Source organism: Streptomyces sp. T028, assembly GCF_048159505.1.
Lineage (GTDB): Bacteria > Actinomycetota > Actinomycetes > Streptomycetales > Streptomycetaceae > Streptomyces.
The window spans coordinates 139454-196251 of sequence record NZ_JBLRVZ010000019.1 but is presented as its reverse complement, the minus strand read 5'-3'; the positions used below and the strand labels follow the sequence as shown (position 1 = coordinate 196251).

The window sequence follows — 56798 nt, the reverse complement described above, 5'->3', positions numbered from 1 at the left end:
CGCGGCACACTGTTCGCCCTGGTCATCGCCTTCGGCGTACGCGCCCTGCCGTCCGCGTACGGCGCGATCTCCCCGGCGACGATGCAGCTGGGCGCCGAGCTGGACAACGCCGCCCGGGTCGCGGGCGCCGACTGGTGGCGCACCGTCTCCCGGATCCTCGCCCGCCTCCTGGTGCCCGCGATGCTCGCCTCGTTCCTGCTCATCTGGACACAGATGATCCGCGAGTACGCGCCCGCCATGTTCCTCGCCGGGGCCGAGTCCCAGGTCATCGGAACCACCGCCATCGACCTGTGGACCCAGGGCGAGACCGGCTCCGTCGCCGCCCTCGCCACCCTCCAGATCACCGTCACCGCCGTCGTCGCCGGCCTCGCCGGACTCCTGCTCCAGGGCAGGAAGGAGAAGAACAATGCCTGAGCTGGTCGTAGAGAACCTCAAGAAGTCCTTCGGCGGAAACGGCGTACTGGAGGACATCAACTTCACCGTCGCGGACGGTGAGTTCTTCACTTTGCTGGGCCCGTCGGGCTGCGGCAAGTCCACGACGCTGTCCTGTGTCGCGGGCCTGGAGAACCCGGACGCCGGCACCATCCGTGTGGGCGACCGTGTCTTCTTCGACGGCGACCCCCGCAACACGGTCCCGCCGGAGGCCCGCAACCTCGGTCTGGTCTTCCAGTCGTACGCGCTGTGGCCCCACATGACGATCGCCGACAACCTCGCCCTGCCGCTGAAGCTGCGCAAGGTCGCGGCGCCGGAGCAGAAGCGGCGGATCGACGAGGCCCTCGACAAGGTCGACATGCTGCACCTGCGCGACCGCTACCCGCACCAGCTCTCCGGCGGCCAGCAGCAGCGCGTGGCGCTCGCCCGCGGCATCGTCTACGCGCCGGGCGTGCTCCTGCTGGACGAGCCGCTGTCCAACCTGGACGCCAAGATGCGCGACCAGGCCCGGGTCTGGCTCAAGTCGCTCCAGCGCGAGGTCGGCATCACCACGGTCTACGTCACCCACGACCAGATCGAGGCCATGTCCCTGTCCGACCGTATCGCCGTCTTCATGCACGGCCGCCTCCAGCAGGTCGGAACCCCCACCGAGATCTACGAGACGCCGGCCACCCCGGAGGTCGCGGGCTTCATCGGCCGCTGCAACCTGCTGGAGGGCCGGATCGACGAGGGCCCGTCCGACGGCGGGACCGTCCGGGTCGAACTCGGCTCCACCGGCCAGCACCTGAAGGTCCTGCGCAAGGACGGCGTCCGCGAGGGCCAGAGCGCGACCGTCGGCCTGCGCTCCGAGCGCATCACGCTCGCCGGCCGCGCGGACGTGGCCGGCGACGGCGTCAACGTCCTGCGGGCGAAGATCAAGCAGTGCTCCTACACCGGCGCCCGCTTCGAGTACCAGCTCACCGTCGGCGATCTCGACGTCACCGCCGAGAGCCCGCTCCGGCACGAGGGCGAGGAGATCAACCTGCTGATCCGGCCCGAGGACTGCCTGCTGTACCCGGCAACTGTCTGAACCTCACGGTCACTTCGCCACACATTCGACACGCAGGAGGAACGGATGACACCCACCAGGCGGGAGTTCGGCACCTTAGTCCTGGCCGGGGCGGGCGCGACGGCACTGCCGTCCGCCCTGCTCGCGCCAGCGGGAACGGCGGCGGCACAGCCCGCCGCCGCCCCGGCGGCGGCCGACGTGCCGTGGGGCGGCCCCCTGGAACCGGACAGACCGCTCGCCAAGGCCTACGCCGACTCGGCCAGAGCCCTTTCGCAGGTGGACGACAACCCCGTCATCCGCTGGCAGTACCGCGTCTGGTGCGAGACCGGCTACCGCAGCCCGGGCAGCGCGGGCACCGGGCAGCCCGTGGACCGGCTCACCGACCCGGCCGTCGACCTGGTCTCCCCCAAGGGCTTCTTCTACAAGGAGTACGCCCGCCCCATGCCCGCGGGAGGAGTCCGGTTCCTGGACAACGCCTGGTACTTCGGCACCGATTACCTCGGACTGGTGATCGTCCGCACGCCGGGCGACGGCCTGGTCATGCTCGACGCGCTCACCACGCCGGACGACATGCGCACCCAGTTCCTCGACCAGGCCGCCGCGGCGGGGCTCGACCCCCGCGACATCCGCTACGTCTTCCTCGGCCACGCCCATCCCGACCACGTCGGCGGCGCGAACCTCATCAGGCGCGCGTACGCGCCCCGGGCCACATTCGTGATGGGGCAGCCGGACGCCGCGGTCGTCGCGGCGCAACGGGCCGATCTGAAGAAGCGCCGGGACGAGTACACCGACGAGGAGTACCGCGCCCGGCTCGCCCGTCTCCCGGACCGGATCGACATCGAGGTCGAGGCGTATCCGGGCCACACCGTCGGCATGAAGCGCATCCGGATCGGCCGCCGCGCGACGGCCGTCGCCATGCTCGCCCCCGGGCACACCGTCGGCCAGATGCACGTCATCGTGCCCGTCGTCCACCAGGGCGAGACCCACAGGCTCCTGGTGTGGAGCGGCAACGACAACATCGAGGCGGCGTCCCAGTACGCCGTCTCGGCCGACTTCGTCCAGGGCCTGGCCGGCCAGGAGGGCGCGGACGTCTTCCTCAACACCCACGCCTACCAGGGCGCCGCCTACAGCCACCTGCGTGCGTTGAAGGCCGACCCGTCGGCTGCCAACCCCCTGCTGATGGGCCGCGCGGGGGTGCAGCGCCAGCTCGAGATCTTCGGCAACGCCCACCGCGCGCTCGCACAACGCCTCGTCGACGGGACGTGGAAGGCGATGTGACCGGACATCGTCCGTCCTGATCGGAAGGTGCGACCATGGAGGCCGGACGGACACCACCAGGAGGAACACCGGATGCGGGCCGACGCGCAACGCAACGCCGAGAAACTGCGGTCAGCCGCCGCCGAACTCTTCCGCGAACGCGGCCTCCAGGCCCCCCTGAAGGAGATCGCCCGCCGGGCCGGGGTGAGCCACGGCACTCTCTACAACCTCTTCGGCAGCCGCGAGGCACTCATCGACGAGGTGGTCGCCGACCTGGCGGCGACCAGTCTGCGTGAGGCCGCCGAACAGGCCCTGGCGTACGACGACGCCTGGGACGGCTTCGCGTTCTACGTCGAGCGGCTCTGCGAGCTGCAGGCCACCGACCCCGCGATCGGGGACGTGGTCTCCGGCCGTTACCCGGGCGCGGCCCGGCTGATGGCCGTCTGCGAGCACTCCTTCGCCTACACCGTGCGCGTCATCGAGCGCGCCCACCGGGCCGGCACCCTGCGCCCCGACTTCACCCCCGAGGACCTGCTGCTCGTCCTCGGCGCCAACGCGCTGCTCGCCCGCGCCGCGGCGGGGCTCGCCCCCGAGGTCTGGCGCCGCGGTGTCGCCTTCACCCTGGACGGCCTGCGCACGGAGGCCGCCCACACACTCCCCGCCGACCCGCCGACCTCTCAGCAGATCTACGACATGATGAGCAACCTCAGCGGCACACGGTGACGTGCCCGGCCGCGACGCACCGAGGCCCTGCCCCGCGACACACGCGAGGCAGGGCCTTTCCTTATCCGGCCACCATGTCAACACCGAGACGATCCGAGTTCAACCGGTTGACCGGTTGACCGAATCTCTCTACGCTGGCGGCACGGCAGCACCCCGGCCGTCAGCCCGGCTCCCCGCCTACCGGAAGAGGAAGAAGCCCCGGTGATCGAGCCCCGACCCCTGGTCGCCCTGATCCACGCCGTTCCGTCCGGCGCCCGTATCGCACAGCAGGCGTTCGCCGGCGACTTCCCCGAGGCCCGCGTCTGGAACATCCTCGACGACCGCCTCCTGGACGACGCCCGTGACGTCGGCGGCCTCGACGACGCGCTGCGCCGCCGTATGCTCCGTCTGATCTGTCACGTCATGGAGACCGGCGTCCAGGGCCTGCTGCTGACCTGTTCGTCGTACGGCGAGGTGGTGGACACCGCCCGCAGCCTGTGGAACGTGCCGATCCTGAAGTCCGACGAGGCGATGTTCAAGGACGCGCTGGCCGCCCAGTACGACCGGATCGCGGTCGTGGCCTCCACTCCCCCGGCCGTCCCGGCCGCCGTCGCCCAGCTCCACGCGCTCGTCCCGGTCCTGCGCGAGGGCCGCCCGGTGGAGATCACCACCGCGCTCAGCGAGGCCGCCGCACTGGCGGACACCCCCGAGGCGGTCGCCGGCCATCTCGCCGACGCCCTGCGCGCGGGCGGCGAGTCGCCCCAGGCTGTGCTGCTCGCCCAGTACTCACTGACCCCGGCCCGCGACGCCCTCGCCGAGTTGTTGGGTCTGCCCGTGCTCGACGGGGCCGGCGCCGCCGCCCGCGAGCTGCGTGCCCAGCTCCTGGGCACGTCGGCCACGTCCGAGGCGGCGCTGTCATGACCGCCCCGCCGCCCTGGCCCCTGCCCTGGCCGCTGGCCTACACCGTCTCCTCCGACGACTGCCGAACCCCGATGCCTCTGGGCTACCAGGCGTCGTTCGCCGAAGCCGCCGAGAGTCTGGCCGAACTCGGCTACACCGGCCTGGAGGTACAAGTTCGGGAGGTGACCGAGAAGGACGCCCCCGCGCTGACGACGGTGGCTGAAGCTGCGGGACTGCAGATCGTGGCCATCGGCACCGGCCCCGTCGCCGCCCAGGACCGTCTCACCCTCACCGACCCGGCGCCGGACGTACGCCGGCACGCGCTGGACCGGCTGCTGGGCGCGGCCCGTCTGGCCGGAGCGCTCGGCGTGCCGCTCACGCTCGGCCAGGCCCGCGGCACGTTCCTGCCCGGCCTGGAGAGCATGCAGCTGAGCTGGGCCGAACGTGCCGTACAGCGCCTGGCCGAAGAGGTCCGCACCCTCGGCGGCCGGCTGCTCCTGGAGCCGCAGCGCCGCGAGACCACGTCGCTGTGGAACACACCCGAGGAGGCCCTGGCCTTCGCCGCCACGCTCGATGCCCGCACCAGCCTGGTGCTGGACACCTTCCACCTGGAAGCCGAGAGCGTCGACGTCCTGGAAGCGGTCCGCGCCCACGCCACGGTCACCGGGTGCGTACAGCTCGCCGCCGCGTCCGGCCGCGCTCCGCTGAGCACGGGCGACCATCGTCTCCCCGGTCTGCTGAGCGGTCTGCGCCAGGCCGGCTTCACCGGCTGGCTGACCCTGGAGCACACCCAGGAGGGTGACAGCCGCAAGGCCGCCGCCCGCTCCTGGACCGCGCTCCACGGCGCCGCCACCACCCTGACCTGACCGACTCCCGCCCCGACCCGACCGAAAGAGGAACCCGCATCATGAGCACCACCTACCGTCTTGGTGTCCTGGAAGGCGACGGCATCGGCCCGGAGATCGTGCCGTCGTCCGTGGAGATCGCCACGGCCGCCGCGCAGGCCGCCGGGGTGAGCATCGACTGGGTCACGCTCCCGCTGGGCGCCGCCGCCATCGAGACGCACGGCACCCCGGTCCCGGACGAGACCAAGCAGGCCCTGGCCGATCTGGACGGCTGGTACCTCGGCCCGCACGACTCCGTCAGCTACCCCGAGCCGCACAAGTCGGCCCTCAACCCCTCGGGCACCCTGCGCAAGCACTTCCAGCTGTTCGCCAACATCCGCCCGGCGAAGTCATTCCCCGGCGCCCGGGCCATCTGCGGCAACGCGGACCTGGTCATCGTCCGCGAGAACACCGAGGGCTTCTACGCCGACCGCAACACCTACGCCGGCACCGGCGAGTTCATGCCGACCCCGGACACCGCGATCATGCTCGGCATCATCACCCGCCAGGCCACCGAACGCGTCGCCCGCGTCGCCTTCGACCTGGCCCGCTCGCGCCGCAAGAAGCTCACCATCGTCCACAAGGCCAATGTCCTCAAGCTGACGACCGGTCTGTTCCGTACCGTCTGCCAGGAAGTCGCCGCCGAGTACCCCGACGTCACCGTCGACGACTTCCACATCGACGCCATGACCGTCCATCTGGTCCGCCGCGCCCAGGACTTCGACGTCATCGTCACCGAGAACATGTTCGGCGACATCCTCTCCGACCTCGCCGGCGAGATCTCCGGCTCGCTGGGCACCGCACCCTCCATCAACGCCTCCGCCACCACCGCCATGGCCCAGGCCTCCCACGGCTCCGCCCCCGACATCGCCGGCCAGAACATCGCCAACCCCGTCGCCATGATCCTCTCCGGCGCCATGCTCTTCGAATGGCTCGCCGCCCAGCACAACGACCCCGCCCTGGCCACCGTCGCCAAGACCATCGAACAGGGCGTCGCCGCCGCCATCGCCTCCGGCACCTCCACCCGCGACCTCGGCGGCACCGCCACCACCACCGAGTTCACCACAGCCGTCATCAAAGCCATCCAGAACACCACGCAAAACTGACCCCGGGTCCGGTATCGCAGAACGTCCCGGCTTCCGCCGCCGGACGCGCTCCCCCCGTCCGGTGGCGGGCCCCGCACGACCCCCGAACCCCTCCGAGGAGAACCCCCGATGCCCCTGCGCCTGGGCTGCACAGCCGACGACTTCACCGGCGGCACCGATGTCGCCGCCGCCTTCCGGCGCGCCGGGCTGCGCACCGCCCTGGTCTTCGGCGTCCCCGGCCCCGACACCGTCCTGCCCGCCGACTGCGACGCGGCCGTGGTCGCGCTGAAGTCCCGCTCCACCCCCGCCGAGCAGGCGATCGCCGACTCCCTGGGCGCCCAGCGCTGGCTCTGGGACCAGGGTGCCGCACAGATCTACTTCAAGTACTGCTCCACCTTCGACTCCACCCCCGAGGGCAACATCGGCCAGGTCACCGACGCGCTCCTGGACGGCGCCGGCGCCCGCGTCACCGTCCACTGCCCGGCCTCGCCGCCCAACGGCCGTACCGTCTACCAGGGGCACCTCTTCGTCCACGACCAGCTGCTGTCCGACTCACCGCTGCGCCACCACCCGCTCAACCCGATGACGGACTCCTCGCTGCCGCGCCTGCTGTCCGCACAGACCTCCCACGGCGTCGGTCTGGTCGACTGGTCCACCGTCCGGCGCGGAGTGGAAGCCGTCCGCGAGGCCCTGGCCGCCCACGAGCGCGCGGGCACCCGGCATGTGATCGTCGACGCCCTCACCGACGACGACCTCGCCACGGTGGGTGCCGCCGCCCTCGAACTCCCCGTGGTGGCGGGAGCGGCGGGCCTGGCCGAGGGACTGGGACACGCCTGTCCCGCCACCGCGCACAGCACCCCGGAACCCCAGCCCCTCGACGGCCGTGCCGCCGTCCTGGCCGGCAGCTGCTCGGCCCGCACCCTGGAGCAGATCGCCCAGTTCTACGCGGCGGGCCTGCCCGCCCTCCACCTCGACGTCCTCGCGGCCGCCGCCGGACGCGATGTCGCGGGTGCGGCGCTGGCCTGGTACGACGCACAGGACCCGGCCCTGCCCGTCCTCGTCTACGCCTCCGCCTCGCCGGAGGAACTGGCCGCCGTTCAGGACCGGTTGGGCGTTGCCGCGGCCGCCGCCCAGGTCGAGGACCTCCTCGGCTCCCTCGCCGTGCGGTTCGTCGACCGCGGTGTACGGCGACTGCTGGTCGCGGGCGGCGAAACCTCCGGCGCGGTCACCACCGCCCTCGGCATCCGCAGCGTCCTGGTCGGTGACGAGGCCGACCCCGGCGTCCCGTGGACGTACGCCACGACCAGGACGGGCGACCTCGCCCTGATGCTCAAGTCCGGCAACTTCGGCGCCCCCGACCTCTTCGTGCGCGCCCTGTCGGAGCCCAAGTGAGCGCCGACAGCGACGAGTCGGCGGCCCGCGCCGTCGTCGTCGCCACCGCACGGTCCCTCTTCGAGCGCGGGCTGACCCACGGCTCCACCGGCAACCTCTCCGTCCGCCTCGCCGACGGCACGCTGCTGCTCACGCCGACCGGCTCCAGTCTGGGCACCGTCACCGAGGCCGAGCTGTCCCGCACGGACGTGGACGGCCGCCGTCTCGACGGCCCGAAGCCCACCAAGGAGGCGTTCCTGCACGCCGCCTTCTACCGCGCCCGCCCCACCGCGCACGCCGTGGTCCATCTGCACTCCACCTACGCCGCCGCACTCTCCGTCCGCGCCGACGTGGACCCCGAGGACGTGCTGCCGCCACTGACCGCGTACTACGCGATGCGCGTCGGCACCCTCCCCCTGCTCCCGTACCACGCCCCCGGCGACACGGGTCTGGAGGCCCTCGCCGAGCGGACCGCACGCACCCACCACGCCGTCCTGCTCGCCAACCACGGCCCCGTCATCGCCGCGGCCACCCTGCAGCAGGCCGCCGACGCGGCCGAGGAACTCGAGGAGACCGCCAAGCTGTTCTTCCTCCTCCACGGCCGTCCCACCCGCCCCCTCACCCCCGAGCAGGCTGCCGCGCTCGCGCCGACCCCACCCCGACGGCCGGAGACGGCGTGAGCGCGGCAGCCACCTTCCCGGAAGGCGATCCCCCTCCCATGCCCGAGATCCTCACCCCGGTGCCCACCGCCGACCTCGTCGACCGGTACGGCGACCAACTGCGCGTCTGCGACCTGCAGTTCCGCCAGTTCGGCGCCCACCGGTCCTTCGCCGGCACCGTCCGCACGGTCTCCTGCCACGAGGACAACGGCCTCCTCCGCGACCTGCTGCGGACCCCGGGCCACGGCAACGTCCTCGTCGTCGACGGCCAGGGGTCCCTGCGCACGGCCCTGGTCGGCGACCTCATCGCCGGGGCCGCCGAGGAGAACGGCTGGGCCGGGCTCGTCCTGCACGGGGCCGTCCGCGACTCCGCCGCCCTGGCCGGCCTGCGACTCGGCATCAAGGCGCTGGGCACCACGCCGCGCAAGAGCGGCAAGGCCGCCCAGGGCGCCGTCGACGTGCCCGTCACCATCGGCGGCCTCACGTTCCACCCGGGCGACCGGCTGCACGCCGACGACGACGGCATCGTCCTCCTCCCGCACGACCTCACGACGAGCTAGGACCCGCCCTGGCCGGCGGCCACCGGGAGCAGTACGACCCCGTCCTCGTCGGCGTGCAGGATGTCGCCCGGCGTGAAGGTGACCCCGCCGAAGGACACCGGCACGTCGACCTCACCCGCCCCTGCCTTGCCGCTCTTGCGCGGGTTGGTGCCGAGGGCCTGAACGCCGAGGGGCAGACCGGCCAGCGTCGCGGCGTCCCGGATCGCACCGTGGATCACGACGCCGGCCCAGCCGTTGGCCCGGGCCCGCTCGGCCATGAGGTCGCCGAGTAGGGCCGTACGCAGCGAGGCCCCGCCGTCGATGACGGCCACCGCGCCCTCGCCCGGCTCGCGCAGCAGGGCGTGGAAGAGGGCGTTGTCGTCGTGGCAGGAAATGGTCCGAACGGGCCCCGCGAAGGAGCGGACCGCGCCGTACGAGGTGAACTGGACGTCACAGACGCGCAGTTGGTCGCCGTACTGGTCGACGAGGTCGGCGGTGGGGACGGGAGTGGTGGACATCGCTCCTCCTGAGGGGGTGACAGGGCCATGAATCTTTTGTATCAAACTTTCGCTAGATACAATCCTCTCGCCGGATCACCCATCGAAACCGGGAGCCACCGTGACACCGTCCGCCAGCAGTTCTCCCCGTAGACCGACCACGATCGCGGCGCTCTCACGCCGTTCGGTCATCACCCTCCCGGTCGCGGCCGTGGGAGTCGCACACGCCGCCTCGACCGCCGCCGCTTCGACCGCCGCCGCCGCGACGGGCGTCCGGAGCCGAGAGCGCCTCGTGGCCTACGTCGGGTCCCGGACCACGGCCGCCCGCGAGGGCAAGGGCAAGGGCATCACGGTGTACGACGTCGGCCCCGACGACAGCTGGACCCTGCTGCAGACCGTCGAGCTGGACAATCCGACGTTCCTGGCCACCGACCGCACCCGGCGCTTCCTGTACGCGGTGCACGGCGACTTCACCTACGTCAGCGCCTACCGCGTCGACCCCGGAAGCGGGCGGCTGACCGCCCTGGGCCGGCAGGAGACCGGCGGCAAGAATCCCGTGCACCTCGCCGTGGATCCCTCGAACCGTTTCCTGGTGGTGGCCAACCACTCCTCGGGCAGCGTGGTCACCCTGCCGCTGCTGGACGACGGCCGGCTCGGCCCGGTCACCGACCTGCTGACCCTGCCGGGTGAGCCGGGCCCGTACCGCACCGAGCAGACCGGCTGCAAGCCGCACCACGTGCCCTTCTCCCCCGACGGGCGTTTCGTCGTCGTACCGGACAAGGGGCAGGACCGGATCTTCACCGTCACCCTCGACGCGGACTCCGGGAAGCTGGGCTTCGGGCCCGTCCCGTCGGTCGCGGCCCGGGAGGCCACCGGTCCCCGGCACATCGCCTTCCATCCGCGTCTGCCGTACGCCTACTCCGTCGACGAACTGCGCTCGACCGTGACCACCTACCGCTGGGACGCCCGGCGTGGCGCGCTGGAACCGCTGCAGATCCTCGCCAGTACCGCGCCGACGACGACCGGTGACAGCCGGGGCGGGGAGATCGCGGTCAGCCCGGACGGGCGGTTCGTCTACGCCTCCAACCGCGGCGGCGCCGGGGACAGTTCGCCGGGCGGGCCCGAGCCGGACACCGTCGGCGTGTTCAAGGTGTCCTCGAAGGACGGCATGCTGACGCCGGTGGAGTGGACGTCGACGCAGGGCATCCGGCCCCGGTTCTTCTGCCTCGGCGACGACGGCCGCACGCTGTACGCCGCCAACGAGCGCAGTCACACCATCGTCGCCCACGACGTCGACGGCGCGAGCGGGCGACTGCGGGCCGGCCGTGAGGTGGCGCGGACCGGCTCACCGGTGTGTGTCCTCCTCCTGCCTGTGGATTCGTAGGATGGGGCCTTGCCGACCCACCACGTGAAGAGCGCAGGAGCGATGTCGCGGCCGAACCTGACCACCTCCATGGCCACCCGTCTCGTGGACCTGATGCGGCGCACGGGACTCGCACAGGGCGCCCATGTCACCGAGCAGTGGGCGGCGGACGAACTGGAGGTCTCCCGCACCCCGGTCCGCAAGGCCATGCTGTTCCTGACCGAGGTCGGCATCCTCGAACGCGTCCCCAACCGCGGCTTCTTCCTCGCCCGTGACGCGGGCGCCCTCGCCGGGCCGGATCTGAGCGAGGGCGCGGACGTCGAGCAGTCGGCGTACTTCGAGATCGCCGACGACTACGTGGGCGGGCGCTTCACCGGCTCCTTCACCGCCGCCGACATCGCCCGCCGTTACCGCCTCACGCCCCGCGAGGCCGACCGGGTGCTGTCCCGGATGGAGGCCGAGGACCTGGTGCGGCGCAAGGCGGGCGGCCGGGGCTGGGAGTTCCAGCACGTCATGGCCACCGTCGACGCGCACGACCAGAGCTACCGGTTCCGGATGATCATCGAGCCGTCCGCGCTGCTGGAGCCGGGCTTCACACCCGACCCGGCCGCCTTCGCCCAGCACCGGCGGCAGCAGGAGGCTCTGCTGCACGGGGACATCCTGCTGCTGCCGCGCGCCGAGCTGTTCCAGGTCAACGCCTCCTTCCACGAGATGCTGGTCGGCTGCTCCGGCAACCAGTTCCTGCTGGACGCGGTACGCCGGACCAACCGGCTGCGCCGTCTGATCGAGTACCGCCACCAGCTCGACCGCTCCCGTCTCGCCACCCAGGCCCGGGAGCATCTGCGGTTGCTGGACCTGGTGGAGAGCGGGGACCTGGAGGAGGCGTCCGCCTTCCTCCGCACCCACCTGGACAAGGTGCGCTCGATCAAGACGGGCGTATCGAGGGAGAGCTAGGGCAGCACGGGCGAGAGACGCGTGACTCGTCACACGATCCCGAGAGTTGTATCAGTGAGCAGCTTGAGACAATATGGGGTCATGACCGCTGACCACACCGCCGTACTCACCGTGGACGGCCGCTCCCACCGCTATCTGCCCCTGGACCGGCTCCTGCCCGGACCGGAGAGGGACGCCCTCCCGTACGCGGTGCGGGTGCTGCTGGAGAACGTCGCCCGCAGGGCGCCGGAGGCCCTCGCGGACGTGCTGTCCCGGGCTCGCTCGGGGGACGGCGAGTGCGAGGTGCCGGTGCGTCCGAACCGGATCATGCTCCACGACACCACCTGCCTGCCGGCGCTGGCCGACTTCGCCGCCATGCGGGACAGCGTCGCCGAACTGGGCGGGGACGCGGAGCGGCTGCAGCCCTCGATCCCGGTGGACCTGACCGTGGACCACTCCGTGATCGTCGAGGAGTACGGCCGTCCCGACGCCGTCGAGCGCAACCTGCTGATCGACTTCCGCCGCAACGGCGAGCGGTACGAGATGGTGAAGTGGGCCGAGCGCAGCGTGGACAACTTCCGTGTCGTGCCGCCGGGCACCGGGATCATCCATCAGGTCAACATGGAGGCGCTGGCCCGTGTGGTGTGGGTGACGGAGGCCGAGGACGGCGGTCCGTCCTGGCTGCACCCGGACGTCCTGGTCGCCACCGACAGCCACACCCCGATGATCAACGCCCTGGGCGTCGTCGGCTGGGGCGTCGGCGGTCTGGAGGGCCAGGCCGCCATGCTCGGCGAGCCGGTCACCATCCCCTTCCCCGAGGTGGTCGGCGTCCGCCTGGCCGGCCGGCTGCGCCCCGGTGTCGGAGCCACCGACCTCGCCCTGACCCTCACCGAACTCCTGCGCGCGACGGGCGTGGTGAACAAGTTCGTCGAGTTCTGCGGCGACGGCGTCACCGCCCTCGGCTGGGCGGAGCGCGCCGCGGTCTCCAACATGGCGCCCGAGTACGGCGCCACCTGCGTCTTCTTTCCCTACGACGACGAGACCGCCGCGTATCTGCGCCTGAGCGGACGGGAGGAGGAGCACGTCCGGCTCGTCGACGCCTACCTCACCGCCCAGGGTCTCAAGCGCACCGACGACCGCCCCGTCCCCCGCTACGACCAGCTGCTGGACCTCGATCTCGGCACGGTCGAGCCGAGCGTGGCGGGCCCGGACCTGCCGCACCAGCGGCTGCCGGTCTCCCAGGTCCCGGCGTCGTTCCAGCAGGCGGCGGGCCGGGCGACGACCGCGACGGCGGACTCCTTCGGTGAACCGCTGCCCGACGGACCGGTCGCCATCGCCGCCATCACCAGTTGCACCAACACGGCCAACCCGGCCCTCGTCGTGCAGGCGGGCCTGCTGGCCAGGCGGGCGGTCCAGTCGGGGCTGACCGCCAAACCGTGGGTGAAGACCTCCCTCTCCCCCGGTTCGCAGGTGGTCGAGGAGTATCTGCGGGAGTCCGGGCTGCTGCCCCATCTGGAGAAGACCGGCTTCCACATCGTCGGCTTCGGCTGTATGACCTGCATCGGCAACTCCGGTCCCCTGCACCCGGAGATGGAGCGTCTCGCCGAGGAGGGTGCGACCGAGCCGGTGGCCGTCCTGTCCGGCAACCGCAACTTCGCGGGCCGGGTCAATCCGCGTGTCTCCGTGTCCTACCTCGCCTCGCCGCCGCTGGTCGTCGCCTACGCCCTGGCCGGTTCGGTCCTGCACGACTTCGAGCGCGAGCCCCTGGGCACGGACCACGAGGGACGCCCCGTGTTCCTCAAGGACCTGTGGCCCTCCGACGAGGAGGTCGCCGCGTGCGTCGGGCGGTTCGTGCGCCCCGAGATGTTCCGCGGCAACACCTCCCGTATCCGGCGGGGCACCCCGGCCTGGCAGGAGATCGAGGCACCCGACGGTACGCGTTTCCCGTGGCATCCGGAGTCGACGTACATCCGTCGCCCTCCGCATCTCACGGGTCTGTCCGCCGCCCCCTCGGCGGAGGTGCGGGTCGACCGGGCCAGGGTCCTCCTCCTGCTCGGCGACAACGTCACCACCGACCACATCTCCCCCGCCGGAGCCATCCCCGCGCGCAGTACGGCCGGACAGTGGCTGGCCGAGCGTGGGGTGGCCCGGCGTGACCTCAACCAGTACTCCACGCGCCGCAGCAACCACGAGGTCATGCTGCGCGGTGCCTTCACCAACGCGGCGGTGACGAACCTGCTGCTCGACGGCCGGCCGGCGCCGGGCGGCCACGCGTACACTGCCGACGGCACCCGCGTCCTGCCCGTCCACGAGGCCGCGCCGACCTATCCGGAGGCGGGCTACGACCTGGTCGTGGTCGCCGGGCGCAACTACGGGGCCGGTTCCAGCCGGGACTGGGCGGCGAAGGCCCAGGCGCTGCTGGGGGTGCGCGCGGTCGTCGCCGAGTCGTACGAGCGCATCCACCGCTCCAACCTGATCGGGATGGGCGTTCTGCCCATCGAGTTCACCGAGGGAGACACCGCCGCGTCCCACCCGTTCACCAGTGACCGGGAGCTGTCCTTCGAAGGGCTCGACACCCTCGACGTCGGCACCAACCGCGTCACCCTCCACCTGCGGGCGCCGGACGGACAACACGACACCGTGGCGCTCCGGCTGCGGATCTTCTCCCGGCAGGAGGCGGCCTACCTGCGGCACGGCGGGATCCTGCCGTACGTGGTGCGCCGCGCCCTCGCCTCGCCCTGAACGAAGTCAGCCTGAACGAAGTCAGTCGGCCTTGCCCTCGTGCTCCAGGGCTGCCAGCAACCGCCGGGTCGCCCCCTCCATGTGGTGCGCCATCGCCGCGCGGGCGGCCTCGGCGTCGCCCCGCTCGATCGCGTCGAGGATCGGCACATGGTCGTCGTAGGCGACCTGGCGGCTGCGCGTCGACCCGGTACGCGCGACCCAGCCGCGCTGGATCATGGCCCGCAGCCCCTTGAGCATGTCCCGTAGGACCACGTTGCCGCACAGGTCGGCCACGGTGGCGTGGAAGGCCATGTCGGCCTCCGGGAAGTCCGCGTCGGCGCACGTCCGCATGGTGTCGAGCCGCCCGCGCAGCAGTTCGGCGCCCTCTTCGTCGCGCGCTTCGGCGGCCAACCCCGCCACCAGGACCTCCAGTTCGGCCCGCGCCCGGAGCAGGTCCTTCGCACCGCGCTCCCCCAGCACCAGGCCGAGCTCGAACAGCCGGTAGAGAACATCGGAGTCGGGACCCCGGAAATACGTGCCGCTGCTCTGCCGGATCTCCAGCAGGCCGAGGAAGCCGAGCGACTTGATCGCCTCGCGCACGGTCGGCCGGTTGACGCCGAGCATCTCGGTCAACTGCCGCTCGGAGGGGATCCGCTGCCCCGGAGCGACCTCACCGGACATGAGATAGTCGATCAGTCTGCGTGAGACCTCGGACGCGAGCGGTTCCCGCGGCTCGGTGTTGATCCGGGACAGTTCGGCGGTCATGGCATCGTTCTCCGGTCTGGTGGGACTCCCACTCTATCCGCCACCGGTCAACCGGAGAACCGGTCAGGCCACCACCCGCTTCACTTACGGATCTGACCGGTTCAGCGGTTCGCCGACGTGGCGTTCGCGCGGGCGGTGCGCAGGGCGGAGAGGAAGGTCCCGGCGGACTGGGCACCGGAGACGGCGTAGGCACGGTCGAGGACGAAGTAGGGCACACCGGAGGCTCCGTAACGACGGCCCTCGTCGAAGTCGGCCTGCACGGCGTCCGTATAGGTGTCGCCGTCGAGCATCCGCCGTATCTCGTCCTCGGGGACGCCGACTTCGACGCCGAGCCGCACCAGCGTGTCGTGGTCGTCCACGATCGCGCCCTCGCCCAGGTGGGCCCGGAGCAGCCGCTCGTGCATCTCGGCGCCCAGCCCGTGCGTCCCGGCCAGGTGGCTGAGGCGGTGGGCGTCGACGGTGTTGACGGAGACGGCCCGCTCCAGGTCGTACGACAGCCCCTCAGCGGCGGCGAGTTCGGTGACCTGCCGGGTCATCGCCCGTACCTGGGTGAGGGGCGCTCCGGTCTTCCGCGTGAGCGTCTCGAAGACAGGGGTGCGCCGGCCCTTGGGGTGGGTGGGGTCGAGCTGGAAGCTGTGCCAGTGGATCTCGACCTCGTCGGCGTGCTCGAAGCGGCCGAGCGCCGACTCCAGGCGTCGCTTGCCGATGTAGCACCAGGGACAGACGACGTCCGACCAGACGTCGATACGCAGCGCGCTCACAGGTGGCACACCCCGTCCACGCAGACGGCCGCGTCCGGCGAACCGAGGACCGTGAGGGAGGGCACGGCGTCCTCCGCGCCCGGAGAGGCTTTGGCGGTGGGCGGCGTGCCGGAGGAGTTCTCGACGGGATGGTCCTCCGCCGTGCCGTCATGGAGAAGGGAACCAGACATGTCATGTCCAATCGTCGTTACGACGGGGGAGGTGGGGTCGGGACCGGAGCTCACGCGGCGGCGTCGGCGCGGGGCGTCAGCTCCACGGGGTGGGCCCGCTCGACACGGTCGCGCCTGGTGTACATGTCCCAGTAGTGCTCGGCGAGTTCGTCCGGGTGGACGACGGGAAACTCCACGCCGGGAACCCCGTCACCCTCGGCGGCCGCGTCACCCATCTCACTCCCGGTGATCATGGCGGCGACGCTGAGGGTGCCCGCGTAGACGCCGGCATCGGCGAGTTCGCCGTTGAGGGAGTACAGGTAGTTACGGGCGGCGGCCATCACCGGGCCCGGCCCGCTGAGGTGGGCCATCGGCTGGACCGCCGAGTAGCCGGTGGTCATCAGGACGGCGCCGTCGCCGCGCTCGACCATCTCCGGCAGCACGGCACGGAACACCTCCACGGGCGTGAACAGGAGGAGCCCGGAGAGACTCTCCAAGGTCGCCGCGTCCAGCCGGGCGGCCGGGGTGAAGGACACCTCGCCGCCGATCGGCCCGTACTCGACGACGTCGATGCGTCCGAAGTGCGCGCGGATGGCGTCCACCAGGGCGGGAACCCCACTTGGGTCGGACAGGTCGGCGGGGAAGGCGGATGCCTCGACGCCCTCCTCGGCGAGCTGTGCCACCAGGGTGTCCAGCCGCTCCTTGCGACGGGCCACCAGGGCGACACGGAAGCCCTCCCGGCCGAAGCGACGGGCGACGGACACGCCCAGACCGGTACCGGCGCCGAAGACGGCGATGACTTTGGACATCGGAATTCCCCTTGCCGCAGCTATCATGACCCATGGGTCAACTTCAGCGCCGACCGTAACACATAACTTGACCCAGGTGTCGAGTTATGTGTTGCGGCAGCCGCGGCCGGACTCTCCCTCAGTTCTCCAGGACGAAGATCGGCTTGTGGCCGGCGCGGCCGGAGGTCAGCACCTCGGGGATCTCGTCCCAGCGGTGGATCCCGCTGGTGACCAGCTCGGGGTGGAGCTTGCCCGCGGCCACCGCCTCCAGCGTCGGCGTCATGCTCGGCCGTGCGTGGCCCTTGCCGTTATGGAAGTGGACGCCGCGCTGGTAGAGCGCGAGCAGGGGGAGCTGTACGTCCTCGAAGTAGATGCCGACGCTGTTCACGTGGCCCTCGGGCACGACCGACAGCAGCGCCTTGCGCAGCCGCTCGGGGTCGCAACTGGCGTCCACAGCGAGGTGGAAGTCCTTCTCCCGCTTGCCGTGGATGTCGTGGACCTCGGCGCCGAGCTGCTCGGCGACCTTCATCCTGACCGGGTCGTCGTCGTAGTAGGCGGTGCGGGCTCCGGCGCAGTGGACCGCGACGTCGACGCAGTACAGGCCGATGGAGCCGGTCCCGCCGAAGACCGCGATCCTCGGGTCGGTGATCCCGGCGACGGTCGGCATCACCGTCTCCCAGCCGAGCGCGAGGTTGTCGCCGATCGAGGCCAGGTGCACGGGGTCGACCCCGGCGGGCAGCTTGGCGAGGTTGAAGTCCGCGTAGGGGACGCGGATGAGTTCGTCGAAGGTCCCGCCCCAGGCCCCGTTCACCGGAAGGCCGTACTGGGCGTCGCCGTGGAGGAGACAGCGGGCGGTGTGTCCGAGCCTGCACTGCGCACAGGTACCGCAGGCGATGTGCCAGGCGACGCCGACGACGTCACCGACCGCGACGTCCGTGCAGTCGGGACCGACCTCGACGACCGTGCCCACGCACTCGTGGCCGAGCGGGAACGGGCCGAAGCCGGAGAACGGGGTCTTGTCGGCGATGACGTGATGGTCGAGATCGCAGGTCGTGGCCGCGAGCGGCCGCACGAGCGCGTCCGTGCCCTCGACGATGGCGGGCGCGTCGACCTCGTCGAAGCGCAGCTGTCCGGGGGCGACGAACATCAGGCTTTTCATGGGAGAGCTCCTCGGTGATTCGTGGGGAATGCCGGGCGGTCAGACGGCGCCGGTGTCCGCGTCGCCGGCGGGGATCGCGTCCAGGAACAGCACGTCCGGGGGCCCGTCGAGCGCCTCTCCCAGTGCGGTGAAGACCTCACGCATCGCCGCGCCCTTCAGATGAGCGCCCAGCTCGTCCTGCGAGGCCCACTTCTCGACGAGGACGAACGCACCGGTGGTGCCCGTCTTGCGGTGCAGTGCGTAGCGCAGACATCCGGGCTCCGCGTGGACCGCGGGCACCGCTGCCTTCAGCGTCTTCTCGACCAGCTCTTCCTGGCCCGGCTTCGCGACCAACGTCGCCACCAGGACAACCGGTTCGGCCATGGTTTTCTCCTTCACGGTATAACACTCGTTATAATTATGACAGGTGTAATACGCCGGGGCTTCATTCCATGGCCGCGAAGGCCGCGCTGACGTACTGGATCGTGCGCTCGCTGCCGAGCAGCCCGGCGCCCATGCGGTTCATGACGTACGAGAGGGCTGCCCGGCGCTCGGTGTCGATCACGACCACCGATCCGCCCCAGCCCGTCCAGAAGCAGATCCGTCCCTCCGGGAGGTACGTCACCGCCGGCGACGGCAGTCCGAACCCGATGCCGAAGCGCAGATGCGCCCCGAGCACCAGGTCGGGCCCGTCGGACTGCGGGCTGAAGACGTGGTCGATCGTGCGCGGCGAGAGCAGGCGTACGCCGTCCAGCGTGCCGCCGCAGGCGATGACGGAGTGGATGCGAGCGAGCGAGCGGGCGTTGCCGTGGCCGTTCGCGGCGCCGATCTCGGCGCGACGCCATGCGGGGTGCCACGACTCCTCCGCCCCGCCCAGGGGGCCGATGAAGGTCCTCGTCGCCACGCCGGCGGGGTCGGCAGCCGCGAGGCCGGCCGACCGGGACGGCGGCGGTACGACGTCGGCGACCCGGCCGGACTCCGAGTCGGCCAGACCGATGTGGAAGTCGGCGCCGAGCGGCCCGGCGATCTCCTCGGCCACGAACCGGCCCAGGGTGCGCCCGTCGGTCCGCCGGATCAGCTCACCCACCAGATGCCCGTAGCTGAGCAGGTGGTAGCCGGACGCCGTGCCCGGGGGCCACCACGGCGCCTGCACGGCCAGCCGGGCCGTCGCCTCCGGGACGTCCAGGACGTCGGCCACGGTCACCGGCCGGTCCCAGCCCGAGACGCCGGAGGTGTGCGACAGCACATGCCGGACCAGCACGCCCTCCTTGCCTCGGGCCGCGAACTCCGGCCAGTACCGGGCCACCGGCGCGTCCACGTCGAGCAGTCCACGCTCGACCAGCAGCAGCGCCGCCAGGGAGGTGACCGTCTTCGTGCACGACCAGACGTTCGTGATCGTGTCGCGTCGCCACGGCACGGTCCGGTCCCGGTCCGCCCATCCGCCCCACAGGTCGACCACGGGCTCTCCGTCGATCACGACCGCGATCGAGGCGCCGAGCTCCTCGCCCGAGTGGAGGTTCTCGTTCAGCAGCGCGGCCAGCTTGGCGTAGCGCTCTTCGTACACACCGTCGAGGCCGGGCACGGTCAGCCACCCCGCCGGGGATCGTCGCCCGCCGCCGAGCGCACGGAGGCCCGAGGCACCCCGGCCAGTTCGCGGCGCAGGTTCGCAACGGCGACCTCGGCGGCGTCCAGCAGGTAGGTCTGACGCATCCGCCACGGACGCCGGTCGCCCTGCCGCGGGAAGCCGTCCACGCCCCGCTGGACGTATCCCGACGCCAGCTCGATCATGGGCCGCTCGCCGACGCCGGGGTCCGCTGCCGGGGCGACCGCCGCGAGGTCCGCGCGGCGCATGTGGTTGAGGATCCGGCACACCAGCCGCGCGGTGAGGTCCGCCCGCATGGTCCAGGAGAGGTTGACGTAACCGAAGCAGAGCGCGAGGTTGGGCACGTCGCTGAGCATGGTGCCCCGCCACAGCATGTGACGCGCCGGCTCTACCGGCTTGCCGTCGACGCTCACCGTGATGTGCCCCAGGGCCAGCATGCGCAGCCCGGTGGCGGTCACCACGATGTCGGCCGGCAGTACCTTCCCCGACCGCAGCCGGATGCCCTCCGGGACGAAGCGGTCGATGTGGTCGGTGACCACCTCGGCCTCCTCGCGCTTGATGGCCTTGAACAGGTCCGCGTCGGCCGCGATGCACACCCGCTGGTCCCACGGCGCGTACGAGGGGGTGAAGTGCTCGCGCACCGCGGCCTCGCCGATCCGCCGGGTGGCGGCCGTGGTCAGCAGGGCCCGGGCCCGGTCCGGGAACCGGCGGCAGTAGTGGTAGAAGCCGCCCGCGTAGGCGGCGTTGCGGGCCCGGACGACCCGGTGGGCGAGCCGGGCGGGCAGCCACCGCCGGAGCCTGTCGGCGAGCCGGTCCCGTCGCGGCAGCGCGCTGATCCACGTCGGCGTGCGCTGCAGCATGGTCACCTTCGCCGCGTCGCGCGCCATCGCGGGGACCAGGGTGATCGCGGTCGCGCCGCTGCCGATCACGACGACGCGCTTGCCCGCGTAATCCAGCCCCTCGGGCCAGAACTGCGGGCGCACCACCGTTCCGGTGAAGGACTCCAGCCCGTCGAAGTGCGGGTCGTGCCCGCGCTCGTAGTCGTAGTAGCCGGTGCACAGGTAGAGGAACGAGCACGTCACGGTGCGCCGCGTCGTCCCCCGCGAGCCCTCCGCCCGCTCGACGGTCAGCGTCCACAGGGCGCTCTCGCCGCACCAGTCGGCCGCCACCACCCTGGTGCCGCGGTGGACATGGCGGTCGATGCCGTGCCGCTCGACCGTCTGCCGGAGGTAGGAGAGGATCTCGCCCCCGTCGACGATCGAGTTCTCCCCGGTCCACGGCTGGAACGGAAGACTGAGGGTGAAGATGTCGGAGTCGGAGCGGATCCCGGGATACCGGAACAGGTCCCATGTCCCGCCCAGGGACTCACGGGCCTCCAGCACGGCGTACGACCGATCGGGACACCGCGACTGCACGCGGTACGCGGCGTCGATGCCGGAGATCCCCGCGCCGACGATCACGACGTCGACGTGCTCGGGGAACGGGGCAGGGGCTGCGGAACTGGTCATGGCACCCGAGTATGGGAGCCCTCCGCCCTCTTCACTTAACCCCGCACGACAATAATTTAACCCTGTGCGACATCCTGTACGACGCCCTGTGACACGGTTGCCACGGCGGCGTCACGGCGGACCCGCGTCGGGGTCCTGCCGAACCAACGGCGCACCGCACGCGTCAGCGCCGCCTGTCCGGCCAGCTCGACCAGCGACGCGACCTGGGAGAACGGCATGTCGGTTCCCGTCAGCAGCCGGTGGGCCGCGTTCTTGCGCACGTCGTCGAGGATCGCCTGGAACGAGGTGCCCTCCTGCGCCAGCCGCCGCTGCAACGTCCGCGGATGCGTGTGCAGCCACTCCGCGACGAGGTCGATCCGCACGGGGACGGTGCCCAGCGCGCGGCCGACGGCCGACCGCACCGCGGTCGTCACACTCTCCCGGGGGTCGGTGTAGTGCGACTCCAGGTACTCCACGACCATGCGCCGCAGTTCGGGATTGACGGGGGTCGACATCGGCTGGGCGAAGAGCTTCGAAGGCACCCGCAGCAGGGCCTGCCCGGCGTCGAACCGGACCGGCGCGCCGAAGAACCCGGCGTACACCGACTCGTCCGTCAGCGGCGGATGGGGCAGATAGACACCGAGCAGGTCGTATCCGCCGCTCATCGTGACGAGAATGCGGTGCAGCAGCCCCAGACCCCCGTCGATGGTCTGCGGCTCGTACGGGATGTCCGGGTGCGTCATGTGGTACTCGACGGCGCTCACCCCCGCGTACCGCTCGGGGTCGGGCCCGCACGACAGCCGGAGGGCCTGGTTGTGCACGAACAGGAAGCGTGACGCGCAGTCGAGTCCCTCGCCGACCGTGTCGCAGTTGCCGACCGCCAGCGCCAGGGGGCCCAGCTCCGACAGGTTCTGATAGGCCGCCAGGCGCAGTCCGAAATCGGGACAGTTCAGCTTCTTCGCCGCGTGGCGCAGGATCCGCCCGGCCGTCGCCGCCGGCAGCAGTCCGTCCTCGGAGTCCAGATCACCGGGAGAGACACCGAACGGGGCCAGCAGCGCAGCCCCGTCGCCGCCGAGACTGTCGATCAGACGATCGGTACCCCGGATCGCGGCGGCCCGGATCTCCATCTGCATGCCCCCACCGTAGCGGGGCCGAATCCGCCCGCACCGAACAGGAATGTCCCGCGAGCGCGATGGTTGCTACACCGCAAGTAACACCCCTAGCGTGACGCCCATGAGCGAGCGCACCGAGCTGTACGACGGTCTGGAGACGTTCCTCCAGTACCTGTTCACCCTCGCCGAGTCCGAAGAGCTGAGTGTGCCGTCCGACATGGAGGTGTCGTTCACGCAGGTCCGCGCTCTGGTTCTGCTCACCGCCGCCGACGAGCCGCGGCCGATCCACCAGGTCGCCCAGCAGTTGGGGCTGTCCCTCACCTCCGCCAGCAGGAACATCGACCGTCTGGTCCGGTTGGGGAGCGTCGAGCGCCGGGAGTGCTCGGCGGACCGGCGGGTCAAGCTCGTCTCGGTCACCCCGCACGGGCGCAGGGTCGTCGACCAGCACCTCGAACCTCGCCGCAGGGCCGTGCGCACCTTCGTCGAGCGTCTTCCGGACGGCAACGTCCGCGCGTTCCTCACCGCTCTGCGTCCCCTGCTGGCGGACGGCTCCTTCGCAGTCGGCCCGACGGCCACCCAGCTCCCGCTCCCTCCGACAGACCAGACCGACCAGAAGGAAACGCATGTCCACCACAGCCGCTGACAAGAGCAGCGCCGCCGGTTCACCCGGCGAGGACGACAAGATCACCGCGGACATACTCAAGGTCGCCGGGGCCGTCGTTCTCGGCATGATCATGGCCATCCTGGACACGACGGTCGTGAACGTCGCGCTTCCGACCTTCCTCGACGCGTTCGACGTCGACGCCTACTCGACGGTCGCCTGGACCATCACCGCCTACACGCTCGCGCTCGCCGCGGTCATACCCGTCACGGGCTGGGCGGCGGACCGGTTCGGCACGAAGCGTCTCTACATCACCGCGCTGGTCCTGTTCACCCTCGGCTCGATCCTGTGCGCGTTCGCCTGGAGCATCGAGGCGCTGATCGGGTTCCGGGTCCTGCAGGGGCTGGGCGGCGGCATGCTGGTCCCGCTGGGCATGACCATCATGACGAAGGCCGCGGGTCCCAGGCGGATGGGCCGGCTGATGGCGATCCTCGGCGTTCCGATGCTGCTGGGCCCGATCGCCGGCCCCATCCTCGGCGGCTGGCTCATCGACGCGGTCTCCTGGCACTGGATCTTCCTGATCAACCTCCCCCTCGGCATCCTCTCCATCATCTACGCGACAGTGGTGCTGCCGAAGGACGCCCCGGAGCCGAGCGAGACCTTCGACCTGGTCGGCATGCTGCTCATGTCGCCGGGCCTGGCCCTGTTCCTCTACGGCGTCTCCTCCATCCCGGGCGAGGGCACCGCGGCGTCCGTCAAGGTCCTCCTGCCCGGTCTGCTCGGCCTGGGGCTGATCGCGGCCTTCGTCGGGTGGGCGTTCCGGCCGGAGCATCCGCTGCTGGACCTGCGCCTGTTCAAGGACCGCAACCTGACCGTCTCGACCATCGTGATGTTCCTGTTCGCCGGTTCGTTCTTCGGCGCGATGCTGCTCGTGCCGACCTACTTCCAGCAGGTGCGCGGCGAGGACGTCCTCAAGGCCGGTCTCCTGGTCGCCCCGCAGGGCATCGGCGCGATGGTGACCATGCCGATCGCCGGCACACTGGCCGACAAGTGGCCCGTCGGGCGGATCGTGCCCTTCGGCATGGTCACGATCATCGTGGGCATCGGTGGTCTCGCCATGAGCACCGATCCCGACACGCCCTACTGGCAGGTCATCGTCTTCCTGTTCGTGATGGGGCTGGGCATGGGCGGCTCCATGATGCCGACCTTCACCTCCGCGCTGAAGACACTGCGGGCGCACCAGGTCGCCCGGGGTTCGACCCTCATCAACGTGATCCAGCAGGTCGCCGCGTCCGTCGGGGTCGCCGTGATGTCGGTCGTCCTGACGAACCAGCAGAACGCGTCCGAGGCGTTCAAGGCGCTCGGGGCCATCGCGAACGCCGAGAGCGCCGGCGTCCAGCCCCCGGCCTGGGCCACGGAGACCGCTCAGCGGCTGGGTGAGGCGTTCCGGAGCACTGCGCTGTCCGACCTGGCGCAGGCCTTCGAGACGACGTACTGGGTGGCGACCGCCGCGCTCGTGGTCACTCTCGTGGCATCGCTGTGGCTGCCGCGCAAGCGCGACGAGTCACTGCCGCTCGACGCCGAGAGCGAGCGCGTGACCCCGCCGGCCGCCCTGCACTGAGACGACGTACGGCGAACAGACCGACGCGCCCGCCACTTCGCGGACATGACGTGGCTAGCGCTTCGAGTCCGGCTTCCAGTCCTGGGCGAGGAGCCCGAGCAGCACCTCGTCCAGGAACTCGCCCATCACCCAGGCCGAGGAGCGCAGCACGCCCTCGCGGACGAAGCCGTTGCGCTCGGCGGCGCGCAGCATCGCGTCGTTGTCCGAGAGGGTCTCGATCTGCAGCCGATGCAGGCCGCGTACGACGAACCCGTAGTGGCACAGCACGGCGACCACGTCAGTGCCGTAGCCCTTGCCGCGCGCGGACGGCAGCAGCCCCAGCCCGACGTGCGCGAACCGGTTGTGGTTGTCGATGCCCCACAGGTTCGCGGTGCCGACCAGCGTGCCGCCCTCGAGCTCCACCACGGAGAACGGGACGTGCCCCTGCTCCTTGTCGTCCACCACGAGCCGCGGATCCTTCGAGCCGGGCGTGATCGGCCGCCACGGCCCGCCTTCGGACCGCGAGGCGTTGACCACGTCGTCGTAGAGCTCGGCCCGCAGGATCGGGATGTCGTCCTCGTGTCGGGCCCTGAGCCCGACCTTGTCGCCCCTCAGCATGCAGGATTCTTATCCGCCCGGACCGGCCCACGGCAAACCAATATGATCGAACCCGCGCCCGAATTCCCCATCCGACGGCCGATCCTGACGTTCGCTACTGCGCGGCCTGGACCCAGGCCTGGTTGGTCTTGCCGGTGCAGAGGTACAGGGTCACCCTGGTGCCGTCGGCGATCGCCGAGCCGTTGACGTCCACGCAGTTGCCCGTCTCCTCGTTGACGATCTCGCCGTCGGCGTTCAGCCGCCAGCGTTGCAGCCCGCCTCCGGTGTACTCGGCGGCGGTCTTGAGCGCGTAGCTGCCGGCCGTCGCCGTCAGGTACCCGTTCGCGCCCTTCAGGGTGCCGTTCGCGCCGAACGACCACGTCTGCGCGGCGCCGCCCGTGCAGGTGCTGATCGCGGCGTTGGACGGGTCGGCCGTCAGGCACCTGCCGGACTGTCTGCCGCGCAGCGCGCCGGACGACACGACCGTCGTGGAGCCGGCCGGTGTCGCCGTGGCGGCGGGGGTCGAGGCGGGCGAGTCGGTGTCGTCCGGTGACGGGTCCGCGTCCTCGGCCCCGGAGTTCCCGGAGGTGTCGGCCGTGTGGCCGGAGGCCGCGTCCGCCGTCCGCCCGGCGGTCCCTGCCGTGTTCTTGGAGCCGCGGCTCGGGTCGGGACTGAGTACAGGACTCCCGCTCGCGGTCGGCGCGACGGCGGGCGCGCTGACCGTCGCGCCGGCTCCGGTCCCGTCGGCCGCACCGGCGCCGGCGTCCTCGGTCGAGGTGAGGGTCCGGTAGGAGACCGCGGCGATCAGCGCCGCGACGACCACCGTGGCCCCCGCGGCAGGCACCAGATGCCGGGAGACCCGACGGACCGCCGGCGTCTCCAACCTGGCCGTGGGCGCCAACCCGTCGGTCCTGGTGCCGTCGATCACGGCGGCAAGGAGCGCGTCCAGCTCGGCGGCATCCGGGCGGGTCTGCGGATCCGCCCCGAGCAGCCGTGACAGGACCGGGGCCAGGGGGCCCGCGTGCACCGGCGGGGGCACCGGCTCGCCGAGCACGGCGGCGAGGGTGGCGAGGGCTGTGCCACGCCGCATCGGGCTGCTCCCCTCCACGGAGACGTAGAGGGTCATGCCGAGTGACCAGAGGTCGGACGCCGGAGCGTCCTCGGCGCCGCGGATGCGCTCCGGGGCCATGAACTCGGGCGAGCCGACCATTTCCCCGGTGTGGGTCAGCCGGCTCACCCCGGGGAGGCCGGCGATGCCGAAGTCGGTGAGCACCGCCGAGGTGGTGTGGTCCGGCCCTTCGCGCAACAGGATGTTCGCGGGTTTGACGTCGCGGTGGTGCACACCGGCGGCATGGGCGGTGCGCAGTGCGGCCAGCACGTCACGGCCGACGCGGGCCGCCTCCCGGGGGTCCAGCGGGCCGATGTCCAGTCGGTCCTGCAGCGACAGCCCCGGCACGAACTCCATCACGAGCCAGGGGTACGGGTCCTGGTCGACGATGTGATGGATCGCCACCACGTTGGGGTGCCTCAGCCGGGCGAGTGCGCGGGCCTCGCGCAGCACGCGTTCGTGCTGCACGCCCAGGGACGAGGGGGCCGCGGCGGCCGTCCTCGGATCGGCGGGGCGGACCTCCTTGATGGCGACGTCGCGGTGCAGTGCGGTGTCCCGTGCCCGCCACACCGTGCCCATGCCACCGGTACCGAGCTGCTCGAGCAGCTCGAATCGCCCGTCGATGATCCGTCCTGCGCCGTTCACGTTCCGTCCCTCGCTGATTGACCGGTCGGTGCCCGGGCGGGTGACGGTCGGCAGTCGTCGGCGTTCTGACCTGCGACCACTTCGGTGATCCCCGGGCCGCTCGCCCGGCCCGCCGAACATACGGGCGGACCGGGGCGCGCGCATCAGTAGAATTACGGACGGGAGTCACTTACGACCGGACGCCGACCTGCCGACCTGCGTCAGCCCTTGCCGGTGAGCCGCCAGATCTGGTTCCTCTTCGTGCTCAGGGCGCTCGCCGGGTCGCAGGTCCACTGGTGGATCAGGGCGCCGGCCGTGGTCGAGACGTTGCTGACGTCGGCGCACTTGCCGCTGTGGACGGCGACCAGCTGGTAGTCCTTGCTGTTGCCCAGCGCACTGACCGGGTTGAGCGTGAACTGCTGGTTGGTGCCCGTGCCGCAGGTGTACTGGATGACGGCGGCCCCGTCGGCGGTGGACGCCCCGGAGACGTCGAGGCACTTGCCGCTGAGCTCGTTGACGATGGTGTAGGTGTTGGTCTTCCCGGCCACCGGCTTGAGGTCGAGCATCTGCTGGTAGCCGCCCTCGCAGTGCCACTGCTGGTACTGGGTGCCGTTGGCGGTGCTGAGGTTGGTGTCGTCCAGGCACTGGCCGCTGTTCTGGCTCACCGCGACGGTCGAGACCGTGGTGTTGGACGGCGGGAGCAGGGTGACGGTGTAGCCGTCCTTGGCGTTGCTCCAGGGCAGGCTCACCGAGGCGGCGTTGTTGCTGACGGTCAGGGTGGTGTCGGAGATCGTCTCCGGGCCGGTGACCGCGGCGCCGTTGTTGTACGGGACGCGCTGGACGACCGCGCGGAGCTTGCCGCTCTCCACCACCGAGGTGGTGTTCAGGCCGGTCAGGTTGACGGTGACGGTGCCGGTGTTGCCGCTGCTGCCGAGCAGGATCCTGGCGTTCTTGGCGGTGTTGTCCTTGGTGGCCAGGCCGTCGGTGCCGGTGCCGGGGACCAGGTTGACGATGTTGCCGGTCTGGGAGCCGTAGTAGCGGTACATGAACCATTCACCGAGCGGCAGGTACTGTCCGGCACTGTTCTTGGTGAGCAGGTTGGCCTCGTTGTCGTGCAGGCCGGTGCCGGAGGCCCAGTTGCCGCGCATGCCGTCGGCGCCGGCGCGCTCCAGGCGGCCGATGAACCAGGCGCCGCCGCCCGGGGACTGCATGGACAGGGTGGCGTACTCGTTGATCTGGTACGGGCGGGTGTTGACCAGCCCCGCCGCGGCGAGGGTCGAGTTGGCCCGGCCGACGTCCGTGGCCGGGTCGCCGGGTTCGTCGTGCCAGCTGTAGATGTCCGGGGCGACGTTGTTGGCCTTGACGTGGTTCAGGTACGTGGTCCACCAGGCGTTGGACGAGTTGGGCTGGTGCGCCGTGCTGGGGCCGACGATGAGCTGGTTCGGGAACGCGGCCCGTACCCGGGCGTGGAAGCGCGACCACATCTGCAGGTACTGCGCCTGCGAGGCACCCCAGAAGACACCGCCTTCGAGGTCGGGTTCGTTCCACAGGTCCCACTGGACCGTCATGTTGTTGGCACGGACGTCGTTGACGAGCTGGGTGACGAAGGCGTCGAACTTCGTCCAGTCGCCGTTGTCACCGGGCCAGCCCTGGTTGGTCGTGCCGTCCGCGCCCCACAGGTCGTGCGGGAGCAGGACGAAGGTGCCGCCGAGGGCGGCGGTCCGCTTGTACTGGGCGAGGGTCGAAGCCCAGCGGGTCTGGTAGTCGGCGAGGCTGGTGGCGTAGCCGCCGCTGTTGAGCTGTGCGCCGCCGGCCCGCATGAGGTGCCACTTGATGTCCTTGAAGAAGTGGTCCTGCGGGAGCGAGCCGTTCGGCGTCATCCCGTAGATCATGCCGGAGGCGTGATACGTCGGGGCGCCGCCGGCGGTGGCGAAGTCGACGGTGACGCTGGTGTCGGCGGCCTGGGAAGGGGCTGCGGGCACCAGGGTCGAGGCCAGGGCGGCCATGAGGACGGCGCCGGACGAGACGGCTCGGCGTCCGGTGCGCTTCGTGGGTCCGGGGAGGGGCGACTTCATTGTGGCTCCTGGGGGGAAGGAGGATGGACCGGGAACCGAACGGTCCCGGCGCTCTGGGGGGGACGGCCGGTCAGCGGCCCTCTCGGTGGGTGTGTGCCTCGGCGAGGAGGAGATAGCTGCCGGCGGTCCAGGTGTAGGCGCGGTCGCGCAGGCCGGTCCCGGTGAGGGCGTCGAAGTTCTCGGCGAAGCCGTGGGTCTCGCACAGGGCGCGGAAGCGGGCGCTGATGTCGTCGGCGAGGCGGTGGTGGCCCGCGCGGCGCAGGCCGTCCTCGACGAGGACGGTGGCGGGGGCCCAGATCGGGCCGCGCCAGTAGCCGTCGGCGAGGTAGTGCGGTGAGGTCGGCAGCTCGGTGGCCAGGCCGTACGGCGTCAGATGGGCCTTGATGCGGTCGGCCAGCGCGCTGCCGACCTCGGCGGGCAGGTGCTCGCCCAGGACGACGGGCATCAGGTCGAGGAGACTGCCGCTGCTCCAGGTGGCGCCGGTGGCGAGGCCCCGGGCGACGAACCTGTCGCCGCTCCAGAGCTGGTCGAGCAGTGCCGACTGGGTCCTCCCGGCCTCGGCCGTCCATCGGCTCGCCTCCTCGGCCCTGCCCAACTCCGTAGCGAGTGCGGCCAGTTCACGCAGCTGGAGGACGAGGAAGGCGGCCAGGTCGGCGGTGACGACCACGCGCTCGGGGTCGAAGGTGGTGGCGTTGTCCCAGCCGCTGTCGTTGCCGTGCTGGTAGTGGGCCAGTTCGGCGCCGGGGGCTCGCCGGGCGGTGAGCCAGAAGTCGGTCCAGCGCTCCAACCGCTCGTATGCCGCAGCCAGTTCGGCCGGTCCGGGAGGCGTCGGCAGGCGTCGGCGCAGAAGGCCGTAGGCCCAGCCGTGGATGGGCGGCTTGACGAAGTTGTGGAGGACCTCGGAGTGGGTGACCGAGTCCGGCAGGGCGCCGCTGTGATCCTGGTGGTCGAAGGGCAGGTGGTACTGGTCCAGGGCCAGTCCGGGGCAACCGGGCGCCAGGGCGAGGGCGTTGAAGCAGTGGTCCCAGCTCCAGACCTTGTCCATCCAGTGCTTGGACATCAGCACGGCGGGCCGGGTGACCAGGCCGGTCGGACGTACGGTCGCCGACCAGACGACGTAGGCGGCGAGTTCGGCCGCGGGCGTCGCGGAGGAGCGCCAGGGGGCCACGGCGTCGACGAAGTCCGCGAACGCGCCCCGTACGGACTCCACGATCTCGTCGAAGGTCGCCGAGGACGTGTACGGCGTGCGGGCGGTGTCGAGTTCCTCGACGGCGATCTCCCACGCTCCGTCCGCGTCCGCTGCGACGCGGACACCCCGGTCTGCCGTGCCCAGCGCCTGGGCTCCGGCCGTGTCGGTGACGGTGCCGGACAGCACGGTGACGCGGTAACGGCGTCCGGTCTCGTACGACGTGAACACATGCGCGCCCGCCGCCGGATCATGGAAGAAGTACGTACCGCTGAACGGGGTCAGGGTCCGCGCGGCGGCCAGGACGCCGATGCCGAGGCCGCGCCCCCGCAGCCGTACGGTGTCCGGCGACTCGTAGGCGAGGTCGACGCGCCCGGCCGCGCCGATCCAGCCGAGCAGGCCCGGGGTCGCCTCGACGCGGGTCTCGGCGCGCTCGCCCGTGGCCGGGTCCAGGGGAACCAGGCGCAGGACGGCGTGCATGCCGTTCTGGTGCGAGACGAGGTGGAGGTCGTCGGCGTACGTCTTCTCGGCCACCACGGGCGAGAGGTCGAACCAGGATCCGTAGGTGCTGAACGGGATGTCGTGGACGGAGAAGGCCGGGCCGGTTCGGGCGGCGGTCATGTGGCGTGACTCGTTTCTCGAGCAGGGGGCACCGGCCGACTGGTGCGCAGCCGGATCGGTCGTGACGGGATGGAGGGAGCCAGGCTCTCAGAGCCTGTGTCATATCCCCGGCCGGATCAGCGCGCGGCGTCATGGGGGCCCCTCCCGCGCGAGCGAAGCCGAGCGTGGGGGAGCGTGCGATCGCAAGGCGCCGGAGCGTCCTCGTGGCGGAGCCACGTGGGCGTTTCGGCAACGCGGCTGGGGGTCCCCCCTCTGGGGGAGTGCGTGCCAGACGCCGCGCGCCCGGCCGGGGATATGACACAGGCTCTCAGTCCTTGACCGCGCCGGCGGTCACGCCGGCGGCGACGTAGCGCTGGGCGAGGACGAGGATGACCGCAGCGGGCAGCGAGGCCACGACGGCGGTGGCCATGATGGCGTTCCACTCCTGGTTGTTGTTGCCGATGTAGTGGTAGATGCCGAGGGTGATCGGCTCGTGCGTGCCACCGTTGACGAGCGTGCCGGCGAAGACGAAGTCGGACCAGGACCACAGGAACGCGAAGAGGGAGACCGTGACGACGGCGTTGCGGCTCATCGGCAGCACGATCGACCAGAAGGTGCGCAGGGGCTTCGCCCCGTCCATCTGCGCGGCCTGGAGCAGTTCGCCGGGGATGCCGGACATGAACGCCGTGAAGATCAGGACCGCGAAGGGGACGGCCAGGGTGGAGTCGGCGACGATCAGTCCGGGGACCGACTGGAGCAGGCCGAGCTGGAGGTAGATGGCGTAGAAGCCCATCGCCATGATGATGCCGGGGATCATCTGGGCGGCCAGCAGGACGAAGCTCAGGACGGCGCCGCCGCGCGGGCGCAGCTTGGCGAGCGCGTAGCCGGCGGGCGCGGACAGGGCGACGGTCAGGACGACGGTGCCGAGGCCGATGACGAAGCTGGTGCCGAGATAGGGCAGTTGCTCGTCGAGGACGGTGCGGTAGCCGGCCAGGGTGCCGTGCAGCGGCAGCAGGTCCGGCGGGCTCTTGCGCATGTCCTGGTCGCGGGTGAGGGAGACGTTGAGCATCCAGTAGACCGGGAAGAGCATGATCCCGGTCAGCAGCACACCGATCGCGGTCCTGCCCCCCGTACGTAGGCGGGTACGTGTGCGGCTTCGGCTCATGACAGTGCCTCCCGTCGCTGCGCCCGGACGTAGACCAGACCGAAGACCAGCGCGGCGACCACGAGCAGGTTCCCGACGGCGGCTCCGGGGCCGAAGGCGGGCAGGAGGTTGCCGAAGCCGAGCTGGTAGGACCAGGTGGCGAAGGTGGTGGAGGAGTCCGCCGGGCCGCCCTTGGTCATGATCCAGATGATGTCGAAGACCTTGAGCGTGTAGACCAGCCCCAGCAGCAGGGTGATCGCGGACACCGGGCGCAGCAGCGGGAAGGTGACGCGCCAGAAGCGCTGCCAGGCGTTCGCCCCGTCGAGGGCGGCGGCCTCGTACAGGCTCGCCGGGATGGACTGCAGGCCGCTGTGGAGCACGACCAGGTTGAACGGGACGCCGATCCAGATGTTCGCGATGATCACCGAGGCCAGCGACCAGGACGGCGAGGTCAGCCAGTTCACCGGGCCGATACCGAAGGCGTGCAGGGTGGCGTTGACGATGCCGGAGTCGCTGTTGAGCATCCACGACCAGGTGGACGCGGACACGATCAGCGGCAGCAGCCACGGCACCAGGAACAGGGCGCGGAGCGTGGCCGAGAGCCGGAAGTGCTGGTTGAAGAAGACCGCGAGGGCCAGGCCGATGGCGTACTGGAAGACCAGGCACACGGCGGTGAACACCACGGTGTGGAGCAGAGCGGGGGCGAAGGTCGGGTCGTCGAAGACCTTCCGGTAGTTCTCGAACCCGGTGAACGGCGCGTCGCCCTGCACGAAGGAGCGGACGGTGTAGTCGCGCAGGCTCAGGTCGAGGTTGCGGTACAGCGGATAGGCGTAGAAGAGGGCGAGATAGAGGGTCACCGGGGCGAGGAACGCCCAGGCGGCCCACTGTGGGGAAGCCGGACGGCGCCGCGCTCGCGCGGCTGCCGGGGGCGGGGCGGCGGTGGCCGCCCCGCTCCGCTCACCCGCGGACCGGCGGTCCGACGACTGTTGCGTGTGGTTCATCTCGGACCGGGAATCCCTGGTTACTTGACGGCCGACTGGGCCTTGGTGAGTGCGTCCTTGGGCGACTCGGCACCACTGAGGGCGGACTGGACGGCCTTCCACATCTGCTCGGAGATCTTGGGGTACTTGGTGCCCAGGTCATCGCTGGTGCGCCCCTTGGCCGCCTTGACCGCGTCCACCCACGGCTTCAGCTCAGGGTTCGCCGCCACCTGCTTTTCCTGGACCTCGCTGGTGGGGGCCACGTACGACAGCGTGGTGTCGGTGTCGTAGAGGTTCTGGGTGCTGGTCAGGCAGGTCGCCAGCTTCTGGGAAGTGGCGTAGCGGCCGGCGTCCTCCTGGACCGGAAGGGTGACGAACTCACCGCCGGTCGGGGCCGCGGCGTTGCCGCCGGTGGCGGTGGGGATGGGCAGAACCCCGTAGTCGAAGCCGGCCTTCTTGGCGTTGGCGAGCTGCCAGGTGCCGTTCTCCGCGAACGCGTAGTCACCGCTCGCGAACTCCTGCCAGCTGGTGGTCTGGGTGTTGTTGATCACCGAGTTCGGCGCATAGCCGCTCTTCATCCAGTCCTTCCACAGCGTCAGCGCCGAGACGGCCTGGGTGGAGGCGAGGTCCGTCAGCTGTGCGCCCGAGCCCCAGAACCACGGCAGGAACTGGAAGCTGCCCTCCTCCGTGCCGATCGCCGAGAAGGTAATCCCCTTCTTGCCCGCCTTCTTGACCTTGGCCAGGGCCGCGGTCAGCGACTTCCAGTCCTTGACCGAGGCGATGTCCACCCCGGCATCGCTCAGGACCTTCTTGTTGTAGTAGAGAGCGAGGGTGTTCGCACCGATCGGCGTGCCGTAGATCTTGCCCTTCATCTCGCCTGCCGCGAGGAGGTTGCGGTCCACGGCGGCCACGTCCAGCTTGTTCTCCTCGGCCGAGGTGAGCACGCCCGCCTCGGCCAGGGTGGACACCACCGGGTTGTCGACGATGAGGACGTCCGGGGAGTTGCCCTGCTGGGCGGCCAGCAGGGTCTTGTTGGCGAGGTCACTGGTGTCGAAACCGGTCCGCTTGATCTTCACGCCGGCCTCGGTGCCGCACTTGTCCAGCAGCGTCGTCCAGGCCGAGCCCTTGGCGAACTGCGGGTACGGGTCCCAGACGGTGTACGTGCCGCTGCCGGCGTCCTTCGAGCCGGAGCTGCCCGAACCGGAGGAACAGGCGGTGCCGGTGACGGCGACGACGGTCGACACGGCCACGGCGGCGAGGAGTCGTCTGGAGGAGTTGCGCATTGCGGGTCCTTCGCTTTTTGGCACAGGGGTGCCGTGGGAGGGGTGAAGGGGGGAAGGCGGGCACGCCGAAGGGGCACGGTGAGGGAGTCCGGGTGCTCGATATGTGGCGACAGAGAGGGGCGCGATGCCCGTGCGCCGCTGTTCGGGGAGGGTGAGGGTGGTGCGGGCCGGGTTTCGGTCTCAGGGGGTGCCGAGGACGGGCCCGGTGCTGGCCCGCAGGGAGATCGGCGGTAGGAGGAGGTGGTGCCGGGCGGGCACGTCGGGGTTGTCGAGCCGCTCGACGAGAAGGTCGACTGCGCGCCGGCCCATCTCCTCCGCCGGTACGTCGGCGGCGGTGAGCTGCGGGGTCACCGTCTCCGCCCACCGGCCGGCGACGACCCCGGTGACGGAGAAGTCGCGCGGCACATGCCGGCCCGCCCGGGCGAGCCCCCGGTAGAGGCCGCCCAGTGCGGCCTCGTTCAGCGTGACCAGGCCTGTGGTGGCCGGGTCGTCGTGCAGGATCTTTTCCAGGCAGGCCTGACCTGATGCCGGGTCGTCCCCGCAGCAGTACGACCGCACGGTCAGCCCGCGCTCGGCCGCGGCCTTGGTGAAGCCGTCCAGGCCGCGGTGCGCGGACTCGTACCCGGCGCGCAGCAACTGCTCGGGCCGGTTGACGAAGGCGACCCTGCTGTGGCCGAGGTCGGCCAGGTGATGGACGCACGCCGCCGCGAGCGCGGTGTGGTCCAGGCCGACCCACCAGCCGCCCTCCGGGTGGGCGGTGCGGCCGATGGCGACCGAGGGGAAGCCCAGCTCGGCCAGGTGGTCGACCCGGTCGTCCTCGAGCCTGATCTCCATCAGGATCGCGCCGTCGACCCGCCGCTCCCCCAGCAGCCGCTGGAAGGAACGGTCGCTGTCCACACCGCTCGGTGAGAGAAGGACGTCGTAGTCGTAGGCAGCGGCGGCCTCCACCACACTTCCGATGAAGTCCAGCTGCATGCCGGTGTAGTGGTTGCCGGCCGGCGGGAAGACCAGGCCGATGGTGTTGGTCCGGCCGTTGGCCAGGGCGCGGGCACTGGCGTTGGGCCGGTAGCCCAACTCGTCGATGACCTCCTGGATCTTCCGCCGGGTGTCGTCCGACACGGTGCGTTTGCCGCTCAGGGCGTAGGACACGGTGCTCCGCGAGACACCGGCCCGCCGGGCGATCTCACCGATGTTCACGGGGACCTCCTTGGCTCGAACCGGTTCGATGTCCCGTGTGGGGCAGAGCGTCCGATCACGTGGATGCTGGGGTGAGGAGAGAAGCGGCGACCGGCCGTCGAACCGGTTCGCGTGGTGAGAAGGTAAGAACCAGCCGGGCGACTGTCAACACCTGGAACACCGCTTCTGGTAACAGTCTGGAAATCTGAAGACGCGGCGCGACCCACTCGCGTCAAGGGTATTGCTGAGGGATTTCCCCGATGCTAGCTTCCAGCGAACCGGTTCGATGAAGCGATCGTTCCGGTGCTGTGAGCCCTGTCGTCGTCTCTGGGCACGCACCCGATCGAACGATTCAGCAGCGCGTCACCTCGGCCTCCTCTCATTGGGCAACGGCTCGCGGAGGAGCAGCCGGCCGAGGCGGGCCGACCGGAACCCGTTACTCGAGGATTGAGGACGCAATCCATGTCATCCGCTGACAGATCAGCCCGGCGCCGGGCCCCGGCCGCCATGGCGCTGGCCCTCGGCGCGGGCCTGCTGGCCGCACCCGCCGTCCCCGCCCACGCGGCCGACACGCCCGACCCCACGGCCCGCTACACCTTCGACCAGGACGACCTCGCCTCCGGGAAGATCAGCGACAGTTCCGGCAACGGTCTGACAGCCAGCCTGGTGAACGGCTCCACCGCTCAGTCCGTCGACGGCACGGGCGGTGGCAAGGCGCTCGGTCTGCCCGGCGGGGCGCCCACCTCCGACGGCGCGTACGTCCGGCTGCCCCGTGAAGTCCTCGGCGACGCGACCGACTTGACCGTCTCCGCCCGGGTGAAGTGGAGCAACGACACCTCGTCCTGGCAGCGGATCTTCGACCTGGGCACCGACACCAACAAGTACCTCTTCACCACCCCGTCCAACAACGGCGGGGTCCTGCGTACCGCGGTGACCACCGGCGGAGGGGGCGCGGAGGCCCAGGTCTCCGGGTACGCGGCGCTGCCCGCCGGCGGCTGGCGGACGGTCACCGTCACTCTCGACACCACCGCCGGACGCGTCACCACCTACCTCGACGGTGTGGCGGTCTCCTCCGCCGCCACGACCGTCAAGGCCAAGGACCTGCTGGACGGTTCGGCCACGGCGGCCGGCTACATCGGCAAGTCCTTCTACTCCGATCCGCTGTTCAAGGGCGCGATCGACGACTTCACCGTGTGGCACGCGGCGCTCAGTGCCGACCAGGTCGCCGGCACGGTCGGGAACGTCCCCACCCTCCAGGACCTCTCGAAGACGTCCTTCGAGGCCCGCACCACCACCGGCACAGCCCCTTCCCTCCCCGCCGCCGTCCGCTCGTCCTTCTCCGACGGCTACGACCGCGACACACCGATCACCTGGGACGCCGTACCGGCCGACGAGTACGCCCGGCCCGGCACCTTCACGGTCGCGGGAACGGCGGCCGGACACGCGGTGAAGGCGACCGTCACGGTGGTCCGTGAGGGAGCCCTCACCGTCGACCTCGGCTCGGACACCGGCGCCTTCCACGGCGGTGCCTCCGGCACGCTCTACGGCGTGTACGGTCCGGACGTCCCCACCAACAACCTCATCGAGGGCATCGGCCTGCGGACGGTCTCCACCAAGGCGCAGGACGGCCCGCAGCACCCGGGTGCCGACGCGCTGGAGGTAGTGAAGCCGCTGGCCGACTCCACCGACGGTGACGTGTACATCTACATGACCGACATCCACCGCGGGTTCCCGTACGAGTGGCCGGGCGACTCCCCCGCGGAGAAGCTCAGGCTTTACGGGGAGAAGATCGGCAAGCAGGTGGACCAGGTCCTGCGACTGCCGAAGCAGTACCAGGACAACATCGTCTTCGTGCCGTTCAACGAGCCCGAGGGCAACATGTTCGGCACCGGTGAGTGGAGCTACGACAAGGTCAGCTGGCTCAACGCCCCCGACGCCTTCTTCGCGGCCTGGGACAGCGCCTACAAGCTCATCAAGGGCAGGATGCCCGACGCGCGTATCGCCGGCCCCAACACCAGCGTCCTGTTCGACCAGGTGAAGGGCTTCCTCACCCACGCCCTGGCCGCCGGCACCCTCCCGGACGTGATCACCTGGCACGAGCTGAGCCACCCTGAGGCCGTGCGCGAGAGCGTCGCCAAATACCGCGCGTGGGAGAAGGAACTGTTCAAGGGCACCGACCGCGAGGGCACCCAACTCCCCGTCAACATCAATGAGTACGCCTTCAACTACCACACCTCCGTTCCCGGCCAGATGATCCAGTGGGTCTCCGCGATCGAGGAGTCCAAGGTGGACGCCGACATCGCGTACTGGAACATCGACGGCAACCTCTCCGACTCCGCCGTGCAGTCCAACCGCGGCAACGGGCAATGGTGGCTGCTCAACGCGTACGCCTCGATGAGCGGACACACGGTGACGGTGAACCCGCCGTTCCCCGGCGAGAACTACACCATGCAGGGCGTCGCCACCCTCGACGAGAAGAAGAAGCAGGCACGGCTGATCTTCGGTGGCTCCACCGGCAAGGGCCACATCACCTTCGCCGGTGTTCCGAGGAAGCTCTTCGGAAAGAGCGTGCACGCCTGGGTGCGGGAGATCGAGTGGACCGGGCAGGTGGGCGATTCCCCCGGCCCGAAGCTACTGGCCGAGCGGAAACTCAAGGTCGCGAGCGACGGCACGGTCTCCGTCGACTTCGGCGATGGCACGCTGCCGACACTGAAGGAGTCCTCGGCGTACGAAATCGTCCTCAGCCCGGCCGGCAAGGCGAAGGCCACGCAGTCCGCGCCCGTGCGCTGGCAGAGCTCGTACGAGGCGGAGGACGCCGCCCACACCGGCTCCGGCTACTCCAAGAACGGACCTGAGGGCTCGCCCCGTGACGTCTCGAAGTTCTACACCTCCGGCGGCTACAACGTCGGCGGCCTGCGCACCGGCTCGGACGTCACCCTCGACTTCACCGTGGACGTGCCCGAGGACGGCACCTACGACCTGAGCGTGTTCGCCAACTCCCTCAACACCTTCGACAAGGTGAAGGACCAGGGCCCCACCAACGTCTTCCTGCGCGTGGACGGCGAGGCGGACAGCGAGCAGGAGCTGTACCTGCCCCTCGGCTACAAATGGGTGGTCTGGGACCACACCGACACCAAGGTGAAGCTCACCCAGGGCAAGCACACCCTGACGCTCGCCGCGAAGAGCGCCGACGGCAAGGGCGTCACCAAGGGCGACGCCATCGTCGACCGCCTCACCCTCTCCCTCCCCGACGCCTCCGCCGCCACCCAGGTCCACGAGGGCGAGCTGGCCTGGCTGGACGGTGGGGCACGGCCCGTCTATGACCTCCCGAAGCGGGCAGACACGGGTTCGGGCGCGGCCCGGCTCCCGAAGAAGGGGACCGCCACCTTCTGGGTCTACTCCCCCGCCGACCGTGAGGCCACCCTCGAGGTCGACACCCTCGGTGGCTCGGGCGCCCACGTCGCCGTCAACGGCCAGGACGTCCTGAGCCTGGACAAGGGCGGGAGCAGCGTCGCGGTCTCCCTGTCCGGCGGCGTCAACAAGGTGACGGTGACCGGCGTTTCGTCCACCACCCTCGTCGACCGCCTGACGGTCACCCCGACCGAGGGCACCCTCAAGACGCGTACGTACGAGGCTCAGGATGCCACCCTCGCCGGTTCGGCCACGCTCAGCCCACTCTCCCTGGCCACGGACGGCTCCGCGATCACCGGCATCGGCGGTGACCCGGGCAACGGCAACACCGCCACGTTCACCGTCGCCGCGGACAAGGCGGGCCTGTACGCGCTGCGCATCCGCTACTCCAACCCCGAACAGTCCCCGGCCACCCACTACAACCCGGACCCGCTCGCCCGCCACGCCGACCTCACCGTCAACGGCGGCAAGACGCGGCGGGTCACCTTCCCGCACACCTTCCACCAGAACAACTTCTGGGAGCTGACCGTCCCGGTCCAGCTCGAGAAGGGACAGAACACGCTTGACTTCCGCTCCGAGGAACTGCCCGACTTCGACGGCACCACCTACGCCTCGGACACCTTCCCCGGGGTGCTGCTCCGCTCCCGCTACGCACCGCTGATCGACCGGATCACGATCGCGCCGTACGCGAAGGAGGTGCGATGAGGCGATCTCATTCGCCTCTCCGGTCCGGTGCCGTGGCCCAGCCGATGAGAGCGCCGCGCAGTGCGGCCACCAGGCGGGAGGCGGCCTCCTCCTCGGTGCGTCCGCTCTTGATGAGGTCGAGGATGTCGCGGGGGTCGAACAGGGCGTTCCACAGGTACAGGGCTTCGTCGCCGAGGTCGCCGAGTCCCAGGTCCTCTGTGGTCTGCCGCAGGGGTTCGGTGAGCGCCTCGGCCTGGGGGGCGAGGTAGCCGGTGTTCTCGCGCAGCCGTTCCAGATAGCCGCGGTGTGAGCGCATCTGCGCCATCGCTCCCCCGTGTTCGAGGACGAGTGACACCCAGTAGCGGGACACCGCCTCCAGGCGCTGCATGCCGCGGGTGGTCTGCGCCGCGCTGAAGTCGCGCAGTTCGGAGCCGACTTGCGCCCGGAAAGCGTGCAGGACCTCCTCCACCGAGGAGAAGTGCCGGTAGGCGGTGGCGGTGGAGACCTCGGCGTACTTGGCGATCTCGGCCAGGCTGACCGGTGTCGGCGAGTTCTCGAACAGCCGCGCCGCGGCCTTGATGAGCTGCCTGCGGTTGCGCTGGGTGTCACTGCGCATGGGTCGACTCCCCGGTTTCTGCATGGAGAAGGCCTTCACCGAGCCTGGAGGGCCGCGAGGCCGTTGGCCAGACGACGGACGCCCACGGTGATGGACTCCGTGTCGGCAGCGTACGACAGCCGCAGATGCCCCTCGCCCTGGGCGCCGAACTCGCTGCCCGGCCGCACGGCGACGCCGTACGTCGTGCGCAACGCCGCCACGACCTCGGCCGACGGCAGATCGAGGTCGTATCGGGGGAACTGGTAGAACGCGCCTTCGGGGGAACTCAGCGTGAGACCCGGGATCCTGGCGAGCTCCGCCCGCATGATCTCGCGGCGCACCTCGTACTCCGCCCGCATCCTCGCGATGTCCGGGCCACAGGTCTGTACGGCGACGAGCGCGGCGTCCTGGGCGACCGTGTTGACCGAGCCGTTGAAAGTGTTGTGGATGCGTGCGGCGGCCTGGATCAACGGTGTGGAGCCCCAGAGGTAGCCCACGCGCCAGCCGGTCATCGCGTAGCTCTTGGAGAAGGTCTGGCAGTAGACCGTACGGTCGCGCAGGCCGTCGAGCGAGAGCGCGGAGGTGAACGGGCGGCCGGTGAAGTCCAGGTCGGCGTACGCCTCGTCGGAGATGACGAGGGTGGGTGTGCCGTCGAGCAGTTCGGCGAGCGCCTCCAACTCGGCTCGGCTGTGGACGATTCCGGTGGGGTTGCCCGGGTTGCAGAAGACGAAGAGCTTCGCACCGTCGAGGGCGTCGGCCAGTCGGTCGAGGTCCCAGTGCAGGTCGGAGCCGAGCGGAACGGGGACGACGACCCCGCCGGCCATGCTCACCAGGTCGGCGTAGAGGGAGTACGTGGGGTCGGGGACGACCACCTTGTCGCCCGGGTCGACGATGCTGAGGATCGACGCGGCGAGACCGGCGGTGCCGCCCTGGGTGATCAGGACGTCGCCGGCCGAGACCGGTGTGCCGGCGATGTCGGCGAGCTTCGCGGCGAGTGCTTCCCGGAGCGCCGGTTCGCCCAGCAGGGGCGAGTAGTGGGTGCGTCCGGCGCGCAGCGCCGCGTTCGCGGCCTCGGTGACCTGGGCGGGCGTGTCGAAGTTGGGTTCGCCCATGGCGAGGGAGACGAGGTCGCCTCCGGACTGCGGCTGCTGTGTCCGGCGGGAGGCGGCGGCGATCCGGGCGACGGCTGCGGCGGGGGCCGAGGGCGAGAAGGCGGTGGTGGCGGTGGGCGACATGCGCTCCTCCTGGAGGCGGGTGCGGTTCAGTCCTGGGGTACGGCGTCGGCGGGAGCGCCCGCCCACCGGCTGATCTCGATGTCCGCCGAGGTGTCGCGCTGCCGGGTCGGGGCGACGACGACCTCCTGGAGCACGACCCGCTGGGGCAGCGTGACCGCGAGGCGGACGGCCTCCGCCACGTCCTCCGGCCGCAGCATGTGGGCGCGTTCCTCCGCGGCCGGGGGCCGGGCGCGGTTGTCGAGGATCGGGGTGTCGGCCTCGCCGGGCAGCACGGTGATGGCGCGCAGGCCCTGGTTGCGGAAGGTGTTGTGCAGGAAGGTCATGAAGTTGCGGACTCCCGCCTTGGCCGCTCCGTAGGCGGCCCCGCCGAGCAGGTTGGGGTTGACGGCGGCGAGTGAGGAGACCGTGACGATCGTTCCGCCGCCGCGACCGAGGAGGTCGGGCAGTGCGGCCTGGGTGAGCTGGAAGACCGCCGTGAGGTTCACGTCGAGGACCTGGCGCCATTCCTCGTGGGGTAGCCACTGCGGGTTGAGCACCGAAGAGGAACTTCCCGCGCTGTTGACGAGGACGTCGATCGGGCCGAGTTCGGTGTGCACCCGGTCGATGATGCGGGTCACGTCGTCGGCGCGGGTGATGTCCGCGGCCAGGGCGAGGGCCGTTCCACCTTCGGCGCGGATGGCTGCCTCGGCCTTGTCGAGGGCCTCCTGGCGGCGGCCGACGAGGACCACGGCGATGCCGTCCCGGGCGAGCAGGCGTGCGGTCTCCAGGCCCATTCCGCTGCCGGCGCCTGTGATCAGCGCGGTTCTCGTCACCGTTCCTCCTCCATATAAGATGCCCGTCTCAAGTGAGAATAGTTTCTCATCTATTGCAGGATCAAGTGCGCGCCGTCAGAGGCGCACCGCGTCCCCGGCGAAGCCGAGTGCGCCGAACGCCGCGGCCGTCGCCCGCTCCAGTGCCCGCACCTCGCTCTCCCGTTCCGCCCACCGTCGTACCGAGGTCTCCCGGTCGACCCAGCAAAACCGCAGCTCCCGGCCCGGTCCGGCTTGCCCGAGCAGCGGGAGCGAGGCCCGGGAGGCGACGCCGACGATCGGGTAGCCCGCGGTCAGACTCCGGTACCGGCCGAGGACGATCAGCTCGTCCGCGTGCGGGATCTGCAGGGCCCCGACCGGCACCCCGTGCGACACGATCTCCGCGTCCGAGTCCGGGTGCAGCACCGGTCCGTCGAGCCGCAGGCCGACATGGTTCGAGCGGGCGGTGACGATGTACGGCGACTGCGCGACGAGCTCACGAATCCCGGGGATCGAGCGGGCGCCGTGGCTCTCGACGACGTCGACGACCCAGGGCCCGTCCGGGCAGCGCAGCACGGGGACGGGGAGGCGGAAGAGGGGAGGCGCGAAGCGACGGTGCCCGAATCCCCGGAACCCGGACTCCAGCAGCACCCGCGCCCCTATGGCCTGTGTGAATCCCATCCGGGCGTCCGGGGCCGCGCTGCCCAGCAGGGTCTGAGCCGCGAGCACACCGCTCAGGGCCAGGTAGTTCCGGGCGCCGAGACCCATGTCGCCGCGTACGCGGATCTCCTGGCCCGCCGACACCACCAGCGGCGACCAGCAGTCGACAGGCGCGCCGCCGACGGTGACCCGCGCGGGTACGCCGGTCACGGCGACCAGGACGTCGGCGTCCGGGACGAACGCCAGCTCCCCGCCCAGGTTCTCGATCAGCGTGGCCCCGCGCGGGTTGCCCACGAGGACGTTCGCCACGGCCGCCGAGTGCTGGTCGGCCGCACCACCGGTAGGAACACCCCGGCGTTCGGTGTCGCGCCGGCCGAGGTCCTGGAACGTCGTGACCCACCCCGTGCGGGTGATGTCGAGGCCCACCGTGGTCATACGGCCACCTCCACCGGCATCAGGAAACCCGCGTCCAGCGCCGCCGCCTCGTCCCGCGTGACCGGAACGAACCGCACGACGTCACCCGTGGCGAAGGACACCGGGTCCGGGCGGGAGATGTCGACGATGGTGTGCGGGGTGCGTCCGACCACCCGCCAGCCGGTCGGGCCCGGGAACGGCTGGATGATCGCGTTGGTGCCCGCGATCATGATCGCCCCGGGGGCGACGTCGGTACGCGGCTCGGCAAGCCGCCGTACCGGCCGGGGCACTCGGAGCCCGTCCATCATCGGAGCCATCGCCGCGCCGAGCAGGGAGATCGTGAACGTGGACTCCGCGATCGCCTCGACCACTTCGGCGGCCGCCAGGCCCACCTCCTCGGCGACGGACAACAGATCGGGTCCCGTCTCCTCGTCGAAGACGACCGGAATGGCGAACCGGCGAGCCGTACGCGCGCGTGCGGACCGCCGCGCGGCCGGCATCCGTCCCGCGAGCAGCCGTATCGCGTACTCGACGTGCTGGGGTGCGGTCGCCAGCGGGTCGTACTCGACGAGCAGTGACTCCAGGCCGGAGACGACGTCGAGCACGCCGGGCGGGCGGTGTGCCAGGAACCGGTCGCGAACGGCGACGATCGCGGTCCGGCGGACCACCGGGTCGGGGTGGGGAACGGTCACCATCACCGCCGAGTCCCCGAAGGGCTCGACGGTGACGGCGGGGAACTGTGCGGCGCTCACGGAGGTCAGGCCGATACTTTCGCCTTCTCGGCCAACACGTCCTTGAGACCTGTGACGTCGACACCCGCCGCGTCCAGCCCGGCCCGCAGGGCGGTGCCGTTGGCGAGCACCGTCGGATGGTCGCCGTGCAGAAGGAGTACGTCGACGTCGTGTCCGAGCGGTACGACGTTGCCGTCCACCGAGCGCACGGTCCCCTCCCGCACGACCTGCACGCAGCGCTCGCCGATGACCTGGGGGTCGTGGATGAGGCCCTGCTCGTGCGAGCGCGGCACGGGCATGCCGTCGTCGCCGTAGCCGCGGTCGGCGAGGAAGACGTAGCCGACGTCCAGGCCGCGCTTGTACGACTCCTCGGCGAGCAGGCCGCGTTGACAGATGACGATGTAGTCCTTGTTGTACGTGGCGATCGCGTCGGTGATGGCCCGGGCGTGCTTGGCGTCGGTCTGCGCGATCGAGCCCATGCGGCCGTGCGGGGCGACATGGCTGATCGTGCCCCCGTGCACGCGGGCGAAGGCGTCGAGCGCGCCGAGCTGGTAGAGGACGTCGGTGCGGATCTCCTCCTCCGACGCCTCGATGAGCCGGCGGCCGAATCCGACGAGGTCGGGGTAGCCGGGGTGGGCGCCCAGTTCGATGCCCCGCTCGACGCAGTCGGCGACGGTCCGGTCCATGATGCGCGGGTCGCCCGCGTGGAAACCGCAGGCGATGTTCGACGCCGTGACCAGGCCGAGCAGGGCCGCGTCGTCGCCGATCGTGTAGTTGCCGAAGCTCTCACCGAGGTCGGCGACGACTGCCACCGAGTTGATCGCGGATGTCATGGTGTTCTCCCGACGTGCGGTTCGGTTCAGTGGGACGCGAGCGGTTGGCCCTTGGTCTCCCGCAGGAACGCCACGGTGACCAGGGTGATGGCGGCGGTGAGGATCGCGGCGAACGCCGGTACGAGGTTGGATCCCGTCGACTCGATCAGGTCCGTCATCACGAGCGGGGCGCTGCCGCCGAAGATGACAGTCGAGACGCTGAAGCCGATGCTGTACGCGGAGTAGCGCACGCTGGTCGGGAACATCTCGGCGAGCATGGTGTGGACGACCGCCGCGTGGCCGGAGAAGGCCACGGCGAGGACGACCGTACCGATACACGCGAGCCCGAACCTGCCGGTCGTGATGAGCAGGAACATGGGGTACGAGACCAGGCCCACCGCGACGGAGGAGATGGCGAGCACGGGCTTGCGGCCGATACGGTCCGACAGCCGCGCCATCAGCGGAATGCTGGTCACGATCGCGATCAGGCTGCACGCGGTGACCAGGAGCGCCCGCACCATCGAGAAGTTGTGATCGCCCAGCGAGGTCTTCAGGTAGGTCGGCATGTAGACGAACAGCAGGTAGTAGCCGGGGCCGTTGAGCGCGGGCAGGAAGATCGTGAGCAGGATCGCCTTCAGGTGCCGCTTCGAGGTCAGCGCCTCGCGCAGTGGGTTGCGGGCGACGGTCTTCTGCTCGCGCAGAGCCGTGAAGTGCGGGCTCTCCTCGAGCCGGCTGCGGATGTAGAAGCCGATGTAGCCGAGGGGCACGGCGAGCAGGAACGGCACCCGCCAGGCCCAGGAGGTCATCGCGTCGTCGCCGAGCACGGTGATGAGGACGGCGGAGAAAGTGCTGCCGAACATGAGAGCCACGAAGGAGCCGACGGCGATGAAGCTCATCATGAAGTTGCGGCGCGTGTCCGGGGCGTACTCGCCGACGAACGACATGGCGCCCGCCACCTCGCCACCCGCCGAGAAGCCCTGCAGCACACGGAGCAGGACCAGCAGGACGGGTGCGCCGACCCCGATGGCGGTGTGGGAGGGGATGAGCCCGAGGGCGGCCGTCGCTCCGGAGATGAGCACCAGGAGGGTGGCCAGAAGCTTCTTGCGCCCGAGCCTGTCGCCGAGGAATCCGCAGATCACGCCGCCGAAGGGGCGGGCGAGGAAGCTGACCAGAAAACCGACGTTGGTGAGGAAGAGCCCTCCGGCGTCGGCCTCGCCCATGATGTTGATCGCGAGATAGGTGACGAGCAGGCCGTAGATGCCGTAGTCGTACCACTCCACGAACGAGCCGATGGCGCCCGCGACGGTGACCTTGCGGACCACCTTGTCCTGCGCGATGACGCCGACCGCCGCCTGTGGCTGGTCCGACGTGGAGTGAAGCCGATCTGACGTTGCCATGGGTTCTCTCTTGCTGTCGCGGACTCCGGAACGGTGTCCTGGGAGGCATGCGCTGGGTCCCCGTCAAGCTGCGACTCGAATCGCGAATGAGAATAGGTTCGCATTCTCGACACGGTCAAGGGCTGGAGTTGCATCCGTGTCAATCTTGGGATTCCACGAGGTTTCCTTGGTTTTCACAGCCATCCCCGGGCATCGACCCCTTGCTCAGCACCTCGACGGGATGCAGACTGACCCTTCAAAACGCGAAAGCTTTCGCACTTAGGAGAAGGGGGCCTGCGATGTCCCAGGACAATGTGCGCGTCCACACGGGGTGGGATCGTGTCGACCGTCATGTGCTCGATCAGTTCCGTGAGCACTCCGTGGCCAACCTCGGCGACGCCCTCGACCGGCTGAACATCGTGGACGGGGGCGTCGCGCCCGTCTGGAACGGCGCGCGGGCCGTCGGCACCGCGCTCCCCGTGCTCACCGTCGCGGGCGACAACAAGGCCGTGATCGCCGCGCTCGAGCACATCCGCCCCGGCGACATCCTCGTGATCAACGCTTTCGGCTACGAGGGCCGCGCCGTCATCGGCGACAACCTCGCCCAGCGGTTCGACGTGTACGGCGCCGTCGGCGCGGTCGTCGACGGCTATGTGCGCGACGGCGCGATCATCGAGCAGCTCGGCGTCCCCGTCTTCGCCCGCGGGCTGACACCCGCCGGCCCCTTCAAGAACGGGCCGGGCACGATCGGTGAACCCGTCGCCGTCGGCGGGGTCGTGGTCAACCCGGGGGACATCGTCGCCGCCGACACCGACGGCGTGATCGTCATCCCCCCGCACCGCGTCGAGGAGGCCCTCGCGGCGGTCAAGGAGATCGTCACCCGCGAGGCCGACCTGGACGCCGAGGTCGAGGCGCTGCGGAAGCGGGACGCCTGATGGGATCGCCGGGCAGGCTTCGCGTCGCGGTCGCCGCGCCGCTGTCCGAGGAGAACCGCGCGCGTGTCAGGGAGTTGGAGTCGCGGATCGACCTGGTGGTGGAGCGGGAACTGCTCCCGCCCATGCGCTGGCCCGCCGACTTCGCCGGCGATCCGTCCTGGCGGCGCACACCCGCGCAGCAGCGCGCGTACGAGGCCGCCCTCGACTCCGCCGACGCTCTGTACGGCATCCCCGACGTGGACCCGGGCGCCCTCGCGCGAGTGGTCCGTGCCAACCCACGGCTGCGCTGGGTGCACACCATGGCGGCCGGCGGCGGGAGCCAGGTCAGGGCGGCGGGGCTCAGCGCCGGAGAGCTCGACCGGGTCGCCTTCACCACCTCGGCCGGTGTGCACGGCCGGCCCCTGGCCGAGTTCGCCGTGTTCGGTGTGCTCGCGGGAGCCAAGGATCTGCCCCGTCTGAGCCGCGGACAGCGCGCTCACGAGTGGAGCGGTCGCTGGGCGATGAGGCAGGTGAGCGAGCAGACCGTGCTCGTGCTCGGCCTCGGTGGGATCGGCCGGGTCGTCGCCGCGCAACTGCACGCACTGGGCGCGAGGGTCATCGGCACGAGCAGGAGGGACGTCACCGTCACCGGGGTGTCCGAGATCGTGCGTCCCGAGCAGCTCGGCGAGGCGGCACCGACGGTGGACGCCGTCGTCAACACACTCCCCGGCACCTCGGCGACCGAGCGCCTGCGCGACAAGCGGTTCTTCGAGGCCCTGCGGCCCGGCGCGACGCTCGTCAACGTCGGGCGGGGCAACGTGGTCGACGAAGCCGCACTGATCGAGGCCCTCGACACCGGCCGGGTCGGCTTCGCCGCGCTGGACGTCTTCGAGACCGAACCGCTGCCCGCCGACAGCCCTCTCTGGGACCACGAGCATGTGCTGGTGAGCCCGCACACCGCGGCTCTCAGCGCGGCGGAGGACCGTCTCATCGCGGAGCTCTTCGCCGCCAACGCCACCCGGCTCCTCGACGGACACCGCCTGCTCAACCGGGTGAACACCGTCGAGTTCTACTGACAGGAAGACGACCGAGCACATGACCTCATCCTTCGACCTCACCGGCCGAGTCGCCCTGATCACCGGTTCCAGCCGGGGTATCGGCCTCGGTATCGCCGAAGGACTCGCGGACGCGGGCGCCACGATCGTCCTCAACGGCGTCGACCCGATCCGGCTGGAGTCCACACGCGCGGCACTCGCCAAGCGGTTCGGGGACGACCGGGTCGCGGCACGGGCCTTCGACATCGTCGACGAGGACGCGGTGGCCCGGGCCGTCGACTCCGTCGAGTCCGAGGTGGGTGCCCTCGACATCCTGGTGAACAACGCCGGCGTCCAGCACCGCGAACCCCTCGTCGACGTCGGCCTCGACGACTGGCGGCGGGTCGTCGACACCGACCTGACCGGAGCCTTCGTGGTGGGCCGCCAGGTCGCCCGGCGCATGCTCCCCCGCCGCGCCGGCAAGGTCATCAACATCTGCTCGGTGCAGACCGACCTCGCCCGCCCCACCATCGGCCCCTACACGGCCGCGAAGGGGGGCCTGCGCAACCTCACCCGGGTCATGACGGCGGAGTGGGCCGGCGAAGGACTCCAGATCAACGGCATCGCACCCGGCTACATCCACACCGAGATGACGCAGAACCTCGTGGACGACGAGAAATTCAACGCCTGGATCCTCGGTCGCACCCCCGCCCGGCGCTGGGGGACGGTGGCCGACGTGGTCGGCCCCGCCGTGTGGCTGTCGTCCAGCGCGTCCGACTACGTCAATGGCCAGGTCATCTTCATCGACGGCGGGATGTCGGTCGTCGTCTGAGACTCCGACAGCCGTCCGCCGGGATCGGAAAGGTCCATGAACACAACTCCCAGCACCACCACCGCGGTTGTCGCCCACGGCGTCGACGACGTCCGGGTCGAGCAGATCGCCGTACGGCCGCCCTGTCCCGGCGAGGCCGTGGTCGCCGTCGCCTACGGCGGCATCTGCGGATCCGACCTGCACTACTGGCGGCACGGCGCGGTAGGGGAGTCCGTCCTGCGGGCGCCGATGGTCCTCGGGCACGAGGTGGTCGGCACCGTCCTGAGGGCGGCGGCCGACGGCACCGGCCCCGCGGCGGGCACCCACGTCACCGTCCATCCCGCCAGGCACGAGCATTCCGACGTCCGCTTCCCCGACGACCGGCCCAACCTCTCTCCCGGAATCCGCTACCTGGGCTCGGCCGCACGCTTCCCGCACACGGAGGGGGCCTTCGCCGCCGAGGTCGTACTGCCCGCCACGATGCTCCGCGCCCTCCCCGCCGAAACCGACCTCCGCGTGGCCGCGCTCGCCGAGCCCGCCGCCGTCGCCTGGCACGCCGTGGCGCACGCGGGAAACCTCCACGGCAAGCGTGTCCTCGTCGTGGGCTGCGGGCCCATCGGCGCCCTCGCCGTCGCGGCGGCCAGACGCGCCGGCGCCGCCGAGATCGTGGCGGTCGACCTCCACGGGAAGCCCCTCGACATCGCTTCCGCCGTCGGGGCCACCCAAACCCTGCGAGCCACCGACACCGAGGCCATCGCCGCTGTGGACGCGGACGTGGTGATCGAGTCCTCCGGCAACCACCGCGGTCTGGCGTCCGCCATCAGCGGCGCGACCCGTGGCGGAACCGTCGTCATGGTCGGCCTCCTGCCGAACGGCGATCAGCCCGTGCCGATCGCGCAGGCCATCACCCGGGAACTGCGGCTCGTCGGCTCGTTCCGCTTCAACGACGAGATCGACGAGGTGATCGCGGCGATCTCCGACGGCTCCCTGCCGATCGGACCGATCGTCACCCACACCTTCCCCGTCGGCGACGCGCTGGAGGCCCTCGCCGTCGCCTCCGACGCCTCGATCTCGGGCAAGGTGCTCCTCTCCTTCCTGGACGCAGCCGAGTCCCGAGCCGAGTCCCGATGAACGGGCCGGCCGGCCTCTCCGGACTCCCACCGAATGTGCGCAACGCCGGCCACGCCTTCTCCGCCCTTGCGATGGCCGCGCACAAGAGGTGCTGCCACCGTCCTCGCCTGGGCCGAGGGCGGCTCACCTCCGGGGCCGTGTCGACCGGCCCGGACCAACCCCGGCGACATCATCACCCTCGCCCTCGACACCTGGCCGCGTGGGTCTTCATCATGCTGCAAGGGCATGGTGCTCGGGTGAAGCATCGGGGACTACTGTCCTGGCCGGCCAAGTTCGTCCACCAGGGCCTCGGGGCTTGTCCGCCCGGGCCGCCCCAGTATCCGAGCCGAAGCCCGCGCACCGGCCTGTCCAGCGTCCTTGACCACCACGTCAGCGTAGGAGACCAGGACTTTCATCACAGTCCGAACAGCGTTGTCGCGTCGTCGTGGCACACGGCTCGCAGCCACTCCGGCCCGAGACCCAGCCGCTCCAGTGCGTGGAGCTGATGTGCATACGGGTAAGGGATGTTGGGAAAGTCGGAGCCGAGCAGGATGCGATCGCCGAGCCCGGCGAGCCGGGGCAAGGCATGGCCGGGGAAAAGCATGAATCCCTCGATGAAGTCGGTGAACGCCACGGTGGTGTCCAGCCGGACCTGCCCGTACCGGTCGGCGAGGCCGAGGAACTCCTCGTACTCGGGCATCCCCAGGTGCGCGACGATCAGCCGCAGCTTCGGGTGTCGCGCCAGCACCTGTGCGATCGGCTCGGGGCCGGTGTGCTTGCCAGGCGCGGCCCCGGAGCCGCAGTGGATCACCACGGGGATCTCGGCCTCGGACAGCAACCCCCAGGCTCGCTGCAGGAGTTCGTCAGTCGGATCGTACGCGCCGACCTGCACATGCGCCTTGAACACGCGCGCCCGCTTCGACGGCCTCGCGAACGTACGTCTCGACGCCCGGCTCGGGGCAGAGGGTGGCGGTGTGCAGACAGTCGGAGGTGCGGTGGGCGAAGTCGGCCGCCCAGCCGTTCAACCACCAGGCCATGCCGGGCTTGTGCGGGTAGAGCATCGAAGTGAATGCACGAACGCCGAACTCCCGCAGCACAGCGGCCCGTTCCGCCTCCTGCTGCCGGTAGCTGATCGGCCACTCCAGGCCGCCGGTCAGCGGCCCCTGCCCCTCGAAGTGGTCCCAGACCTTGTGCAGGACGCGCTCGGGCATGACGTGCGTGTGGACGTCGACCAGTCCGGGAAGGCCGAGCCGCTCCCAGAACCGGCGGATCTCACTCGTGCGGCTGACAGGTGCCATACGGTGATCGTTCACGTCTCCCACGATCAGCCCTGCCGAGGGAGGGGGTCCAGCCGTGTCCGCCCAGCGGCGTGAGTGATCGTCACCAGGGCCCCAGCCCGAAAGGCTCTCGAAGTCGCCTCTGAGCCGGCGCGCCACCTGGTACTGCAGTACCGCTCCCGCGTTCAAGGAAGTCCCCCACAGTCCCACGGTCCCTTCCCGATCCGCGCCTAGCTTGGTGTCACGGCCCAGCAGTGGCCGTGGCGCGAGGGCGGGCGGTCCGCCAGTTCGCGTGGACCGATCGGCGCCCGGGAGGACCGGCACTCGTGATCGACGTACAGCGACTCACCAAGCTCTACGGCGACAAGACAGCCGTCGACGACCTGACCCTCACCGTCCGACCGGGCCGGGTGACCGGCTTCCTCGGACCCAACGGGGCCGGCAAGTCGACGACCATGCGCATGATCATCGGTCTGGACCGGCCCACGAGCGGGACAGTGACCGTGAACGGCAAGCGGTACGCCCGGCACGCCGCACCCCTGCGGGAGATCGGCTCGCTGCTGGAGGCCCGGTCGGTCCACCCGGGCCGCTCCGCCTTCGCCCATCTGATGGCCCTGGCCCACACCCACGGCATTTCGCGCCGCCGCGTCGACGAGGTCATCGAGCCGGCCGGCCTCACGAGCGTGGCCCACAAACGGGCCGGCGCCTTCTCCCTGGGCATGGGCCAGCGGCTCGGCATCGCCGCCGCGCTGATCGCCGAGCGACTGGTCGTCGTCGGCAGGGGGCGGCTGCTCGCCGACACCACGGTGGAGGAGTTCATCAAGCAGGCCGGCGGGCGAGGTGTGAAGGTCGCCACCACCGAACCGGAGAGGCTGTGGACCGCGCTGTCGGGTCCGGACGTCACCCTCACCTCCGCCGCCCGGGAAGAACTCGTGGTCGAGGGCATGGACTCACGCCGGATCGGCACCCTGGCCGCGCAGCACGGCATCCCGCTCTACGAACTCACCCCGCAGACCGTCTCCCTGGAGGAGGCGTTCATGGAACTGACCAGTGACACCGTGGAATACCAGAGCGCCACGAACCTTGAGAGGGCTGCCTGATGAGTACGGCGACCGCCCCTTCTCACAAGGTCACCTTTCCGCGCGTCCTGCGCTCGGAGTGGAGCAAGTTCTGGTCCGTACGGTCGAGTTGGGTCACCCTCGGCCTGTCCGTGGTCGTACTGGTGGCGATCGGGGCCACCGCGTCGGCGGCCTACCGCCCCGATACCGCCGGCTCTGGTGGACCGCCCCTCGGCGACAGCCCGGTCGGCCTCGCGCTGACCGGCATGACCTTCGCGGGCCTCGCGGTCGGAGTGCTCGGCGTCCTGGTCTCGGCCGGTGAGTACAGTACGGGCATGATCCGCTCCACGCTGGCGGCCGTACCGAAACGGCTTCCGGTGCTGTGGTCCAAGGGCTTGGTGCTGGGCCTCATCACGGCCGCCGTGAGCTCGGTCGGTGCGCTGGCTGCCTTCCAGCTCGGCGGTGTCGCCCTGCAGGACACGGACATCGCGCTCGCCCTCGGGGACGACGGAGTGCTGCGCGCCCTTGCCGGTGCGGGTCTCTACCTGGGCCTGATCGGGGTGTGGGGCGTGGCCTTGGGCGCGTTGCTGCGGTCCACCCCGTCCGGCATCGCCGTGCTGGTCTCCGTGCTGCTCATCGTGCCGGGCCTGACCTCGCTGCTGCCGGACTCGGTGGGCGAGGCCGTCACCCCGTACCTGCCCGGCAAGGCCGGTGAGGCGCTGACGGCCCTGCACGGCTCGGCGGATCTGCTCTCGCCCGGTGCCGGACTGGCCGCGCTCGTCGGGTGGGCCGTGCTGACCCTGGCGATGGCCGGCGTCCGGCTGACCCGGACCGACGCCTGAACCGAGTGGACGGTATCCAGATGACGACCAGCACGCCGGGCACTACGGGTCCGGCCGACCACCCCCCGGCCGGACCCGGCGGGCCCCCGCCCCCGGGACTGGAGTCGGCCTGGCGGCTTCCGATCGTGGGCCGGCTGCTGGGTGCGCAGGCCCGGGTGCGCCGGATCGACCGCCGGCACCCGTGGCTGTTCGACTCGCTCGTCCTGCCGGTCATCGTCGCCGTGACCCTGCTCGACGCGCTGTTCGGCGGCGACAGCGGCCCGTTCGACACCTCGGCGGCGCACGATGCGCTGACGGTCGGGCTGCGAGTCGTCGTCACCGCCGTCATGGTCGTACCGCTGTGGTGGCGGCGTCGGCGACCGGCCGTCGTCTTCGGCGTCGTCGCCGTGCTCGCCGTGGTGCCGTGGACGCTGGACCTGTGGCTGCCGGCCGCGGCCTGTCTGCTCGCCGCCCTTCACAACCTGGCACTGCACGGGCCGCTGCGATTGCTCGGCTGGGCGACGGCGGTGGCCCTCGTCGAGATGTGCGGGGCGGTGTGGTTCCTGCTTCCCACCGATCAACCGCTGCTGGGGCTGCTGCTCCTGGTCAGCCAGCTGATCGCCGCGATCGCGCTGGGGCTGGCACTGCGCATCCAGCGGGTGTACCTGGCGGCCCTCAAGGAACGGGCGGCCCGCCTGGAGATCGAGCGGGACCAGCGTGAGCAGATCACCGCCGCCGCCGAACGCTCCCGCGTGGCCCGGGAGATGCACGACATCGTCGGGCACAACCTCTCCGTCATGGTCGGCCTCGCCGACGGCGCCGCGTCGCTCGCCACCGGCCGGGACGAGGACACCGCCGAGGCGCTGCGCATGATCGGCGACACGGGCCGGCAGGCGATGGACGAACTCCGTCGTGTTCTCGGGGTCTTGGGCGCGCGGCGGCAGGAAGAGCCCCCGCTCGGCCCGCAGCCCGGCCTCGCCGACCTTCCCACGCTGCTGTCGCGGGTGCGGGCCGCCGGAGTGAGCGTCTCCTACCGGACGGAGGGAGATCTCGTCCCGCTGGGGAGCGGGGTGCAGCTGACCGTCTACCGCGTCGTGCAGGAAGCCCTGACCAACACCCTCAAGCACGCCGGCACGGGCACGAAGGCCGAGGTGACCGTGGCCGTCGTCCCGGACGGCATCCGAGTCGGGGTCGTCGACACCGGCCCGCCCCCGGGGGCGCAGCCATCGCGTCCCGTCGGTGACGGCTCCGGGCACGGCCTGGTGGGCATCCGGCAGCGGTCCGCGATGTACGGCGGTACGGTCACCGCAGGCCCCCGCCCCGACCGGCCCGGCTGGCTCGTGGACGTCACCCTGGAGACGCCGGAGTCCGAACCCGCCGTCGAGTCCACACCTCTTGCCCCTGCTCCGGCCTCGGGAGGCCACGCCTCATGACCACCGTCCTGATCGCCGACGACCAGCCCATGCAGCGCTTCGGATTCCGCATGCTCCTCAAGAGCGCTCCCGGCATGGAGTGCGTCGGTGAGGCCGGGCACGGCGCGGAAGCAGTCCGCATGGCCGCCGAACTGCGCCCGGACGTCGTACTGATGGACATTCGCATGCCCGGCATGGACGGCATCGAGGCCACCCGCCGCATCGTCGCCTCCGGCGGCCGCACCCGCATCCTCATCCTCACCACGTTCGACCTCGACGAGTACGCCCACGCCGGACTGCGGGCGGGAGCCAGCGGCTTCCTCCTCAAGGACGCCCGCCCCGAGGAACTCATCGCCGGCATCCACGCGGTGGCCACCGGTGACGCGGTGGTGGCTCCCCGCCTCACGCGGCGTCTTCTGGACGCTCACGCCCACCGCCTCTTCTCCCCGTCAACGGGCACCGACCCGCGCCTGAGCACGCTCAGCGAACGTGAGCACGAGGTGCTGCTCGCCATCGCGCGGGGCTGGACCAACACCGAGATCGCCGATCGGCTCGTCCTGACGGAGTCGACGGTGAAGAAGCACGTCGGCAAGGTCCTGACCAAGCTCGGCGCCCGCGACCGGGTCCAGGCCGTGATCATGGCGTACGACGCCGGCCTGGTCCAGCCGCGTATCGACTGAACTCCCCATCGCAGCACACCCGTTCGCCGCCGTGTCCCATCGCGTCGCGGCGCGGCGAAGCCTTGCCCCTTTCCACTCACCGACCCGCAAGGACATCCCCATGAGCCTCGCCAGTCATGCCCTCCAGCACCTCCTCCACCTCCCTCCACCCCGCACCCGGCGCCTGACCGTCGAACGCGACCGGCGGGTCCCGATGCGGGACGGCACCGTCCTGCTCGCCGACCGCTGGACACCGGCGACGGGCGGCGACGGGCTGCCCACCGCCCTCCTGCGCAGCCCTTACGGCCGCACCGGCGTGATCGCCACCCAGCTCGCCCGCCCACTCTGCGAACGCGGCTACCAGGTCGTCGTGCAGTCCACCCGCGGCACCTTCGGCTCCGGCGGCGACTTCGACCCACTGCGCCGGGAACGCGAGGACGGCCTCGACACCCTGGACTGGCTCCTCGAGCAACCCTGGTGCGGCGACGGGATCGTCCTCTTCGGCGGCAGCTACCTCGGATATGCCCAGTGGGCCGTCGCCGACGCCGCGCCGGGTCGGGTGAAGGCGATCGTCCCGTCGCTGTCCGAATCGGCGTTCACGCTGGAACAGGTGCGCAGCGACGGCTTCTCGCTGGAGGCACCGTTCGGCTGGGGCGTGCAGGTGGCCGGACAGGAACAGCAGGGCTCACGGCTCGGGCAGCTCCTGGGTGCGGGCAGGGTACGCCGGGCGATGACGACACTGCCGCTCACGGACGCCGACAAGGCCGTCCTGGGCCGCCCGTCCTCCTACTTCCAGAACGTCCTCGCCCATGACGCCACTTCCCCGTTCTGGCAGCCGGTCGACCACCGCGACCGGGTCGCCGACATCACGGTGCCGGTCAGCACGGTCGGCGGCTGGTACGACATCTTCCTGCCCGGCCAGCTCCGCGACTTCCAGGCTCTGCAGAAGGCCGGCCGAGCCCGCGCCCGGCTCACCATCGGCCCCTGGTCCCACGTGTCCATGGGGGCGGGCGCGGTGTCGACCGCCGAGGCCCTGGACTTCGCGCTGCCCCTCGCACGCGGCCAAGAGCCGGCGGAGCGGGCCGCCGTACGCCTGTATGTGATGGGTGAAGAGCGGTGGCGGGACTTTCCGTCCTGGCCGCCGCCCGGGTACGAACCCGAACGGCTGTACCTTCGGCCGGCCGGGACGCTGTCCGCCGAGCCGGCCCCGCCCTCCACACCGGACGGCTACCCCTACGACCCGGCCGACCCTACCCCGGCCGTCGGCGGTGTCCGCATGGCGGTGGGTGTCCGGGGAGGCCGGGTCGACAACCGCCGACTCGAGGCCAGGGAGGACGTGCTGACGTACACCACCGCGGTCCTGGAGGAGGACACCGAGGTGGTCGGAGAGGTGGGCGCCGAGATCTGGTTCAGCTCTTCACTGCCCTACGCCGATGTCTTCGTCCGCCTCTGCGACGTGGACGAGAAGGGCCGCTCGACCAATGTGTGCGACGGCCTGGTGAGCCTCACCCGCGCCGACGCCGTCACCCGGGCCGAGGTGCGGCTGTGGCCGACGGCGTACCGTTTCCGGCGCGGTCACCGTATCCGGGTGCAGGTCTCCAGCGGCGCCTTCCCGCGCTACAACCGCAACCCCGGCTCGGGCGAGCCGAGGGCGACGGCGACCGCGCTGGTCCCCGCCGACCAGTTGGTCTTCCATGACCCGGACCACCCTTCGTCGGTGATCCTGCCGGTGCGGCGGGGAGACTGACGTGTGGTCAGAAGTCGGCGACGGCCTTCGCCTCCTGCCGGAGCTCCCGTGCGTCGCCGGGCAGCAGCCAGCCCTGGCGCT

General features: G+C 70.9%; 52 protein-coding genes and 1 pseudogene (2 of these 53 running past the window's edge). 25 read left to right on the top strand and 28 right to left on the bottom strand.

Translation table 11 applies throughout. The annotated features are described in order from the left end of the window. From ACLZN2_RS19435 to rraA (ACLZN2_RS19390), 10 genes are all read left to right on the top strand, one after another. Positions 1-414, top strand: partial view of an ABC transporter permease gene (locus tag ACLZN2_RS19435; RefSeq protein WP_416979752.1) — the final stretch only. The gene continues 1362 nt to the left of window position 1, outside the view; the window shows 414 of its 1776 coding nt (coding positions 1363-1776); the start codon falls outside the window, past its left edge; it ends in the stop codon at positions 412-414. Next, complete coding sequence (locus ACLZN2_RS19430; RefSeq protein WP_416979751.1) at positions 407-1501, top strand: ABC transporter ATP-binding protein; 1095 nt, start codon at positions 407-409, stop codon at positions 1499-1501. Before ACLZN2_RS19435 ends, ACLZN2_RS19430 begins: the two co-directional genes overlap by 8 nt. A gap of 45 nt (positions 1502-1546) precedes the next feature. Further along, positions 1547-2758, top strand: coding sequence for an MBL fold metallo-hydrolase (locus ACLZN2_RS19425; protein WP_416979750.1), 1212 nt, complete (start codon positions 1547-1549; stop codon positions 2756-2758). Between the two features lie 72 nt (positions 2759-2830). Further along, entirely contained in the window at positions 2831-3460 is a 630-nt protein-coding gene (locus ACLZN2_RS19420; protein ID WP_416979749.1) for a TetR/AcrR family transcriptional regulator, read from the top strand. Positions 3461-3661: 201 nt separating this feature from the next. Continuing rightward, positions 3662-4360, top strand: coding sequence for an aspartate/glutamate racemase family protein (locus tag ACLZN2_RS19415; protein ID WP_416979748.1), 699 nt, complete (start codon positions 3662-3664; stop codon positions 4358-4360). Then, a complete protein-coding gene (locus tag ACLZN2_RS19410) occupies positions 4357-5205 on the top strand; it encodes a sugar phosphate isomerase/epimerase family protein (protein ID WP_416979747.1) in 849 nt (282 codons plus the stop codon). Before ACLZN2_RS19415 ends, ACLZN2_RS19410 begins: the two co-directional genes overlap by 4 nt. Before the next feature lie 41 nt (positions 5206-5246). After that, entirely contained in the window at positions 5247-6329 is a 1083-nt protein-coding gene (locus ACLZN2_RS19405; protein ID WP_416979746.1) for an isocitrate/isopropylmalate dehydrogenase family protein, read from the top strand. A 108-nt stretch (positions 6330-6437) separates the two neighbouring features. Further along, entirely contained in the window at positions 6438-7700 is a 1263-nt protein-coding gene (otnK, locus tag ACLZN2_RS19400; RefSeq protein ID WP_416979745.1) for a 3-oxo-tetronate kinase, read from the top strand. Further along, entirely contained in the window at positions 7697-8359 is a 663-nt protein-coding gene (otnC, locus tag ACLZN2_RS19395; RefSeq protein ID WP_416979744.1) for a 3-oxo-tetronate 4-phosphate decarboxylase, read from the top strand. The genes otnK and otnC overlap by 4 nt, the downstream gene beginning before the upstream one ends. Then, positions 8356-8898, top strand: a complete 543-nt coding sequence (gene rraA / locus ACLZN2_RS19390) for a ribonuclease E activity regulator RraA (RefSeq protein WP_416979743.1) — start codon at positions 8356-8358, stop codon at positions 8896-8898. The genes otnC and rraA (ACLZN2_RS19390) overlap by 4 nt, the downstream gene beginning before the upstream one ends. On the opposite strand, the gene rraA (ACLZN2_RS19385) is transcribed toward rraA (ACLZN2_RS19390), so the two are convergent. Beyond that, a complete protein-coding gene (rraA, locus tag ACLZN2_RS19385; RefSeq protein ID WP_416979742.1) occupies positions 8895-9395 on the bottom strand; it encodes a ribonuclease E activity regulator RraA in 501 nt (166 codons plus the stop codon). The two genes, rraA (ACLZN2_RS19390) and rraA (ACLZN2_RS19385), sit on opposite strands and share 4 nt — an antisense overlap. A 190-nt stretch (positions 9396-9585) precedes the next feature. Here rraA (ACLZN2_RS19385) and ACLZN2_RS19380 point away from each other — a divergent pair, with 190 nt between their 5' ends. The 3 genes from ACLZN2_RS19380 to acnA all read left to right on the top strand — a co-directional run bounded on the left by ACLZN2_RS19380 (position 9586) and on the right by acnA (position 14412). Continuing rightward, entirely contained in the window at positions 9586-10758 is a 1173-nt protein-coding gene (locus ACLZN2_RS19380) for a lactonase family protein (RefSeq protein ID WP_416979741.1), read from the top strand. 42 nt (positions 10759-10800) lie between these two features. Further along, positions 10801-11691: an FCD domain-containing protein gene (locus ACLZN2_RS19375; protein ID WP_416979740.1), complete on the top strand. Its 891-nt coding sequence runs from the start codon at positions 10801-10803 to the stop codon at positions 11689-11691. A gap of 81 nt (positions 11692-11772) precedes the next feature. Next, entirely contained in the window at positions 11773-14412 is a 2640-nt protein-coding gene (gene acnA, locus ACLZN2_RS19370; RefSeq protein WP_416979739.1) for an aconitate hydratase AcnA, read from the top strand. A 21-nt stretch (positions 14413-14433) separates the two neighbouring features. On the opposite strand, the gene ACLZN2_RS19365 is transcribed toward acnA, so the two are convergent. The 9 genes from ACLZN2_RS19365 to ACLZN2_RS19325 all read right to left on the bottom strand — a co-directional run bounded on the left by ACLZN2_RS19365 (position 14434) and on the right by ACLZN2_RS19325 (position 22215). Beyond that, complete coding sequence (locus tag ACLZN2_RS19365; protein ID WP_416979738.1) at positions 14434-15156, bottom strand: FadR/GntR family transcriptional regulator; 723 nt, start codon at positions 15154-15156, stop codon at positions 14434-14436. Positions 15157-15257: 101 nt separating this feature from the next. After that, positions 15258-15917, bottom strand: coding sequence for a DsbA family oxidoreductase (locus ACLZN2_RS19360; RefSeq protein ID WP_416979737.1), 660 nt, complete (start codon positions 15915-15917; stop codon positions 15258-15260). Further along, positions 15914-16087, bottom strand: a complete 174-nt coding sequence (locus ACLZN2_RS19355; protein ID WP_416979736.1) for a hypothetical protein — start codon at positions 16085-16087, stop codon at positions 15914-15916. The genes ACLZN2_RS19360 and ACLZN2_RS19355 overlap by 4 nt, the downstream gene beginning before the upstream one ends. A 50-nt stretch (positions 16088-16137) precedes the next feature. Beyond that, a complete protein-coding gene (locus ACLZN2_RS19350) occupies positions 16138-16875 on the bottom strand; it encodes an SDR family NAD(P)-dependent oxidoreductase (RefSeq protein ID WP_416979735.1) in 738 nt (245 codons plus the stop codon). A 118-nt stretch (positions 16876-16993) separates the two neighbouring features. Further along, a complete protein-coding gene (locus tag ACLZN2_RS19345; protein ID WP_416979734.1) occupies positions 16994-18013 on the bottom strand; it encodes a zinc-dependent alcohol dehydrogenase in 1020 nt (339 codons plus the stop codon). 39 nt (positions 18014-18052) lie between these two features. Next, positions 18053-18376, bottom strand: coding sequence for a putative quinol monooxygenase (locus ACLZN2_RS19340; protein WP_416979733.1), 324 nt, complete (start codon positions 18374-18376; stop codon positions 18053-18055). A gap of 61 nt (positions 18377-18437) precedes the next feature. Further along, positions 18438-19574: a serine hydrolase domain-containing protein gene (locus ACLZN2_RS19335; protein ID WP_416979732.1), complete on the bottom strand. Its 1137-nt coding sequence runs from the start codon at positions 19572-19574 to the stop codon at positions 18438-18440. A gap of 2 nt (positions 19575-19576) precedes the next feature. After that, positions 19577-21103 (bottom strand): flavin-containing monooxygenase, encoded by a 1527-nt coding sequence (locus tag ACLZN2_RS19330; protein WP_416979731.1) that lies wholly within the window; start codon positions 21101-21103, stop codon positions 19577-19579. A gap of 56 nt (positions 21104-21159) precedes the next feature. Next, entirely contained in the window at positions 21160-22215 is a 1056-nt protein-coding gene (locus ACLZN2_RS19325) for an AraC family transcriptional regulator (protein ID WP_416979730.1), read from the bottom strand. A gap of 100 nt (positions 22216-22315) precedes the next feature. Between ACLZN2_RS19325 and ACLZN2_RS19320 the strand changes: the two genes are divergently transcribed. Then, positions 22316-22837 carry a MarR family winged helix-turn-helix transcriptional regulator gene (locus ACLZN2_RS19320; protein WP_416979729.1) on the top strand — a complete coding sequence of 174 codons (522 nt, stop codon included), beginning with the start codon at positions 22316-22318 and terminating at the stop codon, positions 22835-22837. Further along, positions 22818-24416, top strand: coding sequence for a DHA2 family efflux MFS transporter permease subunit (locus ACLZN2_RS19315; RefSeq protein WP_416979728.1), 1599 nt, complete (start codon positions 22818-22820; stop codon positions 24414-24416). Before ACLZN2_RS19320 ends, ACLZN2_RS19315 begins: the two co-directional genes overlap by 20 nt. Before the next feature lie 54 nt (positions 24417-24470). On the opposite strand, the gene ACLZN2_RS19310 is transcribed toward ACLZN2_RS19315, so the two are convergent. The 8 genes from ACLZN2_RS19310 to ACLZN2_RS19275 all read right to left on the bottom strand — a co-directional run bounded on the left by ACLZN2_RS19310 (position 24471) and on the right by ACLZN2_RS19275 (position 35189). Further along, positions 24471-25013, bottom strand: a complete 543-nt coding sequence (locus ACLZN2_RS19310) for a GNAT family N-acetyltransferase (protein WP_416979727.1) — start codon at positions 25011-25013, stop codon at positions 24471-24473. A gap of 94 nt (positions 25014-25107) precedes the next feature. Beyond that, complete coding sequence (locus tag ACLZN2_RS19305) at positions 25108-26745, bottom strand: protein kinase domain-containing protein (RefSeq protein WP_416979726.1); 1638 nt, start codon at positions 26743-26745, stop codon at positions 25108-25110. Positions 26746-26945: 200 nt separating this feature from the next. Further along, a complete protein-coding gene (locus ACLZN2_RS19300; protein WP_416979725.1) occupies positions 26946-28799 on the bottom strand; it encodes an RICIN domain-containing protein in 1854 nt (617 codons plus the stop codon). Between the two features lie 70 nt (positions 28800-28869). Then, positions 28870-30606 (bottom strand): amylo-alpha-1,6-glucosidase, encoded by a 1737-nt coding sequence (locus ACLZN2_RS19295; protein WP_416979724.1) that lies wholly within the window; start codon positions 30604-30606, stop codon positions 28870-28872. 307 nt (positions 30607-30913) lie between these two features. Then, entirely contained in the window at positions 30914-31750 is an 837-nt protein-coding gene (locus ACLZN2_RS19290) for a carbohydrate ABC transporter permease (protein ID WP_416979723.1), read from the bottom strand. Further along, entirely contained in the window at positions 31747-32730 is a 984-nt protein-coding gene (locus tag ACLZN2_RS19285; protein ID WP_416979722.1) for a carbohydrate ABC transporter permease, read from the bottom strand. The genes ACLZN2_RS19290 and ACLZN2_RS19285 overlap by 4 nt, the downstream gene beginning before the upstream one ends. A gap of 20 nt (positions 32731-32750) precedes the next feature. Further along, positions 32751-33992 (bottom strand): sugar ABC transporter substrate-binding protein, encoded by a 1242-nt coding sequence (locus ACLZN2_RS19280; RefSeq protein ID WP_416979721.1) that lies wholly within the window; start codon positions 33990-33992, stop codon positions 32751-32753. 180 nt (positions 33993-34172) lie between these two features. Then, positions 34173-35189: a LacI family DNA-binding transcriptional regulator gene (locus ACLZN2_RS19275; RefSeq protein ID WP_416979720.1), complete on the bottom strand. Its 1017-nt coding sequence runs from the start codon at positions 35187-35189 to the stop codon at positions 34173-34175. 441 nt (positions 35190-35630) lie between these two features. Here ACLZN2_RS19275 and ACLZN2_RS19270 point away from each other — a divergent pair, with 441 nt between their 5' ends. Then, positions 35631-39284 carry a LamG-like jellyroll fold domain-containing protein gene (locus ACLZN2_RS19270; protein WP_416979719.1) on the top strand — a complete coding sequence of 1218 codons (3654 nt, stop codon included), beginning with the start codon at positions 35631-35633 and terminating at the stop codon, positions 39282-39284. Between the two features lie 7 nt (positions 39285-39291). On the opposite strand, the gene ACLZN2_RS19265 is transcribed toward ACLZN2_RS19270, so the two are convergent. The 7 genes from ACLZN2_RS19265 to ACLZN2_RS19235 all read right to left on the bottom strand — a co-directional run bounded on the left by ACLZN2_RS19265 (position 39292) and on the right by ACLZN2_RS19235 (position 45895). Next, positions 39292-39879 (bottom strand): TetR/AcrR family transcriptional regulator, encoded by a 588-nt coding sequence (locus ACLZN2_RS19265; protein WP_416979718.1) that lies wholly within the window; start codon positions 39877-39879, stop codon positions 39292-39294. A 35-nt stretch (positions 39880-39914) separates the two neighbouring features. Then, on the bottom strand, positions 39915-41093 hold the full coding sequence (locus tag ACLZN2_RS19260) for a pyridoxal phosphate-dependent aminotransferase (protein ID WP_416979717.1): 1179 nt from the start codon (positions 41091-41093) through the stop codon (positions 39915-39917). A 26-nt stretch (positions 41094-41119) separates the two neighbouring features. Beyond that, complete coding sequence (locus ACLZN2_RS19255) at positions 41120-41905, bottom strand: SDR family oxidoreductase (RefSeq protein WP_416979716.1); 786 nt, start codon at positions 41903-41905, stop codon at positions 41120-41122. A 75-nt stretch (positions 41906-41980) separates the two neighbouring features. Further along, entirely contained in the window at positions 41981-42976 is a 996-nt protein-coding gene (locus ACLZN2_RS19250) for a biotin-dependent carboxyltransferase family protein (RefSeq protein WP_416979715.1), read from the bottom strand. Then, complete coding sequence (locus tag ACLZN2_RS19245) at positions 42973-43707, bottom strand: carboxyltransferase domain-containing protein (protein ID WP_416979714.1); 735 nt, start codon at positions 43705-43707, stop codon at positions 42973-42975. The genes ACLZN2_RS19250 and ACLZN2_RS19245 overlap by 4 nt, the downstream gene beginning before the upstream one ends. 5 nt (positions 43708-43712) lie before the next feature. Continuing rightward, a complete protein-coding gene (locus tag ACLZN2_RS19240) occupies positions 43713-44519 on the bottom strand; it encodes a LamB/YcsF family protein (RefSeq protein WP_416979713.1) in 807 nt (268 codons plus the stop codon). A gap of 26 nt (positions 44520-44545) precedes the next feature. Further along, positions 44546-45895, bottom strand: coding sequence for an MFS transporter (locus ACLZN2_RS19235; RefSeq protein WP_416979712.1), 1350 nt, complete (start codon positions 45893-45895; stop codon positions 44546-44548). 278 nt (positions 45896-46173) lie between these two features. Here ACLZN2_RS19235 and ACLZN2_RS19230 point away from each other — a divergent pair, with 278 nt between their 5' ends. Genes ACLZN2_RS19230 through ACLZN2_RS19215 form a run of 4 tightly spaced genes read left to right on the top strand, consistent with a single transcriptional unit; the run spans position 46174 to position 49764 of the window. Then, complete coding sequence (locus ACLZN2_RS19230; protein WP_416979711.1) at positions 46174-46809, top strand: RraA family protein; 636 nt, start codon at positions 46174-46176, stop codon at positions 46807-46809. Then, positions 46809-47864 carry a D-2-hydroxyacid dehydrogenase gene (locus tag ACLZN2_RS19225; RefSeq protein ID WP_416979710.1) on the top strand — a complete coding sequence of 352 codons (1056 nt, stop codon included), beginning with the start codon at positions 46809-46811 and terminating at the stop codon, positions 47862-47864. The genes ACLZN2_RS19230 and ACLZN2_RS19225 overlap by 1 nt, the downstream gene beginning before the upstream one ends. Positions 47865-47883: 19 nt before the next feature. Beyond that, complete coding sequence (locus ACLZN2_RS19220; RefSeq protein WP_416979709.1) at positions 47884-48654, top strand: SDR family oxidoreductase; 771 nt, start codon at positions 47884-47886, stop codon at positions 48652-48654. Positions 48655-48690: 36 nt separating this feature from the next. Continuing rightward, entirely contained in the window at positions 48691-49764 is a 1074-nt protein-coding gene (locus ACLZN2_RS19215; RefSeq protein ID WP_416979708.1) for a zinc-binding dehydrogenase, read from the top strand. A gap of 394 nt (positions 49765-50158) precedes the next feature. Here ACLZN2_RS19215 and ACLZN2_RS19210 read toward each other — a convergent pair. Continuing rightward, positions 50159-50659: pseudogene (locus ACLZN2_RS19210) on the bottom strand (amidohydrolase family protein); the annotation flags it as partial. Beyond that, positions 50607-51041 carry an amidohydrolase family protein gene (locus ACLZN2_RS19205; protein ID WP_416979707.1) on the bottom strand — a complete coding sequence of 145 codons (435 nt, stop codon included), beginning with the start codon at positions 51039-51041 and terminating at the stop codon, positions 50607-50609. The pseudogene ACLZN2_RS19210 and the gene ACLZN2_RS19205, both read right to left, overlap by 53 nt. 305 nt (positions 51042-51346) lie before the next feature. Between ACLZN2_RS19205 and ACLZN2_RS19200 the strand changes: the two genes are divergently transcribed. The 5 genes from ACLZN2_RS19200 to ACLZN2_RS19180 all read left to right on the top strand — a co-directional run bounded on the left by ACLZN2_RS19200 (position 51347) and on the right by ACLZN2_RS19180 (position 56717). Further along, the gene (locus tag ACLZN2_RS19200) at positions 51347-52120 is read left to right on the top strand and encodes an ABC transporter ATP-binding protein (RefSeq protein ID WP_416979706.1); all 774 of its coding nucleotides are present in this window, start codon (positions 51347-51349) and stop codon (positions 52118-52120) included. Then, positions 52120-52920 carry an ABC transporter permease gene (locus ACLZN2_RS19195; RefSeq protein ID WP_416979705.1) on the top strand — a complete coding sequence of 267 codons (801 nt, stop codon included), beginning with the start codon at positions 52120-52122 and terminating at the stop codon, positions 52918-52920. The genes ACLZN2_RS19200 and ACLZN2_RS19195 overlap by 1 nt, the downstream gene beginning before the upstream one ends. Positions 52921-52940: 20 nt before the next feature. Then, complete coding sequence (locus ACLZN2_RS19190) at positions 52941-54332, top strand: sensor histidine kinase (protein ID WP_416979704.1); 1392 nt, start codon at positions 52941-52943, stop codon at positions 54330-54332. Further along, positions 54329-54991: a response regulator gene (locus ACLZN2_RS19185; RefSeq protein WP_416979703.1), complete on the top strand. Its 663-nt coding sequence runs from the start codon at positions 54329-54331 to the stop codon at positions 54989-54991. Before ACLZN2_RS19190 ends, ACLZN2_RS19185 begins: the two co-directional genes overlap by 4 nt. A gap of 100 nt (positions 54992-55091) precedes the next feature. Then, a complete protein-coding gene (locus tag ACLZN2_RS19180; RefSeq protein ID WP_416979702.1) occupies positions 55092-56717 on the top strand; it encodes a CocE/NonD family hydrolase in 1626 nt (541 codons plus the stop codon). 7 nt (positions 56718-56724) lie between these two features. On the opposite strand, the gene ACLZN2_RS19175 is transcribed toward ACLZN2_RS19180, so the two are convergent. Further along, a protein-coding gene (locus tag ACLZN2_RS19175) for an alpha/beta hydrolase domain-containing protein (protein WP_416979701.1) crosses the window boundary here: on the bottom strand, positions 56725-56798 show its final stretch. It continues 1393 nt past the right edge of the window; only the last 74 of its 1467 coding nucleotides appear in the window; its start codon lies beyond the right edge, outside the window — the gene reads right to left on this strand; the stop codon is at positions 56725-56727.

Excerpts from the sequence above, each read along its gene's own strand:
- ACLZN2_RS19430 (WP_416979751.1), top strand. The coding sequence starts at position 407 with ATGCCTGAGCTGGTCGTAGAGAACCTCAAGAAGTCCTTCGGCGGAAAC.
- ACLZN2_RS19425 (WP_416979750.1), top strand. The coding sequence starts at position 1,547 with ATGACACCCACCAGGCGGGAGTTCGGCACCTTAGTCCTGGCCGGGGCG.
- ACLZN2_RS19420 (WP_416979749.1), top strand. The coding sequence starts at position 2,831 with ATGCGGGCCGACGCGCAACGCAACGCCGAGAAACTGCGGTCAGCCGCC.
- ACLZN2_RS19410 (WP_416979747.1), top strand. The coding sequence starts at position 4,357 with ATGACCGCCCCGCCGCCCTGGCCCCTGCCCTGGCCGCTGGCCTACACC.
- ACLZN2_RS19405 (WP_416979746.1), top strand. The coding sequence starts at position 5,247 with ATGAGCACCACCTACCGTCTTGGTGTCCTGGAAGGCGACGGCATCGGC.
- otnK (WP_416979745.1), top strand. The coding sequence starts at position 6,438 with ATGCCCCTGCGCCTGGGCTGCACAGCCGACGACTTCACCGGCGGCACC.
- rraA (WP_416979742.1), bottom strand. The coding sequence starts at position 9,395 with ATGTCCACCACTCCCGTCCCCACCGCCGACCTCGTCGACCAGTACGGC.
- ACLZN2_RS19375 (WP_416979740.1), top strand. The coding sequence starts at position 10,801 with ATGTCGCGGCCGAACCTGACCACCTCCATGGCCACCCGTCTCGTGGAC.
- acnA (WP_416979739.1), top strand. The coding sequence starts at position 11,773 with ATGACCGCTGACCACACCGCCGTACTCACCGTGGACGGCCGCTCCCAC.
- ACLZN2_RS19365 (WP_416979738.1), bottom strand. The coding sequence starts at position 15,156 with ATGACCGCCGAACTGTCCCGGATCAACACCGAGCCGCGGGAACCGCTC.
- ACLZN2_RS19355 (WP_416979736.1), bottom strand. The coding sequence starts at position 16,087 with ATGTCTGGTTCCCTTCTCCATGACGGCACGGCGGAGGACCATCCCGTC.
- ACLZN2_RS19350 (WP_416979735.1), bottom strand. The coding sequence starts at position 16,875 with ATGTCCAAAGTCATCGCCGTCTTCGGCGCCGGTACCGGTCTGGGCGTG.
- ACLZN2_RS19345 (WP_416979734.1), bottom strand. The coding sequence starts at position 18,013 with ATGAAAAGCCTGATGTTCGTCGCCCCCGGACAGCTGCGCTTCGACGAG.
- ACLZN2_RS19340 (WP_416979733.1), bottom strand. The coding sequence starts at position 18,376 with ATGGCCGAACCGGTTGTCCTGGTGGCGACGTTGGTCGCGAAGCCGGGC.
- ACLZN2_RS19330 (WP_416979731.1), bottom strand. The coding sequence starts at position 21,103 with ATGACCAGTTCCGCAGCCCCTGCCCCGTTCCCCGAGCACGTCGACGTC.
- ACLZN2_RS19325 (WP_416979730.1), bottom strand. The coding sequence starts at position 22,215 with ATGCAGATGGAGATCCGGGCCGCCGCGATCCGGGGTACCGATCGTCTG.
- ACLZN2_RS19320 (WP_416979729.1), top strand. The coding sequence starts at position 22,316 with ATGAGCGAGCGCACCGAGCTGTACGACGGTCTGGAGACGTTCCTCCAG.
- ACLZN2_RS19315 (WP_416979728.1), top strand. The coding sequence starts at position 22,818 with ATGTCCACCACAGCCGCTGACAAGAGCAGCGCCGCCGGTTCACCCGGC.
- ACLZN2_RS19310 (WP_416979727.1), bottom strand. The coding sequence starts at position 25,013 with ATGCTGAGGGGCGACAAGGTCGGGCTCAGGGCCCGACACGAGGACGAC.
- ACLZN2_RS19300 (WP_416979725.1), bottom strand. The coding sequence starts at position 28,799 with ATGAAGTCGCCCCTCCCCGGACCCACGAAGCGCACCGGACGCCGAGCC.
- ACLZN2_RS19295 (WP_416979724.1), bottom strand. The coding sequence starts at position 30,606 with ATGACCGCCGCCCGAACCGGCCCGGCCTTCTCCGTCCACGACATCCCG.
- ACLZN2_RS19290 (WP_416979723.1), bottom strand. The coding sequence starts at position 31,750 with ATGAGCCGAAGCCGCACACGTACCCGCCTACGTACGGGGGGCAGGACC.
- ACLZN2_RS19285 (WP_416979722.1), bottom strand. The coding sequence starts at position 32,730 with ATGAACCACACGCAACAGTCGTCGGACCGCCGGTCCGCGGGTGAGCGG.
- ACLZN2_RS19280 (WP_416979721.1), bottom strand. The coding sequence starts at position 33,992 with ATGCGCAACTCCTCCAGACGACTCCTCGCCGCCGTGGCCGTGTCGACC.
- ACLZN2_RS19270 (WP_416979719.1), top strand. The coding sequence starts at position 35,631 with ATGTCATCCGCTGACAGATCAGCCCGGCGCCGGGCCCCGGCCGCCATG.
- ACLZN2_RS19265 (WP_416979718.1), bottom strand. The coding sequence starts at position 39,879 with ATGCGCAGTGACACCCAGCGCAACCGCAGGCAGCTCATCAAGGCCGCG.
- ACLZN2_RS19260 (WP_416979717.1), bottom strand. The coding sequence starts at position 41,093 with ATGTCGCCCACCGCCACCACCGCCTTCTCGCCCTCGGCCCCCGCCGCA.
- ACLZN2_RS19250 (WP_416979715.1), bottom strand. The coding sequence starts at position 42,976 with ATGACCACGGTGGGCCTCGACATCACCCGCACGGGGTGGGTCACGACG.
- ACLZN2_RS19240 (WP_416979713.1), bottom strand. The coding sequence starts at position 44,519 with ATGACATCCGCGATCAACTCGGTGGCAGTCGTCGCCGACCTCGGTGAG.
- ACLZN2_RS19235 (WP_416979712.1), bottom strand. The coding sequence starts at position 45,895 with ATGGCAACGTCAGATCGGCTTCACTCCACGTCGGACCAGCCACAGGCG.
- ACLZN2_RS19230 (WP_416979711.1), top strand. The coding sequence starts at position 46,174 with ATGTCCCAGGACAATGTGCGCGTCCACACGGGGTGGGATCGTGTCGAC.
- ACLZN2_RS19225 (WP_416979710.1), top strand. The coding sequence starts at position 46,809 with ATGGGATCGCCGGGCAGGCTTCGCGTCGCGGTCGCCGCGCCGCTGTCC.
- ACLZN2_RS19220 (WP_416979709.1), top strand. The coding sequence starts at position 47,884 with ATGACCTCATCCTTCGACCTCACCGGCCGAGTCGCCCTGATCACCGGT.
- ACLZN2_RS19215 (WP_416979708.1), top strand. The coding sequence starts at position 48,691 with ATGAACACAACTCCCAGCACCACCACCGCGGTTGTCGCCCACGGCGTC.
- ACLZN2_RS19205 (WP_416979707.1), bottom strand. The coding sequence starts at position 51,041 with ATGGCACCTGTCAGCCGCACGAGTGAGATCCGCCGGTTCTGGGAGCGG.
- ACLZN2_RS19195 (WP_416979705.1), top strand. The coding sequence starts at position 52,120 with ATGAGTACGGCGACCGCCCCTTCTCACAAGGTCACCTTTCCGCGCGTC.
- ACLZN2_RS19190 (WP_416979704.1), top strand. The coding sequence starts at position 52,941 with ATGACGACCAGCACGCCGGGCACTACGGGTCCGGCCGACCACCCCCCG.
- ACLZN2_RS19185 (WP_416979703.1), top strand. The coding sequence starts at position 54,329 with ATGACCACCGTCCTGATCGCCGACGACCAGCCCATGCAGCGCTTCGGA.
- ACLZN2_RS19180 (WP_416979702.1), top strand. The coding sequence starts at position 55,092 with ATGAGCCTCGCCAGTCATGCCCTCCAGCACCTCCTCCACCTCCCTCCA.